Source organism: Amycolatopsis sp. A133, from assembly GCF_031082405.1.
Lineage (GTDB): Bacteria > Actinomycetota > Actinomycetes > Mycobacteriales > Pseudonocardiaceae > Amycolatopsis.
On the sequence record NZ_JAVHJU010000002.1, the window covers coordinates 113306 to 169692 of the forward strand.

General features: G+C 71.4%; 56 protein-coding genes (2 of these 56 running past the window's edge). 29 read left to right on the forward strand and 27 right to left on the reverse strand.

Annotated elements, in window-relative coordinates; translation table 11 throughout:
* The 5 genes from Q5425_RS02390 to Q5425_RS02410 all read right to left on the reverse strand — a co-directional run.
* Positions 1-141, reverse strand: partial view of an HAD family acid phosphatase gene (locus Q5425_RS02390; protein ID WP_308670385.1) — the 5' end (the start) only. Its footprint begins 624 nt before the window's first position; only the first 141 of its 765 coding nucleotides appear in the window; its start codon is at positions 139-141; the stop codon falls past the left edge of the window.
* Between the two features lie 81 nt (positions 142-222).
* Positions 223-1389 carry a THUMP-like domain-containing protein gene (locus Q5425_RS02395; protein ID WP_308670386.1) on the reverse strand — a complete coding sequence of 389 codons (1167 nt, stop codon included), beginning with the start codon at positions 1387-1389 and terminating at the stop codon, positions 223-225.
* Between the two features lies 1 nt (position 1390).
* Positions 1391-2356, reverse strand: coding sequence for a class I SAM-dependent methyltransferase (locus Q5425_RS02400; RefSeq protein ID WP_308670387.1), 966 nt, complete (start codon positions 2354-2356; stop codon positions 1391-1393).
* 4 nt (positions 2357-2360) lie between these two features.
* The gene (locus Q5425_RS02405; RefSeq protein ID WP_308670388.1) at positions 2361-3140 is read right to left on the reverse strand and encodes an enoyl-CoA hydratase-related protein; all 780 of its coding nucleotides are present in this window, start codon (positions 3138-3140) and stop codon (positions 2361-2363) included.
* Between the two features lie 100 nt (positions 3141-3240).
* Positions 3241-4062: an ABC transporter ATP-binding protein gene (locus tag Q5425_RS02410; RefSeq protein WP_308670389.1), complete on the reverse strand. Its 822-nt coding sequence runs from the start codon at positions 4060-4062 to the stop codon at positions 3241-3243.
* A 318-nt stretch (positions 4063-4380) separates the two neighbouring features.
* Between Q5425_RS02410 and Q5425_RS02415 the strand changes: the two genes are divergently transcribed.
* Both Q5425_RS02415 and Q5425_RS02420 read left to right on the forward strand, forming a co-directional pair.
* A complete protein-coding gene (locus Q5425_RS02415; RefSeq protein WP_308670390.1) occupies positions 4381-4926 on the forward strand; it encodes a cysteine dioxygenase family protein in 546 nt (181 codons plus the stop codon).
* Entirely contained in the window at positions 4923-5318 is a 396-nt protein-coding gene (locus Q5425_RS02420) for a rhodanese-like domain-containing protein (protein ID WP_308670391.1), read from the forward strand. The genes Q5425_RS02415 and Q5425_RS02420 overlap by 4 nt, the downstream gene beginning before the upstream one ends.
* Before the next feature lie 39 nt (positions 5319-5357).
* On the opposite strand, the gene Q5425_RS02425 is transcribed toward Q5425_RS02420, so the two are convergent.
* Positions 5358-6347 carry an LLM class F420-dependent oxidoreductase gene (locus tag Q5425_RS02425; RefSeq protein WP_308670392.1) on the reverse strand — a complete coding sequence of 330 codons (990 nt, stop codon included), beginning with the start codon at positions 6345-6347 and terminating at the stop codon, positions 5358-5360.
* 209 nt (positions 6348-6556) lie between these two features.
* Positions 6557-9085, reverse strand: a complete 2529-nt coding sequence (gene glgP / locus Q5425_RS02430) for an alpha-glucan family phosphorylase (RefSeq protein WP_308670393.1) — start codon at positions 9083-9085, stop codon at positions 6557-6559.
* Between the two features lie 223 nt (positions 9086-9308).
* Between glgP and Q5425_RS02435 the strand changes: the two genes are divergently transcribed.
* Positions 9309-10742, forward strand: a complete 1434-nt coding sequence (locus tag Q5425_RS02435) for a neutral zinc metallopeptidase (RefSeq protein ID WP_308670394.1) — start codon at positions 9309-9311, stop codon at positions 10740-10742.
* A gap of 48 nt (positions 10743-10790) precedes the next feature.
* Here Q5425_RS02435 and Q5425_RS02440 read toward each other — a convergent pair whose 3' ends face one another.
* Positions 10791-11765, reverse strand: a complete 975-nt coding sequence (locus tag Q5425_RS02440) for a tetratricopeptide repeat protein (protein ID WP_308670395.1) — start codon at positions 11763-11765, stop codon at positions 10791-10793.
* Between the two features lie 332 nt (positions 11766-12097).
* Here Q5425_RS02440 and Q5425_RS02445 point away from each other — a divergent pair, with 332 nt between their 5' ends.
* The gene (locus Q5425_RS02445) at positions 12098-12505 is read left to right on the forward strand and encodes a hypothetical protein (protein WP_308670396.1); all 408 of its coding nucleotides are present in this window, start codon (positions 12098-12100) and stop codon (positions 12503-12505) included.
* 110 nt (positions 12506-12615) lie between these two features.
* Here the strand turns inward: Q5425_RS02445 and Q5425_RS02450 are convergent, their stop codons facing one another.
* On the reverse strand, positions 12616-12918 hold the full coding sequence (locus Q5425_RS02450) for a thiamine-binding protein (RefSeq protein WP_308670397.1): 303 nt from the start codon (positions 12916-12918) through the stop codon (positions 12616-12618).
* 79 nt (positions 12919-12997) lie between these two features.
* Between Q5425_RS02450 and Q5425_RS02455 the strand changes: the two genes are divergently transcribed.
* Positions 12998-13498 carry a MarR family transcriptional regulator gene (locus Q5425_RS02455; RefSeq protein ID WP_308670398.1) on the forward strand — a complete coding sequence of 167 codons (501 nt, stop codon included), beginning with the start codon at positions 12998-13000 and terminating at the stop codon, positions 13496-13498.
* Between the two features lie 51 nt (positions 13499-13549).
* Here Q5425_RS02455 and Q5425_RS02460 read toward each other — a convergent pair whose 3' ends face one another.
* From Q5425_RS02460 to Q5425_RS02470, 3 genes are all read right to left on the reverse strand, one after another.
* Positions 13550-13915, reverse strand: a complete 366-nt coding sequence (locus tag Q5425_RS02460) for a DUF3817 domain-containing protein (protein WP_308670399.1) — start codon at positions 13913-13915, stop codon at positions 13550-13552.
* A 215-nt stretch (positions 13916-14130) separates the two neighbouring features.
* Positions 14131-16518, reverse strand: a complete 2388-nt coding sequence (locus Q5425_RS02465; RefSeq protein ID WP_308670400.1) for a GH92 family glycosyl hydrolase — start codon at positions 16516-16518, stop codon at positions 14131-14133.
* Positions 16515-19739: a GH92 family glycosyl hydrolase gene (locus Q5425_RS02470; RefSeq protein WP_308670401.1), complete on the reverse strand. Its 3225-nt coding sequence runs from the start codon at positions 19737-19739 to the stop codon at positions 16515-16517. The genes Q5425_RS02465 and Q5425_RS02470 overlap by 4 nt, the downstream gene beginning before the upstream one ends.
* Before the next feature lie 316 nt (positions 19740-20055).
* Between Q5425_RS02470 and Q5425_RS02475 the strand changes: the two genes are divergently transcribed.
* The 12 genes from Q5425_RS02475 to Q5425_RS02530 all read left to right on the forward strand — a co-directional run bounded on the left by Q5425_RS02475 (position 20056) and on the right by Q5425_RS02530 (position 31798).
* The gene (locus Q5425_RS02475; RefSeq protein ID WP_308670402.1) at positions 20056-21039 is read left to right on the forward strand and encodes a LacI family DNA-binding transcriptional regulator; all 984 of its coding nucleotides are present in this window, start codon (positions 20056-20058) and stop codon (positions 21037-21039) included.
* Positions 21036-22073, forward strand: coding sequence for a class I mannose-6-phosphate isomerase (locus Q5425_RS02480; protein WP_308670403.1), 1038 nt, complete (start codon positions 21036-21038; stop codon positions 22071-22073). Before Q5425_RS02475 ends, Q5425_RS02480 begins: the two co-directional genes overlap by 4 nt.
* Positions 22070-22834, forward strand: a complete 765-nt coding sequence (locus tag Q5425_RS02485; RefSeq protein WP_308670404.1) for an ATP-binding cassette domain-containing protein — start codon at positions 22070-22072, stop codon at positions 22832-22834. Before Q5425_RS02480 ends, Q5425_RS02485 begins: the two co-directional genes overlap by 4 nt.
* Positions 22831-23880 carry an ABC transporter permease gene (locus Q5425_RS02490; protein ID WP_308670405.1) on the forward strand — a complete coding sequence of 350 codons (1050 nt, stop codon included), beginning with the start codon at positions 22831-22833 and terminating at the stop codon, positions 23878-23880. The genes Q5425_RS02485 and Q5425_RS02490 overlap by 4 nt, the downstream gene beginning before the upstream one ends.
* A 26-nt stretch (positions 23881-23906) precedes the next feature.
* A complete protein-coding gene (locus Q5425_RS02495) occupies positions 23907-24902 on the forward strand; it encodes an ABC transporter substrate-binding protein (RefSeq protein WP_308670406.1) in 996 nt (331 codons plus the stop codon).
* Positions 24903-25108: 206 nt separating this feature from the next.
* Positions 25109-25810: a hypothetical protein gene (locus Q5425_RS02500; protein WP_308670407.1), complete on the forward strand. Its 702-nt coding sequence runs from the start codon at positions 25109-25111 to the stop codon at positions 25808-25810.
* Positions 25811-25841: 31 nt separating this feature from the next.
* On the forward strand, positions 25842-26897 hold the full coding sequence (locus Q5425_RS02505) for a histidine kinase (protein WP_308670408.1): 1056 nt from the start codon (positions 25842-25844) through the stop codon (positions 26895-26897).
* The gene (locus Q5425_RS02510; RefSeq protein WP_308670409.1) at positions 26894-27649 is read left to right on the forward strand and encodes a LytTR family DNA-binding domain-containing protein; all 756 of its coding nucleotides are present in this window, start codon (positions 26894-26896) and stop codon (positions 27647-27649) included. Before Q5425_RS02505 ends, Q5425_RS02510 begins: the two co-directional genes overlap by 4 nt.
* 43 nt (positions 27650-27692) lie before the next feature.
* Entirely contained in the window at positions 27693-28040 is a 348-nt protein-coding gene (locus Q5425_RS02515; RefSeq protein ID WP_308670410.1) for a hypothetical protein, read from the forward strand.
* Positions 28040-29764 (forward strand): cation acetate symporter, encoded by a 1725-nt coding sequence (locus Q5425_RS02520; RefSeq protein ID WP_308670411.1) that lies wholly within the window; start codon positions 28040-28042, stop codon positions 29762-29764. Before Q5425_RS02515 ends, Q5425_RS02520 begins: the two co-directional genes overlap by 1 nt.
* 70 nt (positions 29765-29834) lie before the next feature.
* Positions 29835-30194 (forward strand): DUF485 domain-containing protein, encoded by a 360-nt coding sequence (locus Q5425_RS02525; RefSeq protein ID WP_020644098.1) that lies wholly within the window; start codon positions 29835-29837, stop codon positions 30192-30194.
* Positions 30191-31798, forward strand: coding sequence for a cation acetate symporter (locus Q5425_RS02530; RefSeq protein WP_308670412.1), 1608 nt, complete (start codon positions 30191-30193; stop codon positions 31796-31798). The genes Q5425_RS02525 and Q5425_RS02530 overlap by 4 nt, the downstream gene beginning before the upstream one ends.
* Positions 31799-31906: 108 nt before the next feature.
* Here Q5425_RS02530 and Q5425_RS02535 read toward each other — a convergent pair whose 3' ends face one another.
* Together Q5425_RS02535 and Q5425_RS02540 are read right to left on the reverse strand one after the other, a co-directional pair.
* Positions 31907-32644: an isocitrate lyase/phosphoenolpyruvate mutase family protein gene (locus tag Q5425_RS02535; RefSeq protein WP_308670413.1), complete on the reverse strand. Its 738-nt coding sequence runs from the start codon at positions 32642-32644 to the stop codon at positions 31907-31909.
* Entirely contained in the window at positions 32641-33102 is a 462-nt protein-coding gene (locus Q5425_RS02540) for a carboxymuconolactone decarboxylase family protein (protein ID WP_308670414.1), read from the reverse strand. Before Q5425_RS02540 ends, Q5425_RS02535 begins: the two co-directional genes overlap by 4 nt.
* 46 nt (positions 33103-33148) lie before the next feature.
* Here Q5425_RS02540 and Q5425_RS02545 point away from each other — a divergent pair, with 46 nt between their 5' ends.
* Positions 33149-34531, forward strand: coding sequence for a PLP-dependent aminotransferase family protein (locus tag Q5425_RS02545; protein ID WP_308670415.1), 1383 nt, complete (start codon positions 33149-33151; stop codon positions 34529-34531).
* 220 nt (positions 34532-34751) lie between these two features.
* Here the strand turns inward: Q5425_RS02545 and Q5425_RS02550 are convergent, their stop codons facing one another.
* From Q5425_RS02550 to Q5425_RS02560, 3 genes are all read right to left on the reverse strand, one after another.
* Positions 34752-35477, reverse strand: a complete 726-nt coding sequence (locus Q5425_RS02550; protein ID WP_308670416.1) for a peptidylprolyl isomerase — start codon at positions 35475-35477, stop codon at positions 34752-34754.
* Between the two features lie 272 nt (positions 35478-35749).
* Entirely contained in the window at positions 35750-36715 is a 966-nt protein-coding gene (meaB, locus tag Q5425_RS02555; RefSeq protein WP_308670417.1) for a methylmalonyl Co-A mutase-associated GTPase MeaB, read from the reverse strand.
* A complete protein-coding gene (locus Q5425_RS02560; RefSeq protein ID WP_308670418.1) occupies positions 36716-37903 on the reverse strand; it encodes an acetyl-CoA C-acetyltransferase in 1188 nt (395 codons plus the stop codon).
* A 137-nt stretch (positions 37904-38040) separates the two neighbouring features.
* Between Q5425_RS02560 and mce the strand changes: the two genes are divergently transcribed.
* Positions 38041-38496 (forward strand): methylmalonyl-CoA epimerase, encoded by a 456-nt coding sequence (mce, locus tag Q5425_RS02565; RefSeq protein WP_308670419.1) that lies wholly within the window; start codon positions 38041-38043, stop codon positions 38494-38496.
* A gap of 441 nt (positions 38497-38937) precedes the next feature.
* Here the strand turns inward: mce and Q5425_RS02570 are convergent, their stop codons facing one another.
* Both Q5425_RS02570 and Q5425_RS02575 read right to left on the reverse strand, forming a co-directional pair.
* Positions 38938-39510, reverse strand: coding sequence for a TetR/AcrR family transcriptional regulator (locus tag Q5425_RS02570; RefSeq protein WP_308670420.1), 573 nt, complete (start codon positions 39508-39510; stop codon positions 38938-38940).
* Positions 39511-39529: 19 nt separating this feature from the next.
* Entirely contained in the window at positions 39530-39898 is a 369-nt protein-coding gene (locus tag Q5425_RS02575) for an SPW repeat protein (protein ID WP_071831581.1), read from the reverse strand.
* A gap of 177 nt (positions 39899-40075) precedes the next feature.
* Between Q5425_RS02575 and ccrA the strand changes: the two genes are divergently transcribed.
* The 5 genes from ccrA (at position 40076) to Q5425_RS02600 (ending at position 45344) form a co-directional block, all read left to right on the forward strand.
* Entirely contained in the window at positions 40076-41416 is a 1341-nt protein-coding gene (ccrA, locus tag Q5425_RS02580; RefSeq protein ID WP_308670421.1) for a crotonyl-CoA carboxylase/reductase, read from the forward strand.
* A gap of 220 nt (positions 41417-41636) precedes the next feature.
* Complete coding sequence (locus Q5425_RS02585) at positions 41637-42869, forward strand: chromosome segregation protein (RefSeq protein ID WP_308670477.1); 1233 nt, start codon at positions 41637-41639, stop codon at positions 42867-42869.
* Between the two features lie 93 nt (positions 42870-42962).
* Positions 42963-43415, forward strand: coding sequence for a universal stress protein (locus tag Q5425_RS02590; protein ID WP_308670422.1), 453 nt, complete (start codon positions 42963-42965; stop codon positions 43413-43415).
* A gap of 3 nt (positions 43416-43418) precedes the next feature.
* Entirely contained in the window at positions 43419-44543 is a 1125-nt protein-coding gene (locus Q5425_RS02595; protein ID WP_308670423.1) for an adenylate/guanylate cyclase domain-containing protein, read from the forward strand.
* 60 nt (positions 44544-44603) lie between these two features.
* Positions 44604-45344 carry a toll/interleukin-1 receptor domain-containing protein gene (locus Q5425_RS02600; protein WP_308670424.1) on the forward strand — a complete coding sequence of 247 codons (741 nt, stop codon included), beginning with the start codon at positions 44604-44606 and terminating at the stop codon, positions 45342-45344.
* A 4-nt stretch (positions 45345-45348) separates the two neighbouring features.
* On the opposite strand, the gene paaE is transcribed toward Q5425_RS02600, so the two are convergent.
* The 6 genes from paaE to paaZ are packed head-to-tail and all read right to left on the reverse strand — an operon-like array spanning position 45349 to position 51051.
* Complete coding sequence (paaE, locus tag Q5425_RS02605) at positions 45349-46401, reverse strand: 1,2-phenylacetyl-CoA epoxidase subunit PaaE (protein ID WP_308670425.1); 1053 nt, start codon at positions 46399-46401, stop codon at positions 45349-45351.
* A gap of 1 nt (position 46402) precedes the next feature.
* Positions 46403-46891: a 1,2-phenylacetyl-CoA epoxidase subunit PaaD gene (paaD, locus tag Q5425_RS02610; RefSeq protein WP_308670426.1), complete on the reverse strand. Its 489-nt coding sequence runs from the start codon at positions 46889-46891 to the stop codon at positions 46403-46405.
* The gene (paaC, locus tag Q5425_RS02615; RefSeq protein WP_308670427.1) at positions 46885-47742 is read right to left on the reverse strand and encodes a 1,2-phenylacetyl-CoA epoxidase subunit PaaC; all 858 of its coding nucleotides are present in this window, start codon (positions 47740-47742) and stop codon (positions 46885-46887) included. The genes paaD and paaC overlap by 7 nt, the downstream gene beginning before the upstream one ends.
* Positions 47739-48053: a 1,2-phenylacetyl-CoA epoxidase subunit PaaB gene (paaB, locus tag Q5425_RS02620; protein ID WP_308670478.1), complete on the reverse strand. Its 315-nt coding sequence runs from the start codon at positions 48051-48053 to the stop codon at positions 47739-47741. Before paaB ends, paaC begins: the two co-directional genes overlap by 4 nt.
* A 38-nt stretch (positions 48054-48091) precedes the next feature.
* The gene (paaA, locus tag Q5425_RS02625) at positions 48092-49024 is read right to left on the reverse strand and encodes a 1,2-phenylacetyl-CoA epoxidase subunit PaaA (RefSeq protein ID WP_308670428.1); all 933 of its coding nucleotides are present in this window, start codon (positions 49022-49024) and stop codon (positions 48092-48094) included.
* The gene (paaZ, locus tag Q5425_RS02630; RefSeq protein ID WP_308670429.1) at positions 49021-51051 is read right to left on the reverse strand and encodes a phenylacetic acid degradation bifunctional protein PaaZ; all 2031 of its coding nucleotides are present in this window, start codon (positions 51049-51051) and stop codon (positions 49021-49023) included. Before paaZ ends, paaA begins: the two co-directional genes overlap by 4 nt.
* A gap of 166 nt (positions 51052-51217) precedes the next feature.
* Between paaZ and paaI the strand changes: the two genes are divergently transcribed.
* Genes paaI through Q5425_RS02645 form a run of 3 tightly spaced genes read left to right on the forward strand, consistent with a single transcriptional unit; the run spans position 51218 to position 53498 of the window.
* Positions 51218-51634, forward strand: a complete 417-nt coding sequence (gene paaI, locus Q5425_RS02635) for a hydroxyphenylacetyl-CoA thioesterase PaaI (RefSeq protein ID WP_308670430.1) — start codon at positions 51218-51220, stop codon at positions 51632-51634.
* Complete coding sequence (gene paaK / locus Q5425_RS02640; RefSeq protein WP_308670431.1) at positions 51631-52908, forward strand: phenylacetate--CoA ligase PaaK; 1278 nt, start codon at positions 51631-51633, stop codon at positions 52906-52908. The genes paaI and paaK overlap by 4 nt, the downstream gene beginning before the upstream one ends.
* Complete coding sequence (locus Q5425_RS02645) at positions 52905-53498, forward strand: TetR/AcrR family transcriptional regulator (protein ID WP_308670432.1); 594 nt, start codon at positions 52905-52907, stop codon at positions 53496-53498. The genes paaK and Q5425_RS02645 overlap by 4 nt, the downstream gene beginning before the upstream one ends.
* Positions 53499-53550: 52 nt before the next feature.
* On the opposite strand, the gene Q5425_RS02650 is transcribed toward Q5425_RS02645, so the two are convergent.
* A complete protein-coding gene (locus Q5425_RS02650) occupies positions 53551-53862 on the reverse strand; it encodes a hypothetical protein (protein ID WP_308670433.1) in 312 nt (103 codons plus the stop codon).
* 193 nt (positions 53863-54055) lie between these two features.
* Here Q5425_RS02650 and Q5425_RS02655 point away from each other — a divergent pair, with 193 nt between their 5' ends.
* Complete coding sequence (locus Q5425_RS02655; protein WP_308670434.1) at positions 54056-54727, forward strand: helix-turn-helix domain-containing protein; 672 nt, start codon at positions 54056-54058, stop codon at positions 54725-54727.
* Here Q5425_RS02655 and Q5425_RS02660 read toward each other — a convergent pair.
* Positions 54648-55703 (reverse strand): AraC family transcriptional regulator, encoded by a 1056-nt coding sequence (locus tag Q5425_RS02660; RefSeq protein WP_308670435.1) that lies wholly within the window; start codon positions 55701-55703, stop codon positions 54648-54650. The two genes, Q5425_RS02655 and Q5425_RS02660, sit on opposite strands and share 80 nt — an antisense overlap.
* 80 nt (positions 55704-55783) lie before the next feature.
* On the opposite strand from Q5425_RS02660, the gene Q5425_RS02665 reads away from it, so the two are divergent.
* Positions 55784-56387, forward strand: partial view of a winged helix DNA-binding domain-containing protein gene (locus tag Q5425_RS02665; protein ID WP_308670436.1) — the 5' portion only. Its footprint extends 491 nt past the window's final position; 604 of the gene's 1095 nt are visible here — the first part of the coding sequence; its start codon is at positions 55784-55786; the stop codon falls past the right edge of the window.

Here is a 56387-nt window from a genome sequence, read left to right on the forward strand (position 1 = left end):
CTGGCCGATGTTGGCCGGCTCCGTCGAGCGGGCCGCGGTCGATTCGTCCGATCCGGCCAGCGCGGTGGCGCCCGAAGCGACGGTGGCACCGATTGCCGCGGCGGCGGCGAGCTTGACGAGACCTGACCATTTCTTCGACACGGCGACCCTCCGGTGGTGACTTGGCGACCGGGGGAACCTACGTCACGGTCACCTGGAGTTCCACCCCTCGAAAGTTTCCGTTCACGTGATTCTTTCGGCACGGCACAGGAACGCCACGGGCGACCGCCCGATCCGCGTCAGCACCACCGACGCCTCGGCGCCGCCACGCGGTTTCAGCCGCCGCCGCAGCGCGTCCGGGTCGACGTCCAGGCCCCGCACCAGGATTTCCAGCCGCCCGACGTCGTGTCGCTTGAGGACGGCCTTCAGCGCCTTCTCGGTGTACGGCCCGTGTTCCAGGACCCGGAAGGCCCGCACGCCCGGTGGCGGCGTGTGCCCGGTCAGGTACGCGATGCGTTCGTCCAGCTGCCACAACCCGTGCCGCGCCGCGTAGTGGCGGACCAGCCCGGCCCGCACGACGGCACCGTCGGGGTCGACGATCCACTCCCCCGGTTCACGCGTGGGCAGTTCGTCCGGTTCGGCGTCGGTGACCGTCCACTGTGTCCCATCCGAACGCAGCACGGTCGCCCGGCGGGTGACGCCGGTACCCAGCCCCCGCCAGAGGCAGGATTCGCGCACCTGGCCGTCCAGGGACACCAGCTCGACCTCGTCCGCCCACGGCGTCAGCGCAAAATCGAGGCCGGGCGCGCACTTGATCGCCAGCGGACGCCCCGGGCAGGCCTCGACCAGCCCGTCCAAGGGCGGGGCGAAGTCGGCGGGTTTCCACGCCCGGCGGCCGGCGGAATCCCGGCGGGCCGGATCGGCAACGACGACACCGGAGCGGCTGACCGGACGCAGTGCGTCGGCGCGCGCGAGTCCGAACGCGACACCCGCGGCAAGCCCGTTGTGGCGGGCCATTTCGAGCCGGACGGGGTCCACATCGGACCCCAAAGCGGACCGGGCCACCCTGGCGATCTCGACGAGGTCCGCGCCGACCGAGCAGGTGACGTCGTGGACATCGAGCCCGGCGAAGCGGGCGGCCCGGTGCCGCGCCACGATCGACGCACTCGCCTGCTGGAGCGCGTCGGCGGTGAACAGCCAGTCCACACCGGACAGCTTGCCGACGGCTTTCCGCCGCAGCAGCACGGTTTCCAGGACGGCGGCCGCGTGCTCCGCACCGGCGACGCGACGCACCGCGGCAACGGAAGCGATCCGGTCGGTCAGCGGCAGCGCCGAGACCTCGGCGAGCGCCGCCGTACCCGCGTCGGACCGCAGGTAGGCGACGTCGCCGAGGCTGAACGAATAACCCAACTCAGGACGGCCGTTTGGTCCCGGTGATCATGACGTTGTAGAACAGCTCGCGCGGCAGGATCTTCGCCAGGACCTTCTTGTCCACGGCGGACAGCCGCAGCCACAGGTGGTAGGCGAACAGCCGCCAGCGCACGGTGAGCTTCTCCGCGGGCACCGCGGCCTCGAACGTCCGGATCGGCCAGCCGGCCAGTGCGGCGGCGAACTCCTCGGTGACCGCGCGGACGTCCTGGGCGCCGGCCCCGCGGGCCCACGACTCCAGCTCCGACGGGTCGAAGGTGTGGATGTCGACGACGGCTTCGAGCGCGGCGGCGCGCGAGGACTCGTCGAGTTCCTCCTGCGGACGGCGCCAGCCGCTCAGCGCGGGCAGCTTCGTCACGCGGGTCGTCAGGAACCAGGTGAACTGGCCGAGCTTGCGGGCGTAGAAGTCGCCGACCTTGGTCGGTTCGCCGGCGAAGACGAACCGGCCGCCCGGCTTGAGCACGCGCAGCACCTCGCGGAACGCCGCCTGGACGTCCGGGATGTGGTGCAGCACCGCGTGCCCGACCACCAGGTCGAACGTGTTGTCCTCGTACGGGATGCGCTCGGCGTCGGCGACCCGGCCGTCGACGTCGAGGCCGAGCTTCTCGGCGTTGCGCAGCGCGACCTGCACCATGCCGGGCGAGAGGTCGGTGACCGAGCCCTTCTTGGCGACGCCGCCCTGCATCAGGTTCAGCAGGAAGAAGCCGGTGCCGCTGCCCAGCTCCATCGCGTGCTGGTAGGGCTGGCCGTCGTCGCCCGCGACGGCGTTGAACACGTCGGTGGCGTAGGAGATGCAGCGCTCGTCGTACGAGATCGACCACTTCTCGTCGTAGGTGCCGGCTTCCCAGTCGTGGTACAGCACGTTCGCCAGCTTGGGGTCGGCGTAGGCGGCCTGGACCTCTTCGGCGGTGGCGTGCGGGTGGGGCGCCGGGTCGTTCACGTCGGTCAAGGCGTCATTTCCCTTCGAAAGTGGCCTTGCCGGGCCCGTTTTCGATGAACGACTTCATGCCGTTCTGCTGGTCTTCGGTCGCCCAGAGCGCGGCGAACAGGTGCGACTCGAGCTTGAGCCCGTTCGCCAGGTCGGTGTCGAGGCCGCCGTCGATGGCCGCCTTCGCCGCGCGCAGCGCGACCGCGGGACCGTTCGCGAACTGGGCCGCCCACTTGTGCGCGGCCGCGTAGACGTCGTCCGGGGCGACGACCTGGTCCACGATCCCCAGCTGCAGGGCCTCTTCGGCCTTGACGAACCGTCCGGTGTAGACGATGTCCTTGGTCTTGCTCGGCCCGATCAGCCGGGCGAGACGCTGGGTGCCGCCCGCGCCGGGGATGACGCCGAGCTGGATCTCGGGCTGGCCGACCTTGACGTTGTCGCCGGCGATCCGGCGGTCCGCGGTCAGGGCCAGCTCGAGGCCGCCGCCGAGGGCGTACCCGGTGATGGCCGCGACGACCGGCTTCGGGATGTTCGCGATGGCCGCGAGGGTGCCGGTGAGGGTGGCGCCGAACTTCGCGATCTCCGGGTAGGTGCGGGTGGCCATCTCCTTGATGTCCGCGCCGCCGGCGAAGGTCTTCTCACCGCCGTAGAGGATCACCGCGCGGACGTCGTCACGCTCGGAGACCTCCTTCGCCAGCTCGGCGAGCTCGGCGGTGACCTGGGCGTTCAGGGCGTTGACCGGCGGCCGGTCGAGCCGGATCGTGCCGACCCCGTCCTTGACCTCCAGCGATACGAACTCTCCCACGCCCATCCTCCTCGTTGACGAACTGTCAACAACGGCACTTTCACGTGAAAGTGCCGTTCTTGACGCCCTGCCAGCACCCTACCGGCCGGTAAGCGACAGCTTAGCGACGACGGGCGAAGAAGCGATCCCCGGAACGCTCGAGCACGAGGTCCTGGTCGAACGTCTTCGACAGGTTTTCGCTGGTGATGACGTCGTCGACCAGGCCGGAGACCACGGCGTGGCCGTCGCGGAGGAGCAGCGCGTGGGTGAACCCCGGCGGGATCTCCTCGACGTGGTGGGTGACCAGCACGAGCGCCGGGGCGTCCGGGTCGAGCGCCAGCGCGGACAGCCGGGCGACCAGGTCCTCGCGGCCACCGAGGTCGAGGCCGGCGGCCGGCTCGTCGAGCAGCAGCATCTCCGGGTCGGTCATCAGCGACCGGGCGATCAGCGCGCGCTTGCGCTCACCCTCGGACAGGGTGCCGAAGGTGCGGTCCGCCAGGTGCCCGATGCCCATCGCGTCCAGCAGCTCGGTCGCGCGGGCGGTGTCGAGGGTGTCGTATTCCTCACGCCAGCGGCCGAGCACCGCGTAGCCGGCGCTGACCACGACGTCCTTGACGAGTTCGTCGCCGGGGACGCGCTGGGCGATGGCCGCCGAAGTGAAGCCGATGCGCGGGCGCAGGTCGAAGATGTTGACCCGGCCGATCCGCTCGCCGAGCAGGTCGACCTCGCCCGTGGTGGGGTGCAGCTCGGCCGCGGCGAGGCGCAGCAGGGTGGTCTTGCCCGCGCCGTTCGGCCCGAGCACCACCCAGCGCTCGTCCAGTTCCACGGCCCAGTCGAGGCCGGCGAGGAGGTCGTTGGTCCCCCGGCGGACGCCGACACCGGCCATCCGGACCACGAGGTCGTCAAGTTCGCTGGGCTGGATCGGCTCGCTCACGAGGCCCATTCTGTCTGCCGTCGCGCGCGCGTGCGCACCCGCCCGGGCGAGACGGTGAACACGCAGGTCGGCGGTGTCCACGAGGTGGAACACCGCGGTCCGCGGCGACCGGGTGTGGCACGATCGGCAGCATGTCCGCCGACGCGCCCGCCACCGGAGTCACCCGGGGCTCGTTCTGGCGCCGTCGCACCATCGACCTGCTCCTCGTCGCTTCGGCCGGGTGTACGCGGGCGCGGCTCCGCTGATCCCTCGCGTCCTCTTGTGACGCGTGCGGTGTCGCGCTGTTCCGGCGTCCGATTCCCTTTCGCGTTGCGAGGAGCACCCGCGTTGACCACGTCCCTGGTTCGTCCGCCCGTCGAGATCCACCCGCAGCTGACCGACCCGCTGCTGCCCGAGCTGCTGCACCCGTCGCGGCTGCTCTGGACGCCGCGCGAGCTGGCCGAGCTGACCACGACCGTCGCCACCGAGCTGACCGCGGGCCTGCGGGGCGTCCTGCGGTTCGACGAAGACCGCCGCTGGTGGGCGCGGCTGGCGCTGACCGACGGCGTCGAGCTGTGGCTGCTGTCGTGGCTGCCCGGCCAGCACACGAAGCCGCACGACCACGGCGGCGCGTCCGGGTCGTTCACCGTCGTGCAGGGCGAACTCGGCGAGGAGTACCGCTACCCCGGCGGCCCGGTCCGGCGCCGGACGCACGTCGCCGGCCAGGGCCTGGGCTTCGGCGCCGGCCGCGCCCACCAGGTCACCGGCCTCGGCGACCAGCCGGCGGCCAGCGTCCACGCTTACTCACCGCCGCTGGTGGCGACACGCGAGTACACCTCGCTCGCCGACGTTCCGGCGGAAATCCCGCCGCTGCCCGCTATCGTCCGGTCATGAGCGCCGTCGATTCACTGCTGACCTCCGCGCGGTCCGGCCTGGACCGGGTCACCCCGGCCCGGGCCCGCGAATTGCAGGAGGCGGGGGCGCTGCTGGTCGACATCCGGCCGCTGGCGAACCGCCAGGCCGAAGGCGAGATCCCCGGCGCGGTGATCGTCGAGCGGATCCACCTGGAGTGGCGGCTGGCCCCGGACAGCGAGTGGCGGCTGCCTTCGGTGACCGGGGACTCGACGGTGATCGTGGTGTGCAACGAGGGTTATTCGTCGAGCCTGGCGGCGGCCGACCTGCAGCGGCTGGGCCTGCGCCACGCGACCGACCTCGACGGCGGGTTCCGCGCCTGGGCTGCCGCCGGCCTGCCCGTGCAGACCGGCGGCAGCCCGGCGGTGCCTTAGCAGCCCCCGTTTTCCACGCTACCGGGGAGAACCGACAGTTCAGCCGGCCAACGCCGGGGCGACGTGCTCGGTGAACAGGTCGATGCCGGCGCGGTCGTACGCGGCTTCCGGGAAGTTCAGGATCGCGTACGACATGCCGCGCCTGCCCAGCGCGGCGAGGTGCTCGGCGACCTGCTCCGGCGTGCCGACCGTCGGGCCGCTCGCGAAGGTGGCGATCGCCCGCTCGGCCTCCTCCTCCGGGACGTACTTCGCGTAGTGCGCCCTCAGCCAGGCCACCTTCTCCTGGACGTCCTTCTCGGTCTCGCCGAGGACGACGCTGACGTTGCCCGAGCGCACGATCGCGTCGAAGTCGGTGCCGACGTCCTTGCAGTGCGCCGCGAGGATCTCCGACTTGCGCGTGAACGTCTCCGGCTCGGGGTAGAAGTTCGTGTAGCGCGCGTACTTCGCGGCGATCCGGAGCGTCTTCTTCTCGCCGCCGCCGGCGATCCACAGCGGGATGCCGCCCTCCTGCGGCGGCAGCGGCCGCAGGATCGCCCCATCGGTCTGGTAGTGCTTCCCGTCCAAAGTAGACGTACCGGTGGTCCAGAGGTCCCGCATGATGCGGACGCCTTCGTCGAGCTGGCCGAGCCGCTCGCCGGCGGACGGGAAGCCGTAGCCGTAGGCCCGCCACTCGTGCTCGTACCAGCCGGCACCGATGCCCATTTCGACCCGGCCGCCGGAGATGAGGTCGGCGGTCGCGGCGACCTTCGCCAGGTAGGCAGGGTTGCGGTAGCCCATGCAGGTGCACATCTGCCCGAGCCGGATGGTGTCGGTCGAGGCGGCGAACGCCGAGATCAGCGACCACGCCTCGTGCGTGGCCTCCTCGGTCGGGACCGGCACGGTGTGGAAGTGGTCGTAGACCCAGATCGATTCGAAGGGCCCGGCCTCCGCGTGTTTCGCGAGGCCGAGCATGGTCTTCCAGTGGTCCGCGGGAGCGATGCCGGCCAGGTCCAGCCGCCAGCCCTGCGGGACGAACATTCCGAAGCGCATGCCTACAACTTAGCTTCGCTCAGCGTTGCGCGCGGCGTGATTTCCGGGCTGGAGCAGCTCCAGGCCGGCGTGGCCGGCCGACCTGGCGTGGACCGGCGCAGTACCGCGACGAGCTGCGCCAGGAGCCGGCGGCCCACCGGAAACGCCTGGGCGCACCGGAGCGCTCAGTCCGCTTCCGCGCCGTCGCCGCCCGGGCGCGGGTGATGACCTCAGGCCAGGACGACCCGCGCCAGCTCCGCGGGCGTCGCCAGCAGACCGTGCCTCGGCAGGACCCGGACCGTGTACCCGATCGCTCCCGGGCGCGGCAGCTTCACCCGGGCCGCGAACGCGCCGATGCCGTCGGCCGTCATCGGGACCGTCACCGCGTCGTGCAGCTCGTCGTCGTCGCCGACGCGGCCGACCACCGCCTGGATGTCCACTTCGGACGGCTCGAGGCTCGCCAGGTCGATGCGGGCCCTGATCGTCACCTCGGTGCCCACCACCAGCGGCTCGGTCGCCTCCACCAGCAGCTCCGAGTCGAAGATCCGCACCCGCGGCCACGACACCTCGAGCTTCGTGCGGTAGTCCGCCAGCGACAGCGCGCCGCGATAGCCGTCGCCGGTCGCCGCCGCGACCGTGCGGGAGGCCGGGAGGTAGCCGTTGTCGACGTACTCGCGGACCATCCGGGACGCCTGGACGCGCGGGCCGAGGGTTTCCAGCGTGTGCCACACCATCGACAGCCAGCCGGTGGGCACGCCGCCGTCGGAGCGGTCGTAGAACAGCGGCGCGATCTGCTGGCCGAGCAGCTCGTACAGCGCCGCGGCCTCCAGGTCGTCGCGGCGCAGCGGGTCGGTGACGCCGTCCGCGGTCGGGATCGCCCAGCCGTTGCTGCCGTCGTAGCACTCGTCCCACCAGCCGTCGCGGATGGACAGGTTGAGGCCGCCGTTCAAGGCCGACTTCATCCCCGACGTGCCGCACGCCTCCAGCGGCCGCACCGGGTTGTTCAGCCACACGTCGCAGCCGCGGTAGAGGTAGCGCGCCATCGACATGTCGTAGTCGGGCAGGAAGACGATCCGGTGCCGCACGTCCGCGCCGTCGACGAACCGGACGATCTGCTGGATCAGCTGCTTGCCGTTCTCGTCGGCCGGGTGCGACTTGCCGGCCACGACCACCTGGATCGGCCGCTCCTCGTGCAGCAGCAGCGTGCGCAGGCGCTCCGGGTCGCGCAGCATCAGCGTCAGGCGCTTGTACGTCGGGACGCGGCGGGCGAACCCGACGGTCAGCACGTCCGGGTCGAAGACCGAGTCCACCCAGCCCAGCTCCAGCGGCGACGCGCCGCGCTGCAGCCACGCCGCCCGCACCCGGCGCCGGACCTCGTGCACCAGCTTCTCGCGCAGCTCGCGCCGCAGCTCCCACAGCTGGGCGTCGGAAACGCCGTCGCGCAACGGCCCCTCGCCGACGTCGAGGCCCCACTCGCGGCCGAGCAGCGTGCTCAGCTCGCGCGCCACCCACGTCGGGCCGTGGACGCCGTTCGTCACCGACGAGATCGGCACCTCGTCGTGGTCGAAGCCGGGCCACAGCCGGGAGAACATCTTCCGGGTGACGCGTCCGTGCAGCTGGGACACGCCGTTCGCGCGCTGCGCCAGCCGCAGGCCCATGTGCGCCATGTTGAACAGGCCGGGGTTGTCCTCGGCGCCGAGGGCGAGCACCCGCCGCGGGTCGATGTCGGGCACCAGGCGGCCGTCGTTGAAGTAGCGCTGCACCAGGTCCACCGGGAACCGGTCGATGCCCGCGCTGACCGGGGTGTGCGTGGTGAACAGCGTCCCGGCCCGGACCGCCGGCATGGCCTCGTCGAACGCGAGGCCGTCGGCCTGGACGATCTCGCGGGCGCGTTCGAGGCCCAGGAAGCCCGCGTGGCCCTCGTTCGTGTGGAACACCATCGGCTGCGGGTGCCCGGTCAGCTCGCAGTACTTCCGCACCGCGCGGAACCCGCCGATGCCGGCCAGGATCTCCTGCCGCAGCCGGTGGTCGGCGTCACCGCCGTAGAGGCGGTCGGTGACGCCGCGCAGGTCTTCGTCGTTGGCCTCGGTGTCGGTGTCCAGCAGCAGCAGCGGCACGCGGCCGACGCGGGCCTGCCAGATCTGCGCGCACAGGTCGCGCCCGCCGGGCATGGCGACGCCGATCAGCACCGGCCGCCCGCCGGCGGTCAGCAGCTCCAGGGGGAACGCGTTCGGGTCGATCACCGGGTAGTGCTCGACCTGCCAGCCGTCGAGCGACAGCGACTGCCGGAAGTAGCCGTTGCGGTAGAGCAGCCCGACGCCGACCATCGGCACGCCCAGGTCGGACGCGGCCTTGAGGTGGTCGCCGGCCAGCACGCCGAGGCCGCCGGAGTAGTTCGGCAGCGCTTCGGTGACGCCGAACTCCATCGAGAAGTAGGCGACCGCGGGCGGCAGTTCGGGGTCTTCGCGGCGCTGGTACCAGCGCGGCTCGGACAGGTACTTCTCCAGGTCCTCGGCCGCGGCGCGGGCGCGGGCGAGGAAGCCGTCGTCGACGGCGAGCTCGTCGAGCCGGGCCGGCGGCAGCGCGGTGAGCATCCGCAGCGGGTCGCGCACGGCGTTGAAGAGCTCGGCGTCCATCGACGCGAAGAGGTCGCGCGTCGGCGGGTGCCACGTCCAGCGCAGGTTGGTGGCCAGCGCGCCGAGGCCGGAAAGGGACTCCGGGAGGCTGGCGCGGACGGTGAACCGGCGGACTGCACGCATGGGAAGCGACGATATCGGGCCGTGGCCCGCCCTGCGCAGGGAGTGAGGCTTGTTCTGGTCAGGCCGCCGCGCCCCGCCCGCACACCGCCGATCAGCGCGAAAGTCATGCGGCGGCCGACGGCTGAACAAGTCTCATCAGTTCGGGGATAACGTGCACGCTCCGCGAATGCCCTGGGTAGGGTCCTGCCCGTCGGTACGGGTGGGGACGAGAGCGAGTGAACAGATGATCCCAGGGGGAGGGCGGCGCGCGCTGGTCGCGTTGCTGGCCGTCGCGGCCGTGGCCGTGAGCGGCTGCAACGACAAGGGCGGCGCGAGCGGGGACCCGGCCAAGGACACCGGCGCGGGCTCGGTCTCCGGGCTGCCGGTGACGCACTTCGAGAGCGGCCTCAAGCCGGACGCGCCGACACCGAAACTGGACGTCCGCAACGCCGACGGCGGCGAGGACGACAAGCTCGCCACCGCGGCGATCGACGACGTCCAGACCTACTGGGGCGAGATGCTGCCGGCCAACTTCGGCGAGCAGTTCGAGCCGGTCAAGTCCCTGCTGTCCTACGACGCGCAGAGCGACACCGAAGAGACCGGCTGCGGCAGCGTGAAGAAGCTCGTGAACGCGTTCTACTGCCCGGTCGACGACTCGGTGGCGTGGGACCGCGGCGTGCTGCTGCCGATGCTGCGCCAGCGGTTCGGCCCGATGTCGGTGGTCGTGGTGCTCGCGCACGAGTTCGGCCACGCCGTGCAGTACCGGCTCGGCGACAAGGCGGGGATCGCCAAGAGCACCCCGACCGTGGTCAAGGAGCAGCAGGCCGACTGCTTCGCCGGCGGCTACTTCCGCTGGGTCGCCGAGGACAAGAGCAAGTACTACCGCGTGTCGACGTCCGAGGGCCTGAACCAGGTGATGGCGTCGATGTTCCTGATCCGCGACCAGGCGGGCACCAGCGCCGCCGACAAGGGCGCGCACGGAACGGCGTTCGACCGCACCTACGCGTTCCAGACCGGGTTCGAGAAGGGCCCGAAGGAGTGCGCGGCGATGAACACCGAGAACGTCAAGGCGCGGCTCACCGAGCGCCCGTTCGACCGGGGTGACAAGGGCAAGGGCGACGCGAAGTTCACCGCCCAGACCGTCGAGCTGCTGAAGAAGAGCCTCGACGAGGCGTTCAAGGGCGCCGGGGTGGCCGCGCCGGAGATCACCGACGGCGGCAGCTGCCAGACCACGCCGCCGGCGTCGTACTGCCCGGACGACAACACCGTCAGCATCGACCTGACCAAGCTGGCCCAGCTCGCCCAGCCGATCGACCGCGAGGCCGAGATGAAGGGCGAGGACCCGGGCGGCATGGGCGACTTCGCGGCGTTCTCGGAGGTCGCGGCGCGGTACGCGCTGGGCATCCAGAAGGGTGTCGGCGCGTCGATCGACAACGCCAACGCGGGCCTGCGCACGGCCTGCCTGGTGGGTGCGTGGGCGGCGTTCACCAACCGCCCCGGCGACCTGCGCCTCTCGGCGGGCGACCTCGACGAGGCCATCGCGGACCTGCTGCAGCCGGAGAGCCTGGTCTCGGCGGACGTCAACGGCAAGCGCCCGGACAGCGGTTTCGACCGGGTCGAGGCGCTGCGTCGCGGGTACCTCGAGGGCTCGTCGGTCTGCTCCAAGCAGTACGCCTAGCTTCATGAAAAAGGCCCCCACCGCGGTGGGGGCCTTTTTCGTGCGTTCCTAGAAGAGGGCGCTCGCGAGGTCGCGCCGGGCCTTCATGACCCGGTCGTCGGCCGGGTCGAACAGGTCGAACAGGGCCACCAGGTGCTCACGGACCCGGTTGCGGTCCTCACCCGCGGTGCGGCGGACCGCGTCGATCAGGCGCTTGAAGCCCGCCTCGACGTCGTTCTCCGCGATGTCCAGGTCGGCCGCGTCGAGCTGGGCCGCCAGGTCGGACGGGTCGGCGTCGGCCTTCGCGCGCGCCTCCGGGTCCGCGCTTTCGGCGCGGGCGGTGAACTTGACCTGGGCCAGGGCGTTCTTCGCCAGCTCGTTGGCCGGTTCGACGTCGAGGATGCGCTCGTAGGCGGCCTGCGCCGCGGCGAAGTCACCCCGCTCGAAGGCCTCTTCCGCCTCGGTGAAGCGCGGGTCTTCCGGCTCCTCGGCCAGGCCGCCCGCCGCCTCCGCGTCGCGGATCCCCGGCAGCTTGTCGCGCAGGGCGTCGAGCAGCGCGTTGATCCACTTGCGGATCTCGGGCTCGGGCAGGGCGCCGGAGAAGGCGTCGACCGGCTGGCCGCCGGCGATGGCGACGATCGTCGGGATGGACTGCGCGCCGAACAGCTGCGCGATCCGCGGGTTGGCGTCGACGTCGACCTTCGCCACGACCCACGCGCCACCGGACTCGGCGGCCATCCGCTCCAGGACCGGGGACAGCTGCTTGCACGGGCCGCACCACTCGGCCCACAGGTCCACGACCACGAGCTGGTGCAGGGACCGCTCCACGACCTCGGCCTGGAAGGTGGCCTCGGTGACATCGATCACGGCATCGCCCGGCGCGGACCGCGGCGGCGGCCCCTCGCCACCGGCCGGGCCGGCGGACGGGGCCGGCTGCCTCTGCGCCGCTTCGGCGCGGGCCTTGAGCGCGGACAGGTCGACCGCGCCGGAAAGGGCGGCGGACAAGGCCGCTGACTTCGCTGCAGATCCGCGTGGTTGTGTCACGGTTCCATCCTGGCACGGGCGCCGGAGAAGTTTCACCGGGTGGTCGGCCGTCGCGGCGGTCCGGCTTGCTCGACCGCCGGTTCCGGGGCGGCCTTGGCGTCAAGTCGAGGTTTCGCCGGGTGCCCGGCAGCTGCGGCGGTCCGGCTTGCTCGGCCCCCTTCGGGAGGGCGAGCTCCGGTCTCGACAGCCGGGGGCGCGGGGGCCCGGGTTCTGAAGCCGCGGGCAGCTCGGCGGGCGGAATCCGGCGGGTGCGCGAGCCCACGCGCCGGTTTCGGGGCTCGTCCCGGCCCGTCCGCTTGGCAGGACGGCACCGCTGGGGCAGGCTCGGCCGGGTGCACATCCGGCGTGACGTGAAGGTGGGTCTCTCGATCGCCGCCGCCGTGGTCTGGATCGGCGCGGTGACGCTGCTCATCGTGCACGAACCGGACCCGGGCGCGGCCTCGCCCGGCGAACTGCGCGACAAGCTCGCCGCCGCGCTCACCGGCCACGACGCCGACGCCTTCGCCGGCCTCCTCGACTACCCCGGCTCGGGCGGCGACGACTTCGCGAAGGACTACGTCTCGGTGCTCGCCGACCGCGGCGCCCACGACGTGCGCGTCGAGCTCGGCCCCGACGCCGGCTCACCGACCCGCGCGACCGTCTCCGGGGCCCTCGGCGACGGCAAGCCGTTCAGCTACCCCCTGGCGGTGACGAGCGAAGACGGCCGCTGGACGGTCGCCTTCACCCCGCCCCTCCCCTAGCCCCCAGCGCCCCAAGCGCCCCAATGTGGCGTTCGGTGCGTCCAACGCACCGAACGCCACATTGGGTGCGCTGGACGCAACCAACGCCACATTGGGGCGCTCGGCACAGGTCAGGAGTCGCGGAGGTGGGCCTCGATCCGCTCCACCTTCGCTTCGAGCTGGTCGGAAAAGCCCGGCCGGATGTCCGCCTTCAGCACCAGGCCGACGCGGGCCGAGCCCTCGCCGGCGGCCTCGACCGCGCGCTTGACGACGTCCATCACCTCGTCCCACTCGCCCTCGATGTTCGTGAACATCGCGTTGGTCGAATTGGGGAGCCCGGATTCACGGACCACCTTCACCGCACGGGCGACGGCTTCGCTCACCCCGCCGTCGGGGTCCCCGCCGGACGGGCTCACGCTGAACGCGACGATCATGCTCGGAAGTCCCTTCTTCGGTGGTCATTTCCGCCAGTCGTGCGACACCCGCCGGTACCCGCTGGTAACTTCGCGTGTCATGAACCGTCCGCTGCCGTTCGACCCGATCGCCCGCGCGGCCAGGATCTGGGAGGACCGGATCGGGCCCTCCGGGACCATGGCCGCGGTGACCGGGGTGATGCGGGTCCAGCAGATCATCCAGTCCGCGGTGGACGGCGCGCTCAAGCCGCACGGCCTGACCTTCGCCCGGTACGAAGCGCTGGTGCTGCTCACCTTCGCCCGCAGCGCCAGCCTGCCGATGCGGGTGATGGGCGAGCGGCTCCAGCTGCACCCCACCAGTGTCACCAACATAGTGGACCGCCTGGAGCGCGACGGGCTCGTGAAGCGGGTTCCGCACCCGACCGACCGCCGCACGACGCTGGTGGAGATCACCGACGAGGGCCGGGCGCGCCGCGAGGCCGCGACCGAAGCCGTCACCGCCATCGACTTCGGGCTGAGCGGGCTGACCGAGCGGCAGACCGAGCAGCTGACCGACCTGCTGACGAAGGTGCGCCGCGCCGCCGGGGACTTCAGCGAGTGAACGGAAAGGGCCCGCACTCGGCGAGCGCGGGCCCTTTCTCACATACCGGGATCAGACGGCGACCGGTTCCTTCGCCTGGAACAGGCCGACACCGCCGTGGGACAGCCGCTGCGGGCCGTCGAGCTTGCCGTTGCGCAGCGCCCACTTCTCGAACAGCCACGTGAACAGCGGCGGGATGCTGGCCAGCAGGGCCAGCACCAGCGTCTTCGGGCGCCAGCCGAGCGGCTTCGCCACGGACAGGGAGATCACCACGTAGAGGACGAAGACCACGCCGTGCACCATGCCGAGGACGGGCACGCCGCCCTCGCCGGAGGAGTGGACGACGTACTTGAGGAACATCCCGACCAGCAGCGCGGCCCACGAGAGAGCTTCGGCTACTGCGGCCACGCGGAACGCATAAGCGGCCTTGCTGGACACTTCTTCCTCCTGTGGGGTCTCACCACTTTGGTCTCACACACGAAAACGCCCGACGTGCACCGTCCAAGGCGGACTGCCTGGTACGTCAACGGCGATGTCGGACGTGGTGATACCCAGTGTGAGGCGTGACGGCCCTCACGGGAACACCGGGGCCCGTGACGATGCTCACGGCCGTGGTCCACTGTGGTCTGAACCACGGCCGTGAGCGCCGGTCGCTACCCCGCGCAGGGCGAGGGCGGAGCGGACGACGGTGACGTCGCCCACGTCGCCTTCGCGGCGTCGGTGGTGAGGGTGAAGTCCAGCGTGGCGCCGCGTTTCAGCTGATCGAAGCCGACGTAAACGCGGTCACTGGCCTTCGAGCCGACCTTCAGGCCGGAGACGTACTGCAGCTTCGCCCCGTCCGCGCCGGGCGCCTGGATCCTGATGTCCTTCCCGTTCTCCAGGTGCACCACGGACTTCGCGAACCGCGGAGTGTTCAGCACGAAGTTCCCAGTCCCTGGGACGGCGGGATAGAGCCCCAGCGCGCTGAAGACGTACCAGGCCGACATGGTGCCCAGGTCGTCGTTCCCGGTGACGCCGTTGGGCGCGTTCGTGAACAGCGTGTGCGCGGACCGCACGACCGTGGACGTCTTCGCCGGCTGCCCGGTGAGCGCGTACATCCACGGCGAGTGCAGGTCGGGCTCGTTGTTCGGGTTGTAGCGGAACTGGTCGTAGTAGTCGTACGGGCCGACGACCCAGTTCTCGCGGACCGCCTTCGCCGGGTCCTTCACCAGTTCGTCGTAGGCGAAGAAGTCGTCGAGGCGCTTGCCGGTGGCCGCGGGGCCGCCCATCCGCTGCACCAGGCCGGGCACGTCCTGCTGCACCAGCCACTGGTACTGCCAGGCCGTGCCCTCGTGGAAGCCGTCCTGGCTCTGCGGGCTGTACGGCTTGTCCGCGGGTGAGAACCACGCGCCGCCGTGGACCTTAGGCCGGAAGAAGCCGGTGAAGCCCCGATCGGCCTGGGTGGAGTCCCACAGCGTCCGGTAGGTCCGGCCCTTCGCCGCCAACGCCGCCGCGTCGTCCTTCTTGCCGAGCGCGGCCGCCATCACCGACAGCGAACAGTCACCGAGCGCGTACTCCAAGGTGGCCGACGCGCCGTGGTTCGGATCGGTGTCCTGGCCCTTCTTCGGGAAGTCCGGGTCGTACTGGACGAACCCGTCCTGCTGGTAGCTGGCGTTGCCGGAGCGGCCCTGGAACGGCGACGACGCCGGCGGGATCTCCCGCGAGTTCTGCAGCAAGGCGTCGTACGCGCGCAGCTCGTTGCCCGACAACGCACCGAAGCGCCAGAGGTCCACCAGGAACGGGGTGACCGGGTCGCCGGTCATCGTGTTCGTCTCCTGGCTCGCGTACGCCCACCGCGGCAGCCAGCCGCCCTGGTCGTGGATCGCCAGGATGCTCTTCGCGATGTCCCGCGCCCGTCCCGGCCGCAGCAGCGCCAGGAGCTGGTTCTGCGTGCGGTAGGTGTCCCACAGCGAGAAGAAGTCGTAGTAGGTCCACCCGACCGCGCGGTGGATCTTCTTGTCGAAGCCGTAGTAGCGGCCGTCGGCGTCGTTCGCGGTCAGCGGCTGCAGCAGCGCGTGGTAGAGCGAGGTGTAGAAGACCGTGCGATCGTCGGGTGTCCCGCCCTTGATGTCCACAGAGGACAACTCGCGTCGCCAGCTGCGCTGGGCGTCGGCCTTCGCCGAGTCGAACGAGCGGATGTGCTCCGAGGCCAGGTTCACGCGCGCGCCCTGCGCGTCCACCTGGGAGATCGCGGTGGTGGCGGTGACCTGGCCGCCGCCGCCGAAGGTCAGCCACGCACCCCGCAGGCCCGCACCGCCTTCGGAGGAGCGCGAGCCCGGCGTGCCGCCGGTCGGCGACCACGTGCCGAACGCCTTGAACGGCTTGTCGAACTTCGTCGTGAAGTACGTCGTGTAGGCCTTGCCGCCGCAGAACGCCTGCGACTCCACGGTGCCCTCGACGGTCCGGTCGTCGACGACGCGGATGCTGCTGCCCGTCACCGGTTCCTTGTCGTTGGCCTGCCCGACGTTGACGAAGACGTTGGCGTCACCCGGCTTCGTGAAGGTGTACCGCTCGGCACCCGCCCGCGTCGCCGCGGTCGTCTCGACGTCGACGCCGCCGTAGCCGGTCAGGCGGACCTTGTAGTAGCCGGGCTTGCCGACTTCGCCGTCATGGGTGAACGGCGAGGCGTACTGCTTCTGGTCGAATGTCACAGCCGCCCTCGTGTCGAACGCCTTGCCGGGCCCCACTTCCCCGGTCGTCGGCAACGTCGAGACCAGGCCGCCCTGCTCCCAGCAGCCCGCACCGGACAGGAAGAAGTGCCCGAACCCGCGGATCGCGGTGTCGGTGTAGCGGTAGCCGGCGTAGTGCGAGGTGATCGGGCTGACCTGCGTCATCCCGAACGGCGCCGAAGCGCCCGGGAAGGTGTTGCCCTCGTCCTGCGTGCCGATGAACGTGTTGACGGCGTCCAGCGCGTCGCCGCCGGCCGCGGCGGCGACGGTGGGACTGACCACCGTCGCCGCCGCGGCGAGCGTCAGTGCGCTCGCCAGGACCTTGCGCCTCATGCGCCGATGCCGATCGCGAACACGTGCAGTGCGCCGCCGCTGACGTTGTCCGGCAGCGTCACGCTGGCCACGGTCTTGCCCGCGTCCAGGGTGATCGGGTTGGTGCCGAACACCATCGTCCGGATCTGCTGCGGGTCGCTGCCCGAAGCGTTGCGGTACGGCGTCGACAGGACGATGCGGTTGCCGAACGACGGCTGGGCGCCGCCGCCACCGAGGGTCCAGTCGGAGAACCCGATGGTCGCGGTGGACTTGCTGCCGTCGGTGTAGGTGACGGTCAGCGTGCCCGAGGCGTTGCCGTTGGACGCCGAGCCGAGCAGCGCGAGCCGCCCGGAGCCGGTGACGTTCACCGTCTGGCCGCCGGCGACCACGTTGTCCGGGTCCCCGGCCGGGAACGCCGGCCAGGTGAACTTGATGCCGTCACTGGTCACCGTGCCGCCCGGGGTGGCGCCGGCCGCGGCGAGGGCCTCGGCCGAGTAGCTCCAGCCGCCGCCGTCGAAGTTGGCCGCACCGGAGTTCGCGTCCGGGGAGATGCCGGCGTTGTTCACCGTGGCCAGCCAGCTGTTCGGCTGGGCCACGAGCACCGTGAGCACGGCCTGCGACGAGGCCAGGCCGGGCGCGGAGAACGTCACCGGGATGCGGCGGGCGCCGTCGGCCAGCCCCGCGGGGACCGAAACCGTCAGCTCCGCCTGCGCCTTGCCCGCGGCGGGCACCGCGATGGTGCCCGTCGACGGCGTCAGCGTGATCCCGTCGACGCTGCCCGCGCTGTAGGTCCAGGTCCGGGCGGTGCCCGACAGGTCCTGGACGCCCACGGAAGCCTTCGACGTCGACCCCGCGGGCGTCACCGCCCGCGCCGGGTCCACGAAGGACAGGCTCGGCTTCTCCTGCTCGCGGAACGACGGCGGCGCGTCGGCCGGCGCGCTGCCCCACGCGGTCGCCGTGGCGGAGCGGGTGTAGTCGAGCGTGCCACCGCCGGAGATCAGGCCCTCCGGCAGCCACGCCTTCGCGGCCGCACCGCCGTTGACCTTCAGGCTGCCCACGTAGTCGCCGGTGCCCGGGGCGTTGATCGTGATCTTCTTGCCCGCGCCGGTGGTGAGCACGGCGTGCTCGAAGCGCGGGGTGACCAGCAGCGTCTCGGCGCGGCCCGGGATCTCCGGGTAGATGCCGAGCGCGGACCACACGTACCAGGCCGACATCTGGCCGAGGTCGTCGTTGCCGATCAGGCCCTCGGGACGAGGGTTGTACAGGTCGTCCATCGAACGGTGCACGATCGCCTGGGTCTTGGCCGGCGCGCCCGCGTACGAGTAGACGTAGGGCGCGTTGGAGTTCGGCTCGTTGCCCATGAAGGCGTACGGCTCCTGCGTGCCCGCGTTCAGCTGGGTGAAGAAGGTGTCCAGCCGGGACTGGGTCGCGGTGTTCCCGCCGAACGCCGTCACGACGCCGCCGAGGTCGTAGGGCACCATCCACTCGTACTGCGCGCCGTTGCCCTCGACCCAGCCCTGCGAGCTGGCCGGGTCGTAGGTGCCGGCGAACGAGCCGTCCGCGTTGCGCGGCTGCAGGTGCCCGGTGCCCGGGTTGTAGAGGTTCTGCCAGTTCTGGGCGCGCTTCATGAACGTCGTGTACGTCGCGCTGTCGCCGAGCCGCTTCGCGAACTGGGCGATGGAGAAGTCGGCGCTGGTGTATTCCAGGGTGTCCGCGCCGGCGCCCGGCACGTAACCGAGCTTCTGGTAGTCGTCCAGGCCCGGCCGCTCGGTGTAGCCCTGCGTCGGCTGGGTCGCGCCCTTGATCATGAGCAGCAACGCCTTCTGGGCGTCGAAGTCCCGCGCCCCGAACGCGTACGCGCTGGAGACGATGATGTGGTACGGGTCGCCGTTCATGACGCCGGTGTAGTCGTTCGCGACCGTCCAGCGGTCCCACGAGCCGCCCTGTTCGGCGTAGGCCATCATCGACCGGACGATGTCCGACGTCTCGTGCGGCGCGATCGTCGCCAGCAGCGGGACCTCCGAGCGGTAGATGTCCCAGCCGGAGAAGTTCGTGTACATCGCGTGGTTCTTGTCGGCCGTGTGGATCCGGCCGTCGAAGCCGATGTACTGCCCGTTCGCGTCGGAGAACACGTTGGGCTGGATCAGCGAGTGGTACAGCGACGTGTAGAACGTCGTCAGGTCCGCGTCGGAACCACCGGTGACGGCGATCTTGCCGAGCTGGTCGTTCCACGCCTTCCGCGCGCCCGCCGCCACGGTGTCGAAGGACTTCTTCGTGTTCTCGGCCTTGAGGTTGGCCTTCGCGCCGTCGACGGACACAAAGGACAGTCCGACCTGGACGTTCACCTGGGCACCGTTGAGGTTCGCGAAGGTGACGTACCCGCCGCTGCCCGGGCCGCTGACGGTGGTGTTCTGCGGCGCGGCCTTGGCCGGGCGCGCGATCGAGGCGTCGACGCCGTTGGGCTGCGCGACCTTCGCCTTGGCGCCGCCGGTTTCGGCGGCCTTGTTCGGCGTCACGGCGCCGTTCTTCCAGGTGCCGATCGACTCGAACGGCGTGTCGAACTTCGCCGAGAAGTAGACGCGGTAGCTGTTCCGGGCCCCGCAGAAGCGGCCGCTCGCGGCCCAGCCGCTGATGGTGTCCTTGCCGATGGTGATCGACGCGTCGTCGGTGCCGTTGACCGAGCCGGACGTGTTGACCAGCAGCGTCGAGGACGCGCCCGCCGGGTAGGTCAGCCGCGCCGAGCCGGTGCGCTGGGTCGCGCTGAGCTCGACCTTCGCTCCGCTGTCGAGGGTCACGTCGTAGGCGCCCGCGGTCGCGTGTTCGTTGGCGTGCGAGAACTTCGACGTGTAGTGGGCCGGGTCGGTCGCCGGGGAAGTCGTCACTTCACCGACATAAGGGATGAACGGGATGTCCTGATAGGTCGAACAGCCGGCGCCGGAAAGGTGCGTCAGGCTGAACCCGGTCAAGGCGTTGTCGTCGTAGAAGTAGCCGCCGGGCTGGGATTTCACCGTGTCCGGGCTCCACTGGACCATGCCGAACGGCGCGACCGCGCCCGGGAACGTGTTGCCGGCACCGCCCCCGGTGCCGTGGTCGGCGCCACCGGGCCGGGTGCCGACGAAGGGGTTGACCCACTTCGCGAAATCCGTGCCGGTAGCCGCGGCAGCGGGCACAGCGGGAGCCACCGCTGCGGTCACCGCCAGTGTCAAAAAGGTCAAACCGGCTCTGAAGCGCAATCGCGCCATGGCCATCGCCTTTCACCTCGTCAGCGCGACCAGAAACGGTGTGTCATGACAACCTTGTCGCGCAGTCGGTCGAACCGGGCCACCTTGGGCAGCGGTTCACCGGATCGTCAAGGGGTCCCGTCAAGACCTGTCCGCTTCCGGACAGCGTCATCAGCCGTCTGTCCTACGCCGTCAGTAGCCGAATCGGCACAATCCACGCAGGAGGCGTTGACAAGCCACCGGGTCGTGGCGTTCAATCCCGGTCACTATGACAACGTTGTCTCCCCCCGGCCGGGACCGTGACGGCAGCACGCGCACCGCCAGCAGGCGGGCCACGATGAGCGACGTGGCCCGGCTCGCGGGCGTGAGCATCAAGACCGTTTCGCGCGTGGTCAACGACGAACCGGCGGTGCACCCGGACACCGCCGAGCGGGTCATGGCGGCCATCGAGCAGCTGGGTTTCCGGCGGAACCTGGGCGCGCGCAACCTGCGCCGCGGGTCGACCACCGGCACCATCGGGCTGATCGTCGAGGACGTCGGCAACCCCTTCTACTCCGAGCTGAACCGCGCGGTCGAGCGCATCGCGACCTCGTTCGGCCGCCAGGTGCTCACCGGCTCGTCCGAAGAGAACTCCGACCGCGAGCGCGAGCTCGTCCTGGAGTTCTGCGCGCGGCGGGTGGACGGCATCCTCGTCGTCCCGGCCGGGCTCCAGCACGGCTACCTGGTGCCGGAGATGCGCGCGGGCACGCCGGTGGTGTTCATCGACCGGCCGGCCGGCGACATCGTGGCCGACACCGTGCTGGTGGACAACCTCGGCGGCACCATCGAAGCCGTCTCGCACCTGGCGCGGCACGGGCACCGCCGGATCGCGTTCCTCGGCGACAGCCCGGACATCTTCACCGCGGCCGAGCGCCTGCGCGGGTTCCGCGAGGGCTGCGTGCGCAACGGGATCTCCTACGACGAGTCGCTGATCTCGATGGGGACACCGACGCCGGAGGCGGTCGGCGACGCGGTCAAGCGGCTGCTGGACGGCCCGGACGCGGCCACCGCGGTGGTCGCCGGCAACAACCGGGTCGCCGTGCACCTCCTGCGCGCCCTCGCGCACGCCGAACACCGCCCGGCGATGATCGGGTTCGACGACTTCGAGCTGGCGGACCTGCTGAACCCGCCGGTCACCGTGGTCGCGCACGACGTCAGCGCGCTGGGCCACGCCGCGGCCGAACTGCTGTTCGCCCGAGTACAGGGAGATCAGTCCCCGCCGAGAAAGGTAGTCCTGCCCGTGCATCTCGTCGCCCGTGGTTCCGGTGAGGTCGCCCCGTGACCCTCGAACCGATCCGGCTCCCCGCCAACCAGCCGCCGCAGTTCTACCGCGGCGGCGACGCCATCGCGGCGCTGCGCGGCGCGTCGCCGGACAAGAAGTTCGGCCCGGAAGACTGGGTCGCCTCGGTGAGCACCATGTTCGGCCAGGAGACCAACGGCCTGACCCGGCTCCCGGACGGCGCCTGGCTGCGCGACACGGTCGTCGCGAACGCGACCGGCTGGCTCGGCGCGAAGCACGTCGAGGCGCTCGGGACGTCGACCGGGCTGCTGGTGAAGCTCCTCGACGCGGGCCAGCGGCTGCCCGTGCACTTCCACCCCGACGACACGTTCGCGAAGCGGCACTTCGACTCCCACTTCGGCAAGACCGAGGCGTGGATCGTGGTCGGCACCTACGGCGACGACCCGCGCGTCTACCCGGGCTTCAAGGAGACGCTGTCGAAGGCGACGGTGTCCGAGTGGACGCGCGAGCAGGACGTGCCGTCGATGCTGGGCGCGCTGAACAGCGTTCCGGTGACCGCCGGCGACACCGTCTACATCCCGGCCGGGCTGCCGCACGCGATCGGCGAGGGTGTCTTCGTCGTCGAACTGCAGCAGCCGACGGACTTCTCGCTCACCATCGAGTGGCGCGACTTCCTCGCGTCGCCGGAGAAGGGCCACCTCGGCCTCGGCTTCGACACCGCCATCGAGGCGCTGGACACCTCCGGCTGGGACACCGACCGGCTCGAGACGATCATCAAGCGCACCGCGGGCGACCGCTCGTCCACTGTGGACCTGCTGGCCGGCGGATCGGAGCGGTTCTTCCGAGCCGACCAGCTGCGTACCGACGAGGCGACAACGTTGTCACTCGATCCGTCGTTCGCGGTGCTGGTCGTCCTCGACGGCGAAGGCACCCTGCGGACCGAGCACGGCGGCGAGTACGCGCTGGCGAAGGGCGACACCTACGTCGTCCCGTTCGACGCCGGCCAGACCGAGCTGTCCGGCACGGCGACGGTGATCCGCTGCCGGCCGCCGGCGCCGGAAGAGAGGCACGGATGAGCGAAATCCTCCTGGACGCGATCGACCTCACCAAGCACTACGGTTCCGTCGAAGCTCTGCGCGGCGCGTCGTTCCAGGCGCGCGCGGGTGAGGTGACGGCCCTGATCGGTGACAACGGCGCCGGCAAGTCCACGCTGGTCAAGTGCCTCTCCGGCGCGGAGCAGCCGACGTCGGGGAAGATCCTCCTGGACGGCGAGGAAGTGCGCTTCGACTCGCCGACCACCGCGCGGCGGCTGGGGATCGAGACCGTCTACCAGGACCTCGCCGTCGCACCCGAACTCGACCCGGCGGCGAACCTGTTCCTCGGCCGCGAGATCCACCGCAAGGGCATCCTCGGCAAGCTGGGCATGCTCGACAAGGCCGAGATGCGGCGGCAGGCGGTCGAAGAGTTCCAGCGCCTCGGCGTCACGCTGCAGAGCACCGACGTCCCGATCGGCTCGCTGTCCGGCGGCCAGCGCCAGAGCGTCGCGGTCGCGCGCTCGGTCGTGTGGGCGTCGAAGGTCGTGTTCATGGACGAGCCGACCGCGGCGCTGGGGGTCGTGCAGCGCGAGCGTGTGCTCGACGTCATCAAGAAGGTGCGCGACAAGGGCATCGCCGTCGTGCTGATCAGCCACAACATGCCCGAGGTGCTTTCGGTCGCCGACCGCGTCGAGGTGCTGCGGCTCGGCAAGCGCGTCGCCCGGTTCACCGGGACGGACACGAAGCTCGAAGACCTCGTCGCGGCGATGACCGGCGCGCTCGTGCAAGAGGAGGCCGCGTGACCGTGTCGACCCCCGCGAAGGAAATCCAGGAGTCGCCCGAAGCGGGCTTCGGCAAGCGGCCGCTGGGCAAACGCCTGGCCGGCGCCAACACGTTCTGGATCGCGCTGGTCCTGGTGGCGCTGATCATCGTGTTCAGCGCGATCGCCCCCGGCGAGTTCGCGACGCTGTTCACCTTCCAGACGCTGCTCATCGAGACGGCCGTGCTGCTGGTGCTCTCGGTCGGGATGACGTTCGTGATCATCACCTCCGGCATCGACCTGTCCGTCGGCTCGGTGCTGATCTTCGCCGGCATGGTCGCCGGCAAGGTCATGGAGGCGATGTCCGGCGGCAACGCGTCGAACGCCGGCTGGGGCGTCATCACGGCCGGCCTGGTCGCCGCGGTCGTCGCCGGGACGGCGTGGGGCCTGGTCAACGGGTTCCTCATCGCGGTGGCGGGGATCCCGCCGCTGATCGTCACCCTCGGCACGATGGGTGCGGCGCTCGGCGCGGCCTACCTGCTCAACAACGGGTCGGACGTGCGCAGCGTGCCGGTCGCGCTCAACCAGACCCTCGGTTACGGCACGTCGTTCGGCATCGTGCCGAACCTGGTCATCGTGGCCGTGGTGATCACGCTGATCGGCGCGTGGCTGCTGCACACGACGAAGTTCGGCCGGTACACCTTCGCCGTCGGCTCCAACGCCGAGGGCGCGCGGCGCGCCGGCATCGGCGTCACGCGGCACCTGCTGAAGGTGTACACGCTGACGGGTTTCCTGGCCGGGATCGCCGGGTTCCTCTCGCTGGCGTACTACGCGTCGACCACGATCTCGGCGCACACCACCGACAACCTCAACGCCATCGCCGCGGTCGTGATGGGCGGCACGAGCCTGTTCGGCGGCGTCGGTTCGGTGCTGGGCACGGTGATCGGCGTGTTCATCCCGGCCGTGCTGAAGAAGGGCTTCAACATCACGCACGTCCAGGACTTCTGGCAGATGATCGCCGTCGGTGCGGTCCTGATCGCCGCCGTCTGGTTCGACCAGCGGCGCCGCCGTCAACGCAACTCCCGCTGAGTTCCCCCGAGTACAAAGAGGTGCTTATGAAACTCACCAAGACTTTCGCGGCCGTCGGTGCGCTGGCCTCGGCCGCCGCGCTGCTCACCGCGTGCGGGTCCGGCACGGTCGGGCAGACCGGGTCCGGCGATTCCGCCAAGCCGGCCGGCAGCAAGAAGCTGGCGCTGATCCCGGGTGTGCAGGCCGAGCCGTTCTACATCTCGCTGCAGTGCGGCGCGCAGGCCGAGGCGAAGAAGCTCGGCTACGAGCTGACCACGCAGGCGCCGCAGAAGTTCGACGCGGCGATGCAGACCCAGCTCGTCAACGCCCTCGGCTCCAACCCGCCGGCCGCGCTGCTCATCGCCCCGACCGACGACACGGCGATGCTCGCGCCGATCCAGCAGGTGAAGGCGCGCGGCGCGAAGATCGTCGAGGTCGACACGTCGCTGAAGGACACGAGCGTGGCCGCGTCGTCCGTCTCCTCCGACAACGCCTCGGGCGGCAAGCTCGCGGCCCAGACGATGGCCAAGCTCGCGAACGGCAAGAGCGGCTCGGTGCTCGTCCTCGACACGATCGCCGGCACCTCGACCACGGCGGCCCGCGCGAAGGGCTTCGAGGACGAGCTGAAGAACACCCCGAACCTGAAGTCGATCGGCGTCCAGTTCACCCAGAACGAGCCCGACCAGGCGGCGTCCAAGGTGACGGCGGCGCTGTCGTCGACCCCGGACCTGATCGGCATCTTCGCGACCAACCTCAACACGGGTGAAGGCGCGGCGACCGGCCTGCGCAACGCGGGCAAGGTCGGCGCGGTCAACCTGATCGGCTTCGACGCGAGCCCGTCCGAGGTCGAAGGCCTCAAGAACGGCCAGTACCAGGCCCTGATCGCCCAGGACCCGGCCTCGATCGGCACCCAGGGCGTCCAGCAGGCGGTCGCGGCGATCGAGGGCAAGCCGGTGACGCGCACCCTCACCGCGGAGCTGCACTCGATCACCAAGGCGGACATGGACGCCAACTCCCAGTACTTCTACAAGCAGAGCTGCTGATCCCGTCCGTCAGAGCCCTGCGAGCGGTACACACCCGCTCCCAGGGCCCTGACCAGGGGTGTTCACCGCCGGTGAACACCTGCTGCCGGTCACCGCGGTGGGAGAACCGCTCACCGCACAGCCCGTTTACCCGGACGGGTGTTCCGCGTCACACTCATCTGCACATGCATCTGCACTTTCAGATGCATGATCGCAGGGAGGGTGCGATGAAGTACGAGCGGCCGGCTTTGCACCGGACGATCTTCGCCGTGGACGTCGAGGGCTACGGCGACCAACGCAGGACCACACCACACCGGCTGGCGTTGCGCGAAGGGCTGTACCGCGCGCTCTGCCGGGCGTTCGACGACGCCGGCGTCCCGTGGGCGGCCTGCCGGCGCGAGGACTGCGGCGACGGCGTCTTCGTCCTCGTCCCGCCGGAGATCCCGAAGGGGCTCTTCGTCGAGTTCCTGCCCGCCGCGCTCGCCGTCGCGCTGCACCGGCACAACCGCACGCACGACCCCGGGGCCCGGATCCGGCTCCGGATGGCGCTGCACGCGGGCGAGGTCGCCTACGACGACCACGGCGTCACCGCGCCCGCGATCAACCAGACGTTCCGGCTGCTGGAAGCGGGCCCGCTGAAGGAGGCGCTCAAGGCGTCGCCCGGCGTGCTGGCGCTGATCACGTCGGCGTGGTTCTTCGACGAGGTCGTCCGGCACAGCGACGGCCTCGACCCGACCACGTTCCGGCCGGTGCCGGTGGCGGTCAAGGAGACCCGCACGACCGGCTGGATCTCGCTGCCGGACCGGCCGTACCCGGCGAACGCGAGCCTGCTGCGCGGCTTGACCGCGATCGACCACTACCGCACCTGGCGCCGGTTCCGCCGCCACGCCCAGGTGCTGGCCGACCGGGAGGACGCCGCCTGGCCGTAGGATCTACCCGCCAGCCGCCGAGGGAGGCTCGATGACCGCGCTGCGCCTGCGCCCGGCGTCCCACGCCGACCCGCTGCCGGTGCTCGCCGCCGCCCGCCGCATCACCGACGACCTGCGCGACGGCCTGTCCGGCACACCCGCCCGCCGCGCCGCGCACCGCCTGCGCCGGCTGTTCGGCTTCCCCGGGCTCGGCCTCACCGACCTCTCCGGGTCGCTGCTGTGGTCCGGGCGGCCGGGGCCGGACGCGGTCGTGGCGACGGTGCTCGACGCCGTGCTGCACACCGAGGAGCCCGGTTCCGCGCCGGACGTCCTCGTGCTGCCGCTGCACGTCCGCGACGAGCTCGCGGGCGCCCTGCTGGTCGTCGGCGACGTCCGGGACGCGGTCGCCGGCCATGCCGCCGACCTGGTCGTCCAGGCGCTCGAGCGGGGCAGGCTCGAGGCGTCGGCGGAGCAGGCGGCGCAGGCCGAACTGCGGGCGCTGCGGGCGGAGATGTCGCCGCACTTCGTCTACAACGCCCTCACCGTCATCGCGTCGCTGGTGCGTTCGGACCCCGACCGCGCCCGCGACCTCATGCTCGACTTCGCCGACTACACCCGCTACAGCCTGGCGCGCCACGGCGAGTACACCGTCGTCGCCGAGGAGTTCCGCGCGATCGAGACGTACCTGGCGCTGCAGAAGGCGGTGCTCGGCGAACGGCTGCGCGTCCAGGTGCGGGTCGCGCCGGAGATCCTCGCCGTCGCGGTGCCCTACCTCGTGCTGGAGCCGCTGGTGGAGAACGCGATCCGGCACGGCATCGAGCCGCGGTCGGGCACCGGGCACGTCCAGGTGCACGGACAGGCGGAAGGGAACGACTGCGTGATCTTCGTCGAGGACGACGGGGTCGGCATGGACCCGGAGCGGGCCGCGGCCATCCTGGCCGGGCGCACCGGCGAGGACGATGCCGCAGGTATGGGATTGGCCAATGTGGACAGAAGGCTGCGGGACGTGTACGGCGCGTGGTACGGCCTCACCGTCGAAACCGAGATCGGCGCGGGCACGCGGGTGATCGTGCGGGTACCGCGGTTCCAGCCGGGGGTGCTGCCGTGACCGGGCTCCGGGTGCTCGCCGTCGACGACCTGCCGCCCGCTTTGGACGAGCTCTGCCGCATGCTGCGCGAAGCGCCCGAAGTCCGCGAAGTCGTCGGCGCGGGTGACGCGCTGAAGGCGTTGAAGCTGCTTCAAGCCGACCGGTTCGACGCGGTGTTCCTCGACATCTCGATGCCGGGCCTCGACGGCCTGGAACTGGCGTCCCTGCTGGCGAAGCTGAGCGAGCCGCCGGTGATCGTGTTCGTCACGGCGCACGACGGCCACGCGGTGGCGGCGTACGGCATCGGCGCGGTCGACTACCTGCTCAAGCCGGTCCGCACCGAACGGCTGTCCGCGGCCTTGGCGAAGGTGCTGCGGATGGCGACCCCGGCGTCCCGGCCGACCCCGGACGCGATGGCCGCGCTGCCGGTCGAGTCGGGTGGGCGGACCCGGTACGTCCGCCGCGACGACGTCCTGTTCGTCGAGGCCCACGGCGACTACGTCCGCCTGCACACGCGCGGCGGGGTGCACCTGGTGCGGATGCCGATCTCCCGGCTCGAGGAGTACTGGGAGGGCACCGGGTTCAGCCGGGTGCACCGGGGTTTCCTGCTGGCCGTCGGAGCGGTGCTGGAGCTGCGCAGTGACAGCGCGGGAGGGCTGCTGGCCCACACCGAAGCCGGCGACGTCCCGGTGAGCCGCCGCCACGCCCGCGACCTGCGGGACCGGCTGCTGGAGGCCGCCCAGCGCGGCCAGCTGGGGCCGGGTGTCCGGTGAGCGCCCGGCAGCTCGGGGCCGCCGGCTTCCGGCCGGGCCCGCGATGAGCAAGATCCGGCGGGTCGCCGTCACCAGCCCGCAGACCCGCCTCGCCCACGCCCGCCGCCGGTCGCGCGGCCGCTGGCGCCAGCCCCGGCTCCCGGCGGGCGACACCCAGCGCGCCACCGCCCTCTACGCCGCCCAGCGCCGTCGCGGCATTCCCGCGCTGGTCCTCATGTTCGCGCTGCTGCTCGGCCTCCCCGGCGTCTTCGCGATCTTCCCGGCCCTGGACTCTGTCCGGTTGCTGGGCATTCCGTTGTCCTGGCTGCTGCTCGCGGTCTTCCCCTACCCCGCGATGGCCCTCTTGGCCCGCTGGCAGCTGCGCCGCGCCGAGCGCCTCGAGGACGAGTAGTGGGCATCGCGCTCGCCGTCGCCCCGGTCGTGCTCGTGACGCTGCTGATCGGCGTCCGCGGAGTCGCCGCGATGCGCACGACGTCGGACTTCCTCGTGGCGTCCCGCCGGATCTCCCCGCTGGTGAACTCGGCCGCCGTCTCGGGCGAGTACCTGTCGGCCGCGTCCTTCCTCGGCGTCGCCGGGCTCGTCGTCAAAGACGGCATCGGCGCTCTCTGGTACCCCGTCGGCTTCACCGCCGGCTACATCGCGATGCTCGTGCTCGTCGCCGCGCCGATGCGGCGGTCGGGCGCCCTGACCGTCCCCGACTTCGCCGAAGCCCGCCTCAACTCCCCCGCGCTGCGCCGCCTCACCGCCGTCGTCGTGCTGGTCATCGGCACCATCTACGTCGTCCCGCAGTTCCGCACCGCCGGCCTGGTGCTCACCGCGGTCGGCGGCACCCCGTACTGGGTCGGCGTGGTGCTGGCCGGCGCCGCGGTCAGCGTCACCCTCGCGCTCGGTGGCATGCGCGCGGCGACGTACGTGCAGGCGTTCCAGTTCGTGCTGAAGCTGCTGCTGTTCCTCATCCCGGCGATCTGGCTGGTGCTGCAGGCCGGCGCGGTCAACCGGACCGACGCGCTCCACCCCGTCGAGTTCACCCACTTCGCCCGCGAGACGCCGGTGAAGTTCGAAGTCGACGTGACGATGGAGATCCGCGAGCCGACCACCGCGCGCGTCAACGGCGTCCCCCGGATCCTCGCCCCGGGCGAGTTCACCGCGCACAGCCAGGACCAGGTCGTGTTCGGCGAAGGCGCCGCGGTCCCGGCCGTCCGCGGCGGGGCCCCGCTCGGCGGTCCGGATTGGCGGCGGCCGCTGCTCGACCTCGGCGACCAGGGCTACCCGCTGCTCGGCACGTGGGCCGTCCTCATCGCGACCATGCTGGGCACGATGGGCCTGCCGCACGTCCTGATGCGCTTCCACACCAGCCCGGACGGCCGCGCCGCGCGCCGCACCGCCGCGATCACCGTCGCGCTGCTCGGCGTCTTCTACCTCTTCCCCGGCGTCTACGGCGTGCTCGGCCGGGTCCTCGTCCCCGGCCTGTACCTCTCCGGCGCGACCGACACCGTGGTCGTCGCACTGCCGTACCAAGTGGACAGTGGCTGGGCCGGCGGCCTCTTCACGGCGTTGCTGACCGCGGGCGCGTTCGCCGCGTTCCTGGCGACGTCGCTCGGCCTGCTGCTGGTGATGTCGGGCGCGATCGCGCACGACCTCGTGCCCGGCGGGCTGCGGCGGCTGCGGATCGCCGTGTTCGGCGTCGCCGGGGCGATGGTGCTGCTGGCACTGCGCTCGGCGGAGCTCGACGCCGGCGTCCTGGTGACGTGGGGCTTCACCGTGGCCGCGTCGACGTTCTGCCCGCTGCTGGTGCTCGGCATCTGGTGGCCGCGGCTGACCGCGACCGGCGGGATCGCCGGCGTGCTGGCCGGGCTGGTGGCGTCGTCCGGCTCGATCCTGTTCGCCCTCGCCGGGCCGCCGCTGCGCGGCTGGGTGGCGATCTTGGTGCAGCAACCGGCACCCTGGTCGGTACCCTTGGCATTCGGCGTAATGGCGCTGGTCTCCCTGCGGGGCAGGCCACCGGCCTGGTCGACGGCGGCGATGCTGCGCCTGCACCTGGACGAACCCCGTTCGACCGGACCGCGCGACCGTTCGTCAACCGTTCGTCGTCTCGCCCGGCTGTTGAACCGCTGAATCTTCACTCGAGACTCACACGTCCCTACGGTGTCGCAGGTCACTTTCCGCAACGTCGCAGGGAGCAGCGATGAGCACGACGGACACCGGCGGGCCCCCGGACACGTCAGAAACCATCTGGGAACGCGCGCACGAAAGCACCGAGTTCCGCGAGCTGCGCAGCCGCCTGCGCCGGTTCGTCTTCCCGATGACGGCGGTGTTCCTCCTCTGGTACCTGCTGTACGTGCTCCTCGCGGACTACGCGCACGGCTTCATGAGCACGAAGGTGTTCGGCAACATCAACGTCGGCCTGATCTTCGGCCTGCTGCAGTTCGTCTCGACGTTCGTGATCACCGGGCTCTACGTCCGGTACGCCAACCGGAAGCTCGACCCGGTCGCCGAGAAGATCCGTGAGGACATCGAGGGCGACTCTGCGAAGGAGCAGGCATGACGAACATCGCCGCGGGTGTGGAAGGCAGCAACCCGCTCCTGAACATCCTCATCTTCGCCCTCTTCGTGGTCATCACCCTGGTGATCGTGTTCCGGGCCAGCCGCAACACGAAGACGGCGTCGGACTACTACGCCGCCGGCCGCGCCTTCACCGGCCCGCAGAACGGCATCGCGATCTCGGGTGACTACCTGTCGGCGGCGTCGTTCCTCGGCATCGCCGGCGCGATCGCCATCAACGGCTACGACGGCTTCCTCTACTCCATCGGCTTCCTGGTGGCGTGGCTCGTCGCGCTGCTGCTGGTCGCGGAACTGCTGCGCAACACCGGCAAGTTCACGATGGGCGACGTCCTGGCCTTCCGGATGAAGCAGCGGCCGGTGCGGGCCGCGGCCGCGACGTCTACGATGGCCGTGTCGTTCTTCTACCTGCTCGCGCAGATGGCGGGCGCCGGTGGTCTCGTGGCGCTGCTGCTCGGTGTCGAAGGCGGCGGCGCGCAGGCGCTGGTGATCGCCGTGGTCGGCATCATCATGATCGCCTACGTCCTGATCGGCGGCATGAAGGGCACCACCTGGGTGCAGATCATCAAGGCCGCGCTGCTGATCGTCGGCGCGCTCGTGATCACCCTGTGGGTGCTCGGCAAGTACAACTTCAACTTCTCCAGCCTGCTGCAGGCCGCCGTCGACAAGGCGGGCAAGGCCGGGGAGACGCTGCTCGGCCCGGGCAAGCAGTACGGCGCCACTGGCACGTCCAAGCTGGACTTCCTGTCCCTGGGCATCGCCTTGGTCCTGGGCACCGCGGGTCTGCCGCACGTCCTGATGCGCTTCTACACGGTGCCGACGGCCCGCGACGCACGCCGCTCGGTGGTCTGGGCGATCGTCCTGATCGGCGTGTTCTACCTGTTCACGCTGGTGCTCGGCTACGGCGCCGGTGCGCTGGTCGGACCGGACACGATCAAGAAGGCGCCGGGCGGGGTCAACTCCGCGGCGCCGTTGCTCGCGCTCGAACTGGGCGGGCCGGTGCTGCTGGGCCTGATCTCCGCGATCGCCTTCGCGACGATCCTCGCGGTGGTCGCCGGCCTGACGATCACGGCGTCGGCGTCCTTCGCCCACGACGTCTACGCGAACGTCGTCAAGCGGGGCAAGACGTCGCCGGACTCGGAGGTCAAGGTCGCCCGGATCACCGCGGTGGTGATCGGGATCCTCGCCATCGGCGGCGGCATCCTGGCCAACGGGCAGAACGTCGCGTTCCTGGTCGCGCTGGCCTTCGCCGTCGCGGCGTCGGCGAACCTGCCGACGATCCTCTACTCGCTGTTCTGGAAGCGGTTCAACACCCAGGGCGCGCTGTGGTCGATCTACGGCGGCCTGGCCATCACGATCGTCCTGATCGTGTTCTCGCCCGCCGTTTCCGGCAAGAGCACGTCGATGTTCAAGAACGCCGACTTCGCCTGGTTCCCGCTGAGCAACCCCGGCATCGTCTCGATCCCGGCCGCGTTCATCCTGGGCTGGCTGGGCACGGTCCTGTCCAAGGAGCACGACCAGAAGAAGTACGCCGAGATGGAGGTCCGTTCCCTGACCGGCGCGGGCGCCGAGAAGGCCGTGGCGCACTAACCGGTCTTCCGGGGTTCCGGTTGGCGGAGCCCCGATCCGGCCCAGTTCCACCGACCCCGAAGGCCGCCGCGAGGGTGTTCCCGATCCCCTCGCGGCGGCCTTCGGCCATCAGTACGGCAGCTTGCCCTGCGCGACACCCGCGACGGCCGCTTCGAACTGCGTGCGGACGTACTGCCACAGCCCGCCGCCCAGCGAAATCCTCGCCACCCCCAGCTCGGCGAGGCCTCCGAGGCCCGGGCTGCCCGGCCACGCGGGCGCGTTGACCGCACCGCCGGTCCCCCGCACGAACTCCGCGATCAGCTCCGGCGTGCGCAGGTGGATCGGGTAGACGCAGTCGGCGCCCGCTTCGAGGTAGGCCTTCGCCCTGGCGACGCCGGCTTCGAGAGCTTCTTCCGGATCCACTCCGCGGAAGGAGTCGACCCGGGCGTTGATCACCAGCCCGTCGCCCGCCGCCTCGCGCAGGGCGGCGATCCGCGCCGCCTGGTCGGCGACCGGCCGGACGCCGCCGGTGGCGTGGTCGGTGTCCTCGAAGTTGCAGCCGACGGCGCCGGCGTCGAGCAGCCGGGCCGCCAGTTCGGCGCCGGACAGGCCGTAGCCCGACTCGGCGTCGACGGTGACTGGGACGCCGACCGCCTTGGCGATCCGCGCGGCGGCGGCGAACATCTCCTCCGCCGGAGCCTGCTCGCCGTCGGGGAAACCGAGCGCGGCCGCGACGGCGACCGAGCTGGTCGCCACGGCGGGGAACCCGGCGGCCTCGACGAGCTTCGCGGTGTCGGCGTCCCAGACGTTCGGCAGCACGACGGGCTTGCCGGGGACGTGCAGCGCCCTGAGCGCGGCGGCGGTCACGAGTCCCGCTCCGGCAGCGGCGTGTGGCTGGTGATGGTCATCCGGTTCCAGCTGTTGATCGCGATGATCTCCCAGGCCACGGCCTGGTACTGCTCCTCGGTGAACACCTGCACCGCCCGCTCGTAGACGTCGTCGGGCACGGTCTGCGTCGCGGACAACTTGGTCATCGCTTCGGTGAGGGCGAGGGCGGCCTGCTCCTGCTCGGTGAACAGGTCGGTCTCCCGCCAGCCGTCGAGCACGAACAGCCGCCGCGGCGACTCGCCCAGCTCGAGCGCGTCGCGGCTGTGCATGTCGAGGCAGTAGGCGCAGCCGTTGATCTGCGACGCGCGGGTCTTCACCAGTTCCAGCAGTTTGGGGTCGAGCCCCGCGTTGGCGCCGGCCTTGTTCACCTCGGCCTGCAGGTTCGCCATCGCCTGGTAGAGCTCGGGAGCGCCCCCGAGCCCGATTCGCTTGGTCATGCAGTCCACGCTAGTGCGAACTGGTCCACGGGTATGGTCCAGTCACATGACGGAATCGTGGTCCAGTTCCGGGCTCGACGTCCACCTCGGCTGGGATCCCTCGACGGGCCGCGGCGGCCTCGCTTCGGCGATCCGCGAAGCCATCCGGGACGGCCGGTGGCAGGCGGGTGCGGCGGTGCCCTCGACCCGCGCCTTGGCCCACGACCTCGGCGTCGCGCGCGGCACGGTCACCCGCGTGTACGCCGACCTCGCGGCCGAGGGCTACCTGCGCACGGCCCAGGGCGCGCCGACCCGGGTGGCGACGGCGGGATCGCTGCCCCAGTCCGCACCGCGGCAGGCACCGCGCGACCCGGCACCTCGCTGGGACCTGCGGCCGGGCCGCCCGGACCTGACGGCGTTCCCGCGCCAGGCGTGGATCACCGCCACCCGGCGGGCCCTGCTGCGGACGCCGGCGTCGGCGTTCGGCTACGAGTCGGAGCTGGGCGCGCCGGAGCTGCGGGACACCCTCGCCGGCTACCTGGCCCGCGCTCGCGGGGTGGTCGCCGACCCGGCCCGGATCGTGGTGTGCCACGGCTTTTCGCACGCCATCGCGGTGTTGTCCCGGGCGCTGCACGACCTGGGGGTGGGCGAGATGGCGTTCGAGAACCCGTCGCTGGGGCTGTACCGGTCGATCGCGGCGGCACAGGGCCCGCGGATCGTCGGTGTGGACGTCGACGCGCACGGCCTCGACGTGTCCGCTGTGGACAGTCCGGCGGTGGTCGTCACCCCGGCGCACCAGTACCCCACCGGCGTCACGCTGGCCCCGCCCCGCCGTGCGGCGCTGGCCCGCTGGGCGAGCGAATCGGGGGCGTACGTGCTGGAGGACGACTACGACGGCGAGTTCCGCTTCGACCGCCAGCAGGTCGGGGCGCTGCAGGCGCTGGCACCGGAGCGGGTGGTGTACGCGGGCACGGCCAGCAAGACGCTCGCACCGGCCCTCCGGCTGGCGTGGCTGGTGCTGCCGCGGTCACTGGTGGAGCCGGTCCGCGCGGCGATGGCCGGCAGCGGCTCGCGCCCGGCGCTGCTGAACCAGCTGGTGCTGGCCGAGCTGATCGACTCGGGTGCCTACGACCGGCACGTCCGCCGCAGCCGCGCGGAGTACCGCAGCCGCCGTTCGCGGCTGCTGGCGGCCCTGCCGGATTCGGTGCGCCCGCACGGCATCGCGGCGGGTCTGCACCTGCTGCTGATGCTCCCGCGGGAGGGTCCTTCGGAGGCCACGGCCCTGGCGGCCTGCCGCCGCCGGTCAATCGGCCTCGAGGGCCTTTCGAGCCACTGGATGACCCCCAACGGCCCCGGCGGCCTGATAGTCGGCTACGCGGCCACGCCGAAGCACGCCTTCGCCGGCGCAACCCGAACCCTGGTGGAAGCCCTCTGGGAAATCACCCCCTAACCCCCACCCGAGTCCCGTCCCCAATCACGCCAGTTCCGCCCCCAATCACGCCAGTGCCGTCCCCAATCACGCGAGTCGGCCCTCCAAGCATTTGTGATGCCCGTCCAATCACGCGAGATGCCCCTCCAATCACACGTGATGCCCACTGGATCACGCGTGATGCCCCTCCAATCACGCGAGATGCCGCGGGCCACCCCACCGGAGTGGCCCGCAACCCCCGTCAGAACCAGCAGTCCGGCCGGACGCGGAGCAGTTCCGTCCGGAGCACCGGCGTGCCGTCGACCGGCGCCGGGTCCTCCGCGGTCGGCTGGATCCCGCCGGCCGCGACCTTGTCCAGCGTCTTCAGCCCCTCCGCGCCGACCGTGCCGAACACCGTGTAATTGGGCCGCAGCGCGGAATCGCCGTAGACGACGAAGAACTGCGAACCGTTCGTGTCGGGTCCCGCGTTGGCCATCGCGAGCAGGCCGCGCGCGTAGACGCGCCGGGCGCCGGTCGGGTCGGTCGGTGCCGGCGGCAGGTCCACCGGCAGCTCGTCCTTGTACCTGTAGCCGGGCCCGCCTTCGCCGGTCGCCGTCGGGTCGCCGCACTGCAGCACCTTCAGCGTCGGGTACGCGGTGAGCCGGTGGCACACCGTGTGGTCGTAGAACCGGTGCCGCGCCAGGTGCAGGAAGCTCTGCACGGTGCACGGTGCCTTCGCGCGGTCGAGCCGCAGCGGCAGCGCGCCCTGGCTGGTCGGGATCGCGACGTCGACCTTGCCGTGGCTCGGCGTGTGCCGCGGGTCGGGCGGCAGCGGCACCGGCCGCGCGGGCGGTTCGTCCGGGGTTTCGGTGTACTGGCAAGGCCCGTGGGTCGTCTTCGGTGGCGGGGCGTCGGCCGCGGTGGCGACGCCTTGACCGGCCACGAACAACGCGCCCGCCGCCAGCGCGGTGACGAGTGTCTTCTTCATCTGCACGCCCTCCCAGTGATCGCCCGGTTCCGGAGCGCTCCGCAGTCTAGGGCCCGGCACCGACAGCCAGAACCGGCGAAAGTCGCCCTCGTCAGCCCATCGGGTGAACCTCGGGGCCTGCACCCCGGAAATTGTCGGACCCCCGGCGCACGATGGTCAGCACGCGGCAAAAACGCCGCACACCGAGGGAGGGCATCATGGCAGTTCGGCGAAGAACCGTTGCGGTGGCACGGTTTCTGCTCGCACGGCTCACGTCGGCCGTCCGGATCGCGCTAACCCCGCAGATCCGCGATCAGTTCCCCGGCGGCGGCGAAGGGATCCAGTTCGCGCGCCACGACCCGCTCGGCGACGCCGGCGAGCCGTCCCCCGCCGCGCAGGTCCACCAGCTCGGCCCGCAACCGCCGGAGCGCGATGGCCTCGACCTCGTCGCGCGCCCTCGCCACCCGGCGCCGGGCCAGCTCGTCGTGCTCGACCAGCCAGTCGTGGTGCGCGGCCAGCGCCCGCACGACCTCGTCGACGCCCTCGCCCTTGGCCGCGACGGTCCGCACGATCGGCTGCCGCCAGCTCGGCCCGCGAATCTCCCGGCGGGCCAGGGAGATCATCTGCTTGAGGTCGTGCACCGTGGCGTCGGCCCCTTCCCGGTCCGCCTTGTTCACGACGAAGACGTCGGCGATCTCCAGCACGCCGGCCTTCGCGGCCTGGATGCCGTCGCCCATGCCCGGCGCGAGCAGCACCACCGTGGTGTCGGCCAGCTTCACGACGTCCACTTCGGACTGACCGACACCCACGGTCTCGATCAGCACGACGTCGAAACCCGCGGCGTCGAGCACGCGCACGGCCTGCGGGGTCGCCCACGAGAGCCCGCCGAGGTGCCCGCGCGTGGCCATCGAGCGGATGAACACGCCGGGGTCGGTGGCGTGCTCGGTCATCCGGATCCGGTCGCCGAGCAGTGCCCCGCCCGAGAACGGCGAAGACGGGTCGATCGCGAGCACCCCGACCCGCTTGCCCTCCGCGCGCAACGCGGTGAGCAGCGCCGAGGTCGATGTCGACTTGCCGACGCCGGGAGGCCCGGTGAGTCCGACGATCCGGGCCCGCCCGGTGTGCGGGGTCAGCGCCCGCGCGATCTCGGCGACCCGCGGGTGGGCGTCCTCGACGAGCGACAGCAGCCGCGCGACGGCACGGGGCTGTCCGTCCCGCGCGCGGCCGACGAGGTCGTCGAGGTCGAGTGGTCCGGCCACTTACGCGGACGGCACCCGCAGCAGCAGGGCGTCGCCCTGGCCACCGCCACCGCACAGCGCGGCCGCGCCGAGCCCGCCACCGCGGCGGTGCAGCTCGTGGATGAGGTGCACGGCGAGCCGGGCACCGGAGGCGCCGATCGGGTGGCCGAGCGCGATCGCACCGCCGTTGACGTTGACCTTCTCCGGGTCGAGGCCGAGCTTCTCGGTGGAGACGAGCCCGACCGCGGCGAAGGCCTCGTTGATCTCGACGAGGTCGAGCGCGTCGGCGGTCAGGTTCGCCTTGGCCAGCGCGGCGAGGATGGCGTTCGACGGCTGCTCGTGCAGGCTCGCGTCGGGCCCGGCGACGACACCGTGCGCGCCGATCTCGGCGAGCGGGGTGATGCCGAGTTCCTCCGCCTTGGCGCGGCTCGCCACGACGACCGCGGCGGCGCCGTCGGAGATCTGCGAGGCCGAGCCCGCGGTGATGGTGCCGTCGGAGGCGAAAGCGGGACGCAGCTTGGCGAGGCCTTCGGCGGTGGTGTCGGCGCGGACGCCCTCGTCGGTGTCGAAGACGACCGGGTCGCCCTTGCGCTGCGGGATGGCGACCGGCGCGATCTCGTCGGCGAAGTAGCCGTTCTTGATCGCCTCGGCGGCGCGCTGGTGGGAGCGGGCGGAGAACGCGTCCTGCTGCTCGCGGGTGATGCCGTAGCGGGAGTTGTACTTCTCCGTCGAAGCGCCCATGGCGACCTGGTCGAAGGCGCAGAAGAGACCGTCGTAGGCCATGTGGTCGACGAGGGTGGTGTCGCCGTACTTGAAGCCGGAGCGGGACTTGGGCAGCAGGTGCGGCGCCTGGGTCATCGACTCCTGGCCGCCGGCGACGACGAGGTCGAACTCGCCGGCGCGGATGAGCTGGTCGGCGAGCGCGATGGCGTCGAGGCCGGAGAGGCAGACCTTGTTGATCGTCAGCGCGGGCACGCTCATCGGAATGCCCGCGGCCACCGCGGCTTGGCGCGCGGGGATCTGGCCGGCGCCGGCGGTGAGCACCTGGCCCATGATCGTGTACTGCACCGCGTCCGGGGAGACCCCGGCGCGTTCGAGGGCCGCTTTGATCGCGACCCCGCCCAGCTGAGCGCCCGTGAAGTCCTTGAGGGAGCCCAGCAGGCGCCCGATCGGCGTACGGGCGGCACCCAGGATCACGGAACCGGACACGGCGTCCTCCAAGCATCGGCGCATGGGCAGTTTTCCCGACCATACCCGGGAGCAGGGCTTCTTGATGGAGCCAGTGTGAGGCGGGGCACGCGACGATTCCACCTCGAAGCGGCGCGCGGGCCCCCTATCCTGCCTCCATGAATGACGCCCTGCGGCCGTTCGTGACGGCCATCGACCACGTCGGCATCGCGGTCCCGGACCTGGACGCGGCCATCGAGTTCCACCGCGCGCACTTCGGCTTGGAGGTCGCGCACGAGGAGGTGAACGAGGAGCAGGGGGTGCGGGAGGCGATGCTGCGCGCGCCGGGGACGGCGGGCACGGAGACGCAGATCCAGCTGCTGGCGCCGTTGCGCGAAGACTCGGCGATCGGCAAGTTCCTGACCAAGAGCGGCCCGGGGCTGCAGCAGCTGGCGTACCGCGTGTCCGATGTGGACGCCGCGGCGGCGGCCCTGCGCGAGAAGGGCCTGCGCATGCTGTACGAGGAGGCGAAACGGGGCACGTCCAACAGCCGGGTGAACTTCGTCCACCCGAAGGACGCGGGTGGGGTCCTGGTGGAGCTGGTGGAGCCGGCCAAAGACGCGGCGGGACACTGAGCGGAGGCGGACCCGTTCCGGCGTAACGAGTCCGGGCGCCGGAACCGGTCCGCGATGCCAAGAGCCGACCAGCGACGGCAGCCCGCCCGCGCGACGTGGCCGCGCGACTGCCAGGCATGCGGCCTCGCCACGGCCACGCAGACTCGCCTCACAGCGGCCCGGCAGGCGCGGTCCCGCGGCGGCTCGGGTGGGCGCGGTTCCGCGGCGGCCTGGGCGGGCGCAGTTCCGCGGCCCGGGCGGGCGCGGTCCTGTGGCGGCCAGGCGGGCGCAGGCCACGACCCGCCAGACGAGCCGAGCCTCGCGTAAGCGAGGCGGCTCCGCCCTCGGCGGCCAGGCGAGCGCAGCCCCGCGGCAGCATGCAGGCGCGGCCCCGCGGTGCGGGCGGGCGCGACCCCGCGGCGGCCCGGCAGGCAGGCGGCCAGGTGAGACAGCCCGCAACGGCTACGCAGGCGCGGCCTTCGAGGCCAGGGCGTCGGCGATGAACGTCAACTCGCCGTCGAACTCCGCCGGGAGGTCGTCCTCCGAGTGCCGGGCCGTCGCGTGGCGGTGGCTGACCGCCCGGGCCAGCAGGCCCGAAGCGCGCTCCACGTCGGCCGCCGGCAGGCCGCCGCCCGTTGCTGCGAGGATCACCGCGCGGACCTGGCGGACCAGGACCTGGAAGCGCTCATGCAGCGCGTCGCGGACCACGTGATGCGTGTCCGCTTCGCGCCACAGCAGGTGCGAAAGCCCCAGCGATCGGCTGAAGCGGTGGTCGAGTTCGCGGACGAGCCGTCGGAGGCTGCCCGCGAGGTCGCCCGGGACGACGACCACGGCCGGCTCGATGCGCTCGTCCGGAAGCCTGGCGACGAGCGCCGTGAGCAGGTCCGACTTGTGGCGGAAGTAGTAGTGGACCAGCCCCTTCGGGACCCCGGCCCGCTCGGCGATGCGGGACGTCGGGGTGGCGTCGAAGCCGGACTCGGCGAAGAGCGCCTCGGCGGCGCAGAGGATGCGCTCCTTCGCCGAATCCTCGGTCATGCCTGTGCCTCCTGCGTTGTCAGTGCTGGCCTGCCGTGCGGTGCGCGGCGTTCGCGACCGGCATCGCTGCCGCGCCGGCGATGACCGTCAGCACCCCGGCGATCCAGGACGTCCAGGACGCGCCGTTGAACTCCGTGTACCCCATCACCCACGGCGCGATGAAGAGCAGCACGCCGAGCGCGATCTGGATGCCTTCGCCGTAGACCATGCCCGGCATCGCCAGCGAAACCAGGCCGTCGAGTGCGATCAGTGCGCCCAAGACGACCATCGTCCACATCGCGGTCGTGTCCGTGCTCAGCCAAAGGGGTGAAAGAGCGGCGACCACCCCGATGACGACCTCGGCCCAGTCATGGGGCCGGGTCCACGCGCGCGTCGAGACTTCACTCATTCGTGCTCACCTCCGTCGGTGAAACTGCTGGCCGGGTGGTGTACCCGCCATCGATGATCCGCTTGACTGGCCAGCCGGTCAAGATGTAATCGTGCTGTCCGTCTCGTACAGTTGTGGTCGCGTGTTACCGGCGAGTAATTTCTGCCGCCAACGCCCCCCATCTCCGCGGAGGAACCGATGACGCAGCTCGGCGAGATCCAGCAGGCCATCCTGACCGGCGAGTCCGCCGCGGTCGGCTCGTTGCCCGTGCCCGAGAGCTACCGCGGGGTGACCGTGCACGCCGACGAGGTCGACATGTTCGAAGGCCTCGAGAGCCGGGACAAGGACCCCCGCAAGTCGCTGCACGTCGACGACGTCCCCGTCCCCGAGCTGGGGCCGGGTGAGGCGCTGGTCGCGGTGATGGCGAGCGCCATCAACTACAACACCGTGTGGACCTCGATCTTCGAGCCGATCCCGACGTTCAAGTTCCTCAAGAAGTACGGGAAGCTCTCGCCGCTGGCGAAACGGCACGACCTGCCCTACCACGTCGTCGGCTCCGACCTGTCGGGCGTTGTGCTGCGCACCGGGGCCGGTGTGCACAACTGGAAGCCGGGCGACGAGGTGGTCGCGCACTGCCTGAACGTCGAACTGGAGAGCCCGGACGGGCACAACGACACGATGCTCGACACCGAGCAGCGGATCTGGGGCTTCGAGACCAACTTCGGCGGGCTCGCGGAGATCGCGCTGGTCAAGGCCAACCAGCTGATGCCGAAGCCGGACCACCTGACCTGGGAAGAGGCCGCCTCCCCCGGCCTGGTCAACTCGACCGCCTACCGCCAGCTCGTCTCGCGCAACGGCGCGGACATGAAGCAGGGCGACGTCGTCCTGATTTGGGGCGCTTCGGGCGGCCTCGGCTCCTACGCGACGCAGTACGCGCTGAACGGCGGCGCCATCCCCGTGTGCGTCGTGTCCAGCCCCGAGAAGGCGGCGATCTGCCGGAAGCTCGGCGCCGAGCTGATCATCGACCGCAGCGCCGAGGGCTACCGGTTCTGGAAGAACGACACCGAGCAGGACCCGAAGGAGTGGCAGCGCTTCGGCGCGAAGATCCGCGAGCTGACCGGCGGCGACGACCCGGACATCGTGTTCGAGCATCCGGGCCGGGAGACCTTCGGCGCTTCCGTCTACGCCGCGCGCAAGGGCGGCACGATCGTCACCTGCGCTTCGACATCCGGGTACATGCACCAGTACGACAACCGCTACCTGTGGATGAACCTGAAGCGGATCATCGGCTCCCACTTCGCGAACTACCGCGAGTCGTGGGAGGCGAACCGGCTGATCGCGAAGGGGCTGATCCACCCGACGCTGTCGAAGACCTACGCGCTCGAAGAGACCGGGCAGGCCGCGCTGGACGTGCACCGCAACGCCCACCAGGGCAAGGTCGGCGTGCTCGCGCTGGCCCCGGAGGAAGGCCTCGGCGTCCGCGACGAAGAGAAGCGCGCGAAGCACCTCGACGGGATCAACGCCTTCCGCGGCGCCTGAGCCGCGACGGCGCCGGGAGCAGGGCCGGGAACCGTCGCGCTCCCGGCGTCGAAAGCGGGCCCGCTCCCGGTGTCGGGAATGCCCGGGGAGCCGCCGGAATCCGGCGGTTCCTTTCGCCGCGGCAGACGGCGCGTTCGGCGCAGGGCCCGGGTGCTCACCCTTCCGTGACCCGGCTGCGGCTACGGTAGGCCCCATGAGCCTTGGCGATGAACGGGAGCTTGTGCCGCTGGGAGCCGGCTTCGACGTGGCGAAGCGCGGGTACAGCCGGGCGCAGGTCGACGAGCACCTCGAACGGCTGGACGCCGATCTGAAGATGCTCACCGCGGATCGGGACGCCGCCATCGCGCAGGCGGGCGACCTCGCCCGCCAGCTGGAGATCGCGCGCGGCGAGATCGCGGACCTGCGCGGGCAGGTCGACCGGCTGGCCCAGCCGCCGACGAGCGTCGAAGGCCTGTCCGAACGGCTGCAGCGGATGCTGCGCCTGGCGCAGGACGAATCCGCCGACACGCGCGCCCGCGCCGAAGCCGAGGCCGGGCACATCCGGGCCAAGGCCGAAACGGACGCGAGCGCCATGCGGGCCCGCTACGAGCAGCTGCTCACCGAGCTCGACCTGCGGCGCAAGGAGATGGAAGCCGAGCACCGCAAGGTGCTCGAAGACGCCCGCGCGCAGGCCAAGGAGATCACCGACAAGGCCGAGGCGGAGCGCAAGCGGCTCGACACCGAGTCGGCCGACCGCCGCACCAAGGTCGAAGAGGACTTCGAGATCGCGATGGCCTCGCGCCGCACCGAGGCGATGCGGGTGCTGGCCGAGCAGGAGGCGGCGAGCAAGGCCGAAGCCGCGCGGCGCGTCCAGGAGGCCACGCAGGACGCCGCCGACATCCGCGCGAAAGTCCTGGAAGAGGAGAAGGCCGCGAAGGCCGACCTCGACCGCCGTCAGCGGGAGTCGGTCGCGGAGGCGAACAAGCGCCGTCAGGACTCGATCACCGAGGCCAACGCCCGGCTCGCGGAAGCCGCCGACGAGGCGCGGCGCCGCGTGACGTCGGCCACGGAAGAATCCAACCGGCGGATAACCCAGGCGAACGAGCGGGTCGACGCGCTGCGGAAGGTGCGCGGCGGGCTGGCCGAGCAGGTGCGCGCGGCGCGGGCGGTGCTGGCCGAGGCGCACACCGTCCTCGGCGACGAGGTGAAGGTGCCCGCCGACGTCCAGGCCGACCTGGTCACGGACAAGAAACCGGACGCCGTGGACGAGACCGAGAAGACGGTCCGGGTCACCGGCGTCGAGGAGACGATCCGAATCCGGGCCAGCGACGTGCCCAAGCCGAAGCCCGGGACCAAGCCGGCCCCCCAGCCCGCGGCCAAGGCCGGCCCCGCAGTGCCTCCCAAAGCGCCTCCCAAAGCAGCGCCGAAGCCGGCTCCGCGGGCGAGCGGAGCGCAGAAAGCGACTGGCGAGTAACCTTCCACCCGACACGGGCGCGGACGAGCCTGCGCGGTCGGTACCGACCGGCCATCGTCCCTGCTCACGCGGGATCACGTGGAGGTTTTGCGCATGGGTGCGGCATATCGGACCGTGGTGGTGGGCACGGACGGCTCGGAATCCTCGTTCGCGGCGGTGGAGCGCGCGGCGGCGGTGGCCGGCGACGCCGGCGCCACGCTCGTCATCGCGTGTGCGTTCTACCCGGCCAGCCAGTCCGACGTCGACAAGGCCCAGGACGTCCTCGGCGAGGAGGCGTACCAGGTCGTCGGCTCGGCGCCGGCCGAAGACACCCTGCAGTCGGCGCGGGACCGGGCGGCGCGGGCCGGCGCGGAGAAGATCGACACGGTCGCGGTGAAGGGCGACCCGGTCGACTCGCTGCGCAAGGTGGTCAAGGAGCGCGAGGCCGACCTCCTGGTGGTCGGCAACCGCGGGCTCAACACGATCGCCGGCCGGATCCTGGGCTCGGTGCCGTCGGAGGTGGCGCGCAAGTCCGGCGTGGACGTGCTGATCGTCCACACGACCTGAGCCGTGACCGATTCGAGCGAGGAACTTCAGCAGCGGCTCGAACGCGTCCTGCTCGGCGGCAGGCGGAAGTACACCCGGCTCGAAGTGGCGGAGAAGGCCGGCGTGCCCGAAGAGCGGTCACGCCGGCTCTGGCGCGCGCTGGGGTTCGCGACCGTGCGCGACGACGAGGTGGTCTTCACCGACGCGGACGTCGAGGCCATGCGGACGGCGGACCAGCTGGTCCAGTCGGGGCTGATCGACCCGAGCATCGAGGTGTCGGTGACGCGCGCGCTCGGCCAGCACCTGTCGCGGCTGGCCGAGTGGCAGGTCGACATGCTGTGGGAGCTGATCAAGGAGCAGCCGGAGCTGGGCCGCAGCGAGCGCCAGGTGACCCGCCTGGTCGACCGGCTGCTGCCGGAGCTCGAGCGGGTGCAGAACTTCGTCTGGCGCCGCCACCTGGCGGCGTACGCGGGACGGGCGTTCGCGGCGTCGGACGAGCACCTCGAAACCCGCACCGAAGTGGTCGGGTTCGTCGACATGGTGGGCTACACGCGGCTGACGCGCCAGATCGGCGAGGACGAGCTGAGCCGCGTGCTCGACGCGTTCGAGACGCTGTCGACGGAGGTGATCGCCGAGCACCACGGCCGCGTGGTGAAGATGATCGGCGACGAGGTTCTGTTCGTGGCGGACGCCCCGGCCGACGCGGCGGAGATCGCCCTGACCCTGACCGAACGCACCTCGGCGGACGAGACGTTGCCGGCGGTCCGCGCGGGCATGGCCTCGGGCCGGATCCTGTCGCGCTTCGGCGACGTCTACGGCTCGGTGGTCAACCTGGCGGCGCGCCTGACGTCGGTGGCGCGTCCCGGCACGATCCTGGTCGACCGCGAACTGGCCGCGGAACTGGCGGACGAGAAGGCGTACGAGCTGCGCGTCCGCCGGCCGGTGACGGTCCGCGGGTACAACCGCCTGCGTCCGGCGGCGCTGCGCCGGGCGAGCGAGGCCCCGACGGGCATGTTCGCGAGCTCCCAGCAGCTGGCGGCGGAGATGCTGGGCCTGGCCGATCCGTCGGCCCGGGAGGAACCTCCGGAGGACCAGGCGACGGAGACCCCGGAACCGAGGCCCCGCCGACGGCGGCGCCGCATCCGCTGACCCGGCCGGCCGGGACCACTTGGGTAAACTCCTCCCCTCGCGAGGACGAGGGAGGTGCGCGTGGCCGGGCACGGTGGTGATTCCGGTGCGCCGGGCACCCGGGACGGCGTTTCCCGGCCGGCGGTGTTCCTCTCGTACGCCCGGGAGCCGGACGACCCGGCGCACGAGGAGTCCGTGCTCCGGCTCTGGACGTTCCTGCGGTCCTGCGGGGTCGACGCCCGGCTCGATCTGGGCGAGGCCGGCGAGCGCCGGGACTGGGCGTTGTGGATGGCCGCGCAGATCCGGGAAGCCGGCTATGTGCTCGTGATCGCCTCGCCCGCGTATCGCCGGAGCGCCGAGGGCCGCGGTCAGGCGCACGAGGAACGGGGCGTGCAGTGGGAGGCCCGGCTGATCCGCGACGCCTTCTACGCCGACCCGCACGCGCTGAACCGGTTCGTCCCGGTCGTCCTGCCCGGCCAGAGCGTGGCCGGCGTGCCGGATTTCCTGGCCCCGGCCACTTCGACGGTCTACCCGGTCTCGGACTTCACCGTCGAGGGCGCCGAGCAGCTCCTGCGGCTGCTGACGAACCAGCCCGAGTTCATCCCGCAACCGCTGGGGCCGGTGCCCGCGCTCGCGCCACGGCCGGGGCGGCCGCCGGACGCCGGCGTGCGGAACAGCATCACCGGCGACGTCACCGGGATCGTGATCCAGGCGGGGAGCATCACCGGGCCCGTGACGCTCTCCTCCCCCGGGCCGCGAGCCGGAGCGGACGCCGATCCGCGGACCGGGAACACCGCCGAGGACGCACCCGGCCGCGACTGAGCGCTCAGGCGTCGAAGTCGACCGTCAACGTCTCCGAGACCGGGTACGACTGGCACGTCAGCACGAATCCCGCCTCGACCTCCGCCTTCTCCAGCGCGAAGTTGCGCCGCAGGTCGACCTTGCCCTCCGTCACCTTCGCGCGGCACGTCCCGCACACCCCGCCCTTGCACGCGAACGGCAGGTCCGGGCGGAACTTCTGGGCCCCGTCGAGCACCGACGTCGAGCGCGGCAACGTCATCGGCGTCGACCGGCCGTCCAAGACCACCGACACCTCCGACGACTCCCCCGCCACCGCCGGGTCGAGGTGCTCCACCGGGGCCGGGGGCGTGTCCACGTAGAACAGCTCCTGGTGGATCCGCTCGCGAGGCACGCCCAGTGACGCCAGCAGCTCCTGCGCGCCGGTCACCATTTCGAACGGGCCGCACAGCCACCAGTGGTCCACGGACGAAACCGGCACCAACGAGGAGAACAGCGTCCGCAGCTTCGGGACGTCCAGGCGGCCCGTGAACAGCTCCGCCTCGCGGGGCTCGCGCGACAGCACGTGGATCAGCTCGAGCCGCGAGGGCGCGCTGTCCTTCAGGTCCGCCAGCTCGTCCGCGAACATCACCGTGTCCGTGCGGCGGTTGCCGTACAGCACCGTCACCGTGGCCTCGGACGACTTCAGCAGCGACGACACGATCGACAGCACCGGCGTGATGCCCGAGCCCGCCGCGATCAGGACGTGGTGGCCGCCCGCCGAAAGGTCCGGCGTGAACGAACCCGTCGGTGGCGCGACCTCCACCGTGTCGCCCGGACGGACTTCGTTCACCAGCCACGACGAGAAACAGCCGTCCGGCACCAACCGGACGCCGACCCGCGGCGGTGCTCCCGCCGGGGCGCAGATCGAGTACGACCGGCGCTCGTCACGGCCGTCGATCGAGCGCCGCAACGTCAGCGACTGGCCCGGTTTGAACGCGTACTCCGAAGCCAGCGACGAAGGCACGTCGAACGTCACCGCGACGGCGTCGTCGCACAGCCGCTCGACCCCGGCCACCGTCAACTCGTGGAACCGCGCCACCTCAGATCTCCTTGACGTGTTCGAACGGCTCGAGACAGGCGCGGCAACGCCGCAGCGCCTTGCACGCCGTCGCGCCGAAACGGGACTGCTCTTCGGTGTCCGCCGAGCCACAGTGCGGGCACAGCACCCGCGTCACCGGCGCCGACAGCGTCAGCGGGATCGGGCCCGATCGGCGGGGCGCCGCACCCGGGGGCGCGATCCCGGCCGCGGCCAGCTTTTCGCGCCCTGACGGGGAAATCCAGTCCGACGTCCACGCCGGCGCCAGCTGCGTCCGGATCTCGACGTCCGAATAGCCCGCCGAAACCAGCGCGTGCTCCAGATCGTCGCGCATGGTGTCCATCGCCGGGCAGCCCGTGTACGTCGGCGTGATCGCGACGACCACGCGTCCCTCGGACTCCGACACCGAACGCAGCACGCCCAGGTCCGCCAGCGTCAGCATCGGCAGCTCGGGGTCGGTCACCGTGGCGGCCACGGCCGCGGCGGTCACCATCGCGCGTCCGGCATCGCCCGGGCGACGCTCTGCAGCTCCGCCAGCAGGTACCCGAACGACTCGGTGTGGATGCCGTCGCGGCCGGTCCGGCCCGACACGCCGGCGAGCTCACCGGAAACGGGCCGGGAAAGCGTCGCCGCGGACAACGCCTGGTCGAGGACGAGGTCGAACTCCGGGCGCAGCGAAGCGGCGTCCACGAACTCCGTCGCGTGCGTGCGGAACAGCTCCCCCACGTACGGCCAGACCTCGTCCAGGCCCTCCTGCATGCGCGAGTGCGACAACGGCGTCCCGTCGCCGAGGCGGACCAGCCACTGCGCCGCGTAGTCGCGGTGGTAGGTCAGTTCCTTGATGCCCTTGTCCGCGATCGCCGCCAGCACCGGGTCCACCGAGGAAACCAGCCGCTGGAACAGCGCCAGCCGCCACGTCGAGAACACGAACAGGCGCGCGATCAGGTGGCCGAAGTGCCCGCCGCCCAGCTCCGCGAGCCGGACGTTGCGGAACTCGTTCTCCGGGCGCTGGAACGCGTACGAGTCCTCCGAACGACCGGACCCGTCGGCCTTGCCGGCGCGCGCGAGCAGCAGCCGCGCCTGGCCCAGCAGGTCGAGGGCGATGTTGGCGATCGCGACCTCGTCCTCCAGCTCGGGGGCGTTGGTGCACCACTCCTGGAGCCGGTGGGAGAAGATCAGCGCGTCGTCGCCCAGCATCAGGCAGTAGGCCGCCAGCTGCGCGGCATCGACCCCGGACGGCACCGAAGTGTCCACTCCGGACAGCGGGTCTTCGAAGCCGGTGCCGAACGCCCAGCGGGCGTCGTTCTCCTCGGTGATGGCCTCGTACACGTTGTCGAAACTCATATGTGCGGCACATCCTCGGGAATGTCGTAGAACGTCGGGTGCCGGTAGACCTTGTCGCCGCTGGGCGCGAAGAACGGGTCCTTCTCGTCCGGCGACGACGCCGTGATGTCGTCCGCGCGCACGACCCAGATCGACACGCCTTCGTTGCGGCGCGTGTAGAGGTCGCGCGCGTGGTGCAGCGCCATCCGGTCGTCGGCCGCGTGCAGCGACCCGACGTGCACGTGGTTCAGCCCGCGCTTGCCGCGGACGAACACCTCGTACAGCGGCCAGTCGTGCTTGACCGGGCCCGGAGCCGCGGGGACGCCTTCCAGCGGGACGGCGCCGTGGCCGCCTTCGGCCGTCAGGTCGCTCACTTGCGCTCCTTCTTTCCAGCGTGCGCGACGGCGGCTTCCCGCACCCACGCGCCGTCTTCGTGCGCACGGCGCCGGTGCGCGATCCGGGAAGCGTTGCAGGGCCCGTTGCCCTTCAGCACGTTCTTGAACTCGTCCCAGTCCACGGCGCCGAAGTCGTAGTGCCCGCGCTCGGCGTTCCAGCGCAGCTCGGGGTCCGGGAACGTGACGCCGAGGGCTTCGGCCTGCGGCACCGACATGTCGACGAAGCGCTGCCGCAGCTCGTCGTTGGTGTGGCGCTTGACCTTCCACGCCATCGACTGCGCGGTGTTCGGCGAATCGGCGTCCGGCGGCCCGAACATCATCAGCGACGGCCACCACCAGCGGTTGACGGCCTCCTGGACCATCTCCCGCTGCTGGCCGGTGCCCTTCATCATCGTCATCAGCAGCTCGTAGCCCTGCCGCTGGTGGAAGGACTCCTCCTTGCAGATCCGGATCATCGCCCGTGCGTACGGCCCGTACGACGACCGGCACAGCGGCACCTGGTTGCAGATCGCCGCGCCGTCGACCAGCCAGCCGATCACGCCGACGTCGGCGAAGGTCAGCGTCGGGTAGTTGAAGATCGACGAGTACTTCTGCTTGCCGGTGATCAGCTTGTCGGTCAGGTCGGCCCGGTCCGCGCCCAGCGTCGCCGCCGCCGAGTACAGGTAGAGCCCGTGGCCGGCCTCGTCCTGCACCTTGGCCAGCAGGATCGCCTTGCGCCGCAGCGACGGTGCCCGCGTGATCCAGTTGCCTTCGGGCTGCATGCCGATGATCTCCGAGTGCGCGTGCTGCGCGATCTGCCGGATCATCGTCTTGCGGTAGCCGTCGGGCACCCAGTCGCGCGGCTCGATCCGCTGGTCGCGCTCGATGGTGTGCTCGAAGTGCTCCTCGAGGGACAAAGTGGCGGTCACGGCTGCTCCTTCGAAACCAGCGTCAGGACGTCGTACTTGGCCACGGACTCGCCCTCGGCGTTGGTGACGTCGGCGTCCCAGCGGACCTCGCCGTAGTCCTGGTCGATCCGCGGGGTGATCTGCTTGGCGGTCAGCGTCACCGTCAGCGAGTCGCCGACCTTGACCGGGGTGAGGAACCGGAGGTTCTCCAGGCCGTAGTTGGCCAGCACCGGGCCGGGCTCGGGCGAGACGAACAGCCCCGCGGCGAACGAGACGACGAGGTAGCCGTGCGCGACGATCCCGCCGAACAGCGGGTTCGCGGCCGCCGCCTCGGGGTCGGTGTGGGCGTAGAACGTGTCGCCGGTGAACTCGGCGAAGTGGTCGACGTCCTCCTGCGTCACCGTGCGCGGCCCGGCGACCACGGAGTCGCCGATCTTCAGCTCGGCCAGGGACTTCCGGAACGGGTGGACGTCGCCCTCGGTGCGCGGTGCGCCGGTCACCCAGCGACCGGTGACGGCCGACAGCACCTCGGGCGAGCCCTGGACGGCCGTGCGCTGCATGTGGTGCAGCACCCCGCGGATGCCGCCCATCTCTTCGCCGCCGCCCGCGCGGCCCGGGCCGCCGTGGACCAGCTGCGGCATCGGCGAGCCGTGCCCGGTGGACTCCTTCGCGTCGTCGGCGTCGAGCACCAGCAGCCGTCCGTGGAACGGCGCCGCGCCGAGGACGACTTCGCGGACGAACTCCTTGTCGGCCGACACCACCGACCCGGCCAGGCTGCCGCCGCCGCGCGCGGCGAAGTCGACGACCTGCTCGGTGGACGTGTACGGCATCAGCGTCGAAACCGGGCCGAAGGCCTCGACCTCGTGCGGTTCGGAGCGTTCGGGGTCGGCCTTGAGCAGCACCGGCGAGATGAAGGCGCCGCGCTCGGCGTCGGCGTCGACCACCTCGACGCGTTCGGGGTCCCCGAAGACGACGCTGCCGGCGTCCAGCAGCGCCTTCAGCGACCGCCGGACCTCCTCGCGCTGCTCCAGGCTGGCCAGCGCGCCCATCCGGACGCCTTCCGACGCCGGGTGGCCGACGGTCACCTTCGCCAGCCGCTCGGACGCCGCCGCGGCGACGTCGTCGAGCAGCTCCGCCGGAACGAACGCGCGCCGGATGGCGGTGCACTTCTGGCCCGCCTTGACGGTCATCTCGGTGGTCAGCTGCTTGACGAACAGGTCGAACTCCGTCGTTCCGCGCACCGCGTCCGGGCCGAGGATCGAGCAGTTCAGCGAGTCGGCCTCGGCGTTGAACCGGACGGCGTGGCGCACGATCGCCGGGTGGGTCCGCAGCTTCTGCGCCGTCGACGCCGAGCCGGTGAAGGACACCAGGTCCTGGGCGGTCACGTGGTCCAGCAGGTCGCCGGCGCTGCCCGCGACGAACTGCAGCGAGCCTTCCGGCAGAATGCCCGACTCGATGATCAGCTCGGCCACGCGCGCGGTCAGGTAGGCCGTCTGGCTCGCGGGCTTGACCAGGCTCGGGACACCGGCGAGGAACGCGGGCGCGAACTTCTCCAGCGGCCCCCACACCGGGAAGTTGAACGCGTTGATCTGGACGGCGACGCCCCGCAGCGGCGTCGCGATGTGCTGCGCGACGAACGTGCCCCCGCGCGAAAGCGGCTCGACGTTGCCCTCGACGTAGACGGTGTCGTTCGGCAGTTCCCGCTTGCCCTTCGAGGCGTAGCTGAACAGCACGCCGATGCCGCCGTCGATGTCGAACTTGGAGTCACCGAGCGTGGCGCCGGTCTTCGCCGAGAGTGCGTACAGCTCGTCGCGGTGCTCGCGCAGGTGCGAGGCCAGGGCCTTGAGCAGGGCCGCACGCTGGTGGAAGGTCAGCTCGCGTAGCGCCGGGCCGCCCACACGGCGGCCGTACTCGAGGGCGGCCCCGAAGTCGACGCCCGCCGACGAGATCCGGGCGACCTCCTCGCCGGTGGCCGCGTCGTGCAGCGGGACGCCCTCGTCCGCCGCCGTGTGCCACTCCCCGGAGACGTAGCTGCGCAGCAAAGCCATCAGGTCCCTCTCGCCGAATTACCTACCGGACGTTCAGTTAATCGCATGGTAGCCGCCGGACCCGAAGATCGGAAGGGTCGGACGCTTGACACCGGCGCCGACCACTGCCTTTACTGAGCGGCACCGCGAGGTGACCGTCCATTCGGTCAGTGGGGACGGAGGGTGCATGACCAACGCCGCGCACGCGATGTTCGCCGCCGACGAGGCGTCCCGCGCGCTGGGGATCGAGCTCGTCGAAGCGGGCGACGGCCGGGCCGTCGCGACCATGACGATCACGTCCGCGATGGTCAACGGCCACGACATCGCTCACGGCGGGTACGTCTTCCTGCTCGCCGACACGGCGTTCGCCTGCGCCTGCAACACCCACGGCCCGGTCACCGTCGCGGCCGGCGCCGAAATCTCCTTCGTCGCGGCCGGCCGGCTCGGCGACCACCTCGTCGCCACGGCCACCGAGCGCACCCGCTACGGCCGCAACGGCATCTACGACGTCACGGTGCACCGGGAGACCCCCGCGGGGCCCGAGGTCGTCGCCGAATTCCGCGGCCGCAGCCGCGTCATCTCCGCGAAACGGGACGAAGCATGATCGAGGCGAACCTCTCCGCCGACGAGCTGGCCGCGCTGCAGCTCGAGCGTCTGCAGTGGACACTCCGGCACGCCTACGCGAACGTGCCCGCGTACACGCGGAAGTTCGACGAGGCCGGCGTCCACCCCGACGACTGCAAGGAGCTCGCCGATCTGGCGAAGTTCCCGTTCACCACCAAGCAGGACCTGCGCGAGAACTACCCGTTCGGGATGTTCGCCGTGCCGCAGGACCAGGTGCGGCGCATCCACGCCTCCAGCGGCACCACCGGCAAGGCCACCGTCGTCGGGTACACCGAGCAGGACATCGACACGTGGGCGACGGTGATGGCCCGCTCGATCCACGCCGCCGGCGGCCGTCCCGGGCACAAGGTGCACGTCGCCTACGGCTACGGGCTGTTCACCGGCGGTCTCGGCGCGCACTACGGCGCCGAAAAGCTGGGCTGCACGGTGATCCCGGCGTCGGGCGGGATGACCGCGCGGCAGGTGCAGCTGATCACCGACTTCCGGCCCGAGATCATCATGGTGACGCCGTCGTACATGCTGACGCTGCTCGACGAGTTCGAGCGCCAGGGCGTCGACCCGCGGGCCAGTTCGCTGCAGGTCGGCATCTTCGGCGCCGAGCCGTGGACCGAGCAGATGCGTGCCGAGATCGAGGAGCGGTTCGCGCTCGACGCCGTCGACATCTACGGGCTGTCCGAGGTGATGGGCCCGGGCGTCGCGCAGGAGTGCGTCGAGACGAAGGACGGGCTGCACATCTGGGAGGACCACTTCTACCCCGAGGTGATCGACCCGTACTCCGAGGACGTCCTGGGCGGCGGCGAGACCGGTGAGCTGGTGTTCACGTCGCTGACCAAGCAGGCACTGCCGATCATCCGCTACCGCACCCGCGACCTGACCGAGCTGAACCCGGGCACCGCACGGCCGGCGTTCCGGCGGATGGCCAAGGTCACCGGACGCACCGACGACCTGATCATCCTGCGCGGGGTCAACGTCTTCCCGACGCAGATCGAGGAGATCGTGCTGCGGACGGCCGGGTTGAGCCCGCACTTCCAGCTCGTCCGGTCCACACGCGGCCGGCTCGACCACCTGACCGTGCGGGTGGAGGCGCGCCACGACGCTTCTTCCGCCTCCCGGGAGCACGCCGCCGCTTCGCTGCTCAGCGGCGTGAAGGACGGCGTCGGCGTGACGGTGTCGGTGGAGGTCGTCGACCCGGACACGCTGGAGCGGTCCATGGGCAAGATGCGGCGGATCGTCGACCAGCGGGAGAAGCCGTGACGGCCCCGCGGCGCGGGCGCCCCGGCTACGACCTCGAATCGCTGCTGCAGGTGGCGGTGAAGCTGTTCAACGAGCGCGGCTACGACGGCACGAGCATGGAGGACCTCTCCCGCAAGCTCGGCATCACGAAGTCGGCGATCTACCACCACGTCCCCAGCAAGGAAGAGCTGCTGCGGCTGGCGGTGGACCGGGCCCTGGACGGATTGTTCGAGGTCGCGGCGGAGACCGCTCAGCTCGACGGGCGCGCGATCGACCGGCTGGAGCACCTGGTGCGCGGCAGCGTGCTGGTGCTGGCCGACCGCCTGCCGTTCGTGACGCTGCTGCTGCGCGTCCGCGGCAACACGAAGGTGGAGCGGGCGGCGCTGGCCCGGCGGCGCGAGTTCGACCGGATGGTGACGGACCTGGTGAAGCAGGCCGAAGCGGAGGGCGACATCCGCGCGGACGTGGATCCGGCGGTGACCGCGCGGCTGGTGTTCGGCATGGTCAACTCGCTGATCGAGTGGTACAAGCCCCGGCGCGGCTCGTCGGCGGCCGAGGTGGCGGACGCGGTGTGCAAAGTGGCGTTCGAAGGCCTGCGCACCGGCTCGTGAGTGGTAAAGCGGGTTAGAACCCGCCTTACCACTCACGACGGGCCGGGCGGGGTCAGTCCTCCGCGGTCTGCTCCGGCCGGCCCGCCTGCCAGAGCAGAGCCTCCCGCAGCTGCTCGATCAACCGCTCGTCGTCCGCTTCGGACGGGTCCACGCCCAGCGGGATCCAGCGCTCCGAGACCTTCGCTCCCTCGTCGTAGCCCGTGATCACGATGCCCGAGTACGACAGGGACGCGTCGTCCGCGCAGTCGCCGTCCGGCAGGGGCTCGTCCGCTTCGAAGCCGTCGTCGAAGCTGACGTGGCGATGCTGCAGGCGGACGCTCACCCAGCGCCCGGCCGGCCGGATCGGCGCGCCTTCTTCGTTCATCTGTTCCTACCCCCGGTCGCGGGTCCCTGCCGTCTCGTCGCATCCGGGTGCCGGGAAGTTACCGGCGGGTTGTTCCGGTTGCGTAACGACAAAGGTTGGCGCGAAACACCGCTTGGGCGCCACCGGAGCCACTCTTTTGACAACGGGTCAACTACTTGTTGACAGCGTGCCGATCCCCCGCGAGGCTGGGTTCATGACCAGTGGCACCCGGCCCCGGCGCCGCCGGCTCGAGCCGGCCGAGCGGCGCGCGGAGATCCTCGCCGCCGCCCGGCGCCTGTTCGGGGCGGGCAGCTACGCGTCGGTGTCCACTTCGGACATCGCCGAGGCCGCCGGGGTGGCGCGCCCGCTGATCAACCACTACTTCGGCGGCAAGCGCGAGCTGTACCTGGAAGTGGTGCGGCAGATGATGATCGTGCCCGCGCCGGTCACCGAAGCCCTGCCGGACACCACCATGGAGCAGCGGCTGGCGATCGGGGTCGAGCGGTGGATCGAAGTCGTCGACCGCAACCGCGACGCGTGGCTGACCGTGATCGGGCCGGAGGCGGCCGGGCGTGATCCCGAGATCGAACGGATCATGCTGGAGGCCGACGAGATCGCCGCCGACCGGGTCTTGGAGGCCGCGCTGATGACCGGCGTGACCGAGGGGCGCGAAGAGCTGCGCGCGATGATCCGGTCGTTCGGCGGGATGCTGCGCGCGGCGTCGCGGGAATGGCTGATCCGCGGCACGCTCGACCGCGCGGCCCTGCGCACCTTCCTCACCGATTCGATCCTCAACCTACTGAAGATCACCTACCCGGCGGTGCTTGCCGAGCGGCGCGGAAGCGGCGGGCGAACGCCGCCGGCGTCATCCCGGTCCAGCGCTTGAACGCGTGGATGAAGCTGGACGCCTCGGCGTACCCGAGCCGGTAGGCGACGTCCTCGACCGACAGCACGCCGGTGTCGAGCAGCTCTTCGGCGAGCGTCTGGCGGACCTCGTCGACCAGCGCCCGGTAGCTCGTGCCGGCTTCCGTGAGCCGGCGGCGCAGGGTGCGCGTGCTCAGCGTCAGCTGCCGGGCGATCTCGTCCATGCGAGCGTCGACGCCGCCGAGCCGCACCAGGCGTTCCCGCACCTGCTGGGAAATGCCCGACCGCTGCCGCCGCCGGGCGACGAGCGCTTCGCACTGCGCGGCGCACAGGGCGACGGTCTGCTCGTTGGCCTGCGGCAGCGGCCGGGTCAGCAGCGCCGGGTCGAGCGTCGCCCGGCAGGCGTCGGCGCCGAAGCGGGGCCGCACGCCGAACGCGGCCAGGTACGGCTCCGGAGTGGACGTTCCGTGCCGGAACGTCAGCTCGTCCAGCGCGATGTCGGGCAGGAGGTCGCGCATGACCGCGAAGATCGCGGCCAGGTCGCGCAGGACGAGGAACCGGGCGACGTCGGCGGGGACGCGGCTGTCGTCCAGCTCCAGCGTCAGGCGGTCGGCGCCGAGGACGACGTGCGGGATGCAGAACGCGAAGCTCAGGTCGAAGTAGCGGAGGGCGAACAGCATCGCGTCGCGCAGCGTCGGGCTGCTGATGCAGGCGAAGCCGAAGATGCCGAACGTGGTGACCCGGTACCGGCGTCCCAGCTCCAGCGCCGTCGCGTCCGAACCGTCCTGCTGGGCCAGCGCCCGGACGACGGCCAGCTCCTGACGCGCGTCGACCTGGACGGAAGGGTCGGCGAGCAGTTCCGGCGTGAGCGTCGTCGCGGCGAGCAGCTCACCGCCGGCCAGGCCGCGCTCGGCGGCGAACCGGGTCATCAGCTCGATGCTCGCGGTGCCGCGGGGGAAGTCCCAGTCCCCGACGGCGGGCACGGCGAGCTCGGCCATGGCCGGAATTCTGGATCACCGGCGGAGAACGTGTCCAATCGAGGACCGGAACTGTCCTCGGTGATCGTTAGGGTGACGGCGTGGAGACCTTGAGCCGGCGAGCCCTGAACCGCGCGACCCTGGAACGCCAGCTGCTGCTGCGCCGCGTGAAGATGACCGCCTACGACGCTGTGGAGCACCTGGCCGGGCTTCAGGCGCAGGCACCGTTCCCGCCGTACTTCGGGTTGTGGGCGCGGTTGGAGGGGTTCCGGCCCCAGGAACTCGCGGAACTGCTCGAAAACCGGCGCGTGGTCCGGATCGCGCTGATGCGCGGCACGGTCCACCTGGTCACGGCGGCGGACGCGCTGGCGTGGCGGCCGGTGGTGCAGGTGCTCTACGACCGCGACCTCAAGCAGAACGCGCTCCACGCCCGCGAGCTGACCGGGCTCGACCACAACGTCGTCGCCGAGGCGGCGCGGAAGCTGCTGCTCGGCGGCCCGCTGCCGGGGACCGCGCTGGGCGCCGAGCTGGCGCGCACCTGGGACGTCCCGGCGGCCTCCCTGACCCACCTGGCCCGGGGCCGGCTGCCGCTGGTGCAGACCCCGCCCCGGGCGATCTGGGGCAAGGCCGGGCAGACGACGTACGCGTGCCTGGACGAGTGGGTGGGTGCGCCGCTGTCGCCGCCTTCGCCCGCTTCGCTGATCT

Coding starts and splice junctions, on each gene's coding strand:
- Q5425_RS02470 (WP_308670401.1), bottom strand. CDS start 19,739: ATGGCGCGATTGCGCTTCAGAGCCGGTTTGACCTTTTTGACACTGGCG.
- Q5425_RS02435 (WP_308670394.1), top strand. CDS start 9,309: ATGATCCCAGGGGGAGGGCGGCGCGCGCTGGTCGCGTTGCTGGCCGTC.
- Q5425_RS02410 (WP_308670389.1), bottom strand. CDS start 4,062: ATGGGCCTCGTGAGCGAGCCGATCCAGCCCAGCGAACTTGACGACCTC.
- Q5425_RS02650 (WP_308670433.1), bottom strand. CDS start 53,862: ATGAACGAAGAAGGCGCGCCGATCCGGCCGGCCGGGCGCTGGGTGAGC.
- Q5425_RS02530 (WP_308670412.1), top strand. CDS start 30,191: ATGACGAACATCGCCGCGGGTGTGGAAGGCAGCAACCCGCTCCTGAAC.
- Q5425_RS02500 (WP_308670407.1), top strand. CDS start 25,109: ATGAAGTACGAGCGGCCGGCTTTGCACCGGACGATCTTCGCCGTGGAC.
- Q5425_RS02525 (WP_020644098.1), top strand. CDS start 29,835: ATGAGCACGACGGACACCGGCGGGCCCCCGGACACGTCAGAAACCATC.
- Q5425_RS02425 (WP_308670392.1), bottom strand. CDS start 6,347: ATGCGCTTCGGAATGTTCGTCCCGCAGGGCTGGCGGCTGGACCTGGCC.
- Q5425_RS02485 (WP_308670404.1), top strand. CDS start 22,070: ATGAGCGAAATCCTCCTGGACGCGATCGACCTCACCAAGCACTACGGT.
- Q5425_RS02655 (WP_308670434.1), top strand. CDS start 54,056: ATGACCAGTGGCACCCGGCCCCGGCGCCGCCGGCTCGAGCCGGCCGAG.
- Q5425_RS02540 (WP_308670414.1), bottom strand. CDS start 33,102: ATGACCAAGCGAATCGGGCTCGGGGGCGCTCCCGAGCTCTACCAGGCG.
- Q5425_RS02550 (WP_308670416.1), bottom strand. CDS start 35,477: ATGAAGAAGACACTCGTCACCGCGCTGGCGGCGGGCGCGTTGTTCGTG.
- Q5425_RS02590 (WP_308670422.1), top strand. CDS start 42,963: ATGGGTGCGGCATATCGGACCGTGGTGGTGGGCACGGACGGCTCGGAA.
- Q5425_RS02575 (WP_071831581.1), bottom strand. CDS start 39,898: ATGAGTGAAGTCTCGACGCGCGCGTGGACCCGGCCCCATGACTGGGCC.
- Q5425_RS02420 (WP_308670391.1), top strand. CDS start 4,923: ATGAGCGCCGTCGATTCACTGCTGACCTCCGCGCGGTCCGGCCTGGAC.
- Q5425_RS02515 (WP_308670410.1), top strand. CDS start 27,693: ATGAGCAAGATCCGGCGGGTCGCCGTCACCAGCCCGCAGACCCGCCTC.
- ccrA (WP_308670421.1), top strand. CDS start 40,076: ATGACGCAGCTCGGCGAGATCCAGCAGGCCATCCTGACCGGCGAGTCC.
- Q5425_RS02570 (WP_308670420.1), bottom strand. CDS start 39,510: ATGACCGAGGATTCGGCGAAGGAGCGCATCCTCTGCGCCGCCGAGGCG.
- Q5425_RS02545 (WP_308670415.1), top strand. CDS start 33,149: ATGACGGAATCGTGGTCCAGTTCCGGGCTCGACGTCCACCTCGGCTGG.
- Q5425_RS02495 (WP_308670406.1), top strand. CDS start 23,907: ATGAAACTCACCAAGACTTTCGCGGCCGTCGGTGCGCTGGCCTCGGCC.
- glgP (WP_308670393.1), bottom strand. CDS start 9,085: ATGCGTGCAGTCCGCCGGTTCACCGTCCGCGCCAGCCTCCCGGAGTCC.
- paaK (WP_308670431.1), top strand. CDS start 51,631: ATGATCGAGGCGAACCTCTCCGCCGACGAGCTGGCCGCGCTGCAGCTC.
- paaD (WP_308670426.1), bottom strand. CDS start 46,891: ATGGTGACCGCCGCGGCCGTGGCCGCCACGGTGACCGACCCCGAGCTG.
- Q5425_RS02450 (WP_308670397.1), bottom strand. CDS start 12,918: ATGATCGTCGCGTTCAGCGTGAGCCCGTCCGGCGGGGACCCCGACGGC.
- Q5425_RS02455 (WP_308670398.1), top strand. CDS start 12,998: ATGAACCGTCCGCTGCCGTTCGACCCGATCGCCCGCGCGGCCAGGATC.
- Q5425_RS02475 (WP_308670402.1), top strand. CDS start 20,056: ATGAGCGACGTGGCCCGGCTCGCGGGCGTGAGCATCAAGACCGTTTCG.
- mce (WP_308670419.1), top strand. CDS start 38,041: ATGAATGACGCCCTGCGGCCGTTCGTGACGGCCATCGACCACGTCGGC.
- paaI (WP_308670430.1), top strand. CDS start 51,218: ATGACCAACGCCGCGCACGCGATGTTCGCCGCCGACGAGGCGTCCCGC.
- Q5425_RS02505 (WP_308670408.1), top strand. CDS start 25,842: ATGACCGCGCTGCGCCTGCGCCCGGCGTCCCACGCCGACCCGCTGCCG.
- paaZ (WP_308670429.1), bottom strand. CDS start 51,051: ATGGCTTTGCTGCGCAGCTACGTCTCCGGGGAGTGGCACACGGCGGCG.
- Q5425_RS02465 (WP_308670400.1), bottom strand. CDS start 16,518: ATGAGGCGCAAGGTCCTGGCGAGCGCACTGACGCTCGCCGCGGCGGCG.
- Q5425_RS02660 (WP_308670435.1), bottom strand. CDS start 55,703: ATGGCCGAGCTCGCCGTGCCCGCCGTCGGGGACTGGGACTTCCCCCGC.
- paaC (WP_308670427.1), bottom strand. CDS start 47,742: ATGAGTTTCGACAACGTGTACGAGGCCATCACCGAGGAGAACGACGCC.